Source organism: Lysobacter olei, assembly GCF_054777355.1.
On sequence record NZ_BAAHAT010000001.1, the window covers coordinates 276,440 to 332,128 of the forward strand.

General features: G+C 65.3%; 59 protein-coding genes, 1 tRNA gene and 1 pseudogene (2 of these 61 only partly in view). 7 read left to right on the forward strand and 54 right to left on the reverse strand.

What is annotated here, in order from left to right; genetic code table 11:
- Positions 1-601, forward strand: the 3' portion of a protein-coding gene (gene kbl, locus ACYVBS_RS01390; RefSeq protein ID WP_460821320.1) for a glycine C-acetyltransferase. 608 nt of this gene lie to the left of the window's left edge; 601 of the gene's 1,209 nt are visible here — the last part of the coding sequence; its start codon lies beyond the left edge, outside the window; it ends in the stop codon at positions 599-601.
- 41 nt (positions 602-642) lie between these two features.
- On the opposite strand, the gene ACYVBS_RS01395 is transcribed toward kbl, so the two are convergent.
- The 4 genes from ACYVBS_RS01395 to ACYVBS_RS01410 all read right to left on the reverse strand — a co-directional run bounded on the left by ACYVBS_RS01395 (position 643) and on the right by ACYVBS_RS01410 (position 3,853).
- Positions 643-1,044, reverse strand: a complete 402-nt coding sequence (locus ACYVBS_RS01395; RefSeq protein ID WP_460821322.1) for a hypothetical protein — start codon at positions 1,042-1,044, stop codon at positions 643-645.
- Positions 1,045-1,183: 139 nt separating this feature from the next.
- Entirely contained in the window at positions 1,184-1,933 is a 750-nt protein-coding gene (locus ACYVBS_RS01400; RefSeq protein ID WP_460821324.1) for a pseudouridine synthase, read from the reverse strand.
- A 70-nt stretch (positions 1,934-2,003) separates the two neighbouring features.
- Positions 2,004-2,525: a hypothetical protein gene (locus ACYVBS_RS01405; RefSeq protein WP_460821325.1), complete on the reverse strand. Its 522-nt coding sequence runs from the start codon at positions 2,523-2,525 to the stop codon at positions 2,004-2,006.
- 239 nt (positions 2,526-2,764) lie between these two features.
- Positions 2,765-3,853 carry an OmpA family protein gene (locus ACYVBS_RS01410; protein ID WP_460821326.1) on the reverse strand — a complete coding sequence of 363 codons (1,089 nt, stop codon included), beginning with the start codon at positions 3,851-3,853 and terminating at the stop codon, positions 2,765-2,767.
- Positions 3,854-4,200: 347 nt separating this feature from the next.
- Here ACYVBS_RS01410 and ACYVBS_RS01415 point away from each other — a divergent pair, with 347 nt between their 5' ends.
- From ACYVBS_RS01415 to ACYVBS_RS01425, 3 genes are all read left to right on the forward strand, one after another.
- Positions 4,201-6,231 (forward strand): FAD-dependent oxidoreductase, encoded by a 2,031-nt coding sequence (locus ACYVBS_RS01415; RefSeq protein WP_460821328.1) that lies wholly within the window; start codon positions 4,201-4,203, stop codon positions 6,229-6,231.
- A 335-nt stretch (positions 6,232-6,566) separates the two neighbouring features.
- Positions 6,567-7,025: a cell wall hydrolase gene (locus ACYVBS_RS01420; RefSeq protein ID WP_460821329.1), complete on the forward strand. Its 459-nt coding sequence runs from the start codon at positions 6,567-6,569 to the stop codon at positions 7,023-7,025.
- A gap of 117 nt (positions 7,026-7,142) precedes the next feature.
- The gene (locus ACYVBS_RS01425; RefSeq protein WP_460821330.1) at positions 7,143-7,760 is read left to right on the forward strand and encodes a glutathione S-transferase family protein; all 618 of its coding nucleotides are present in this window, start codon (positions 7,143-7,145) and stop codon (positions 7,758-7,760) included.
- A gap of 231 nt (positions 7,761-7,991) precedes the next feature.
- On the opposite strand, the gene prpC is transcribed toward ACYVBS_RS01425, so the two are convergent.
- From prpC to ACYVBS_RS01460, 7 genes are all read right to left on the reverse strand, one after another.
- Positions 7,992-9,143, reverse strand: coding sequence for a bifunctional 2-methylcitrate synthase/citrate synthase (gene prpC / locus ACYVBS_RS01430; protein WP_460821332.1), 1,152 nt, complete (start codon positions 9,141-9,143; stop codon positions 7,992-7,994).
- Positions 9,144-9,396: 253 nt separating this feature from the next.
- On the reverse strand, positions 9,397-10,281 hold the full coding sequence (prpB, locus tag ACYVBS_RS01435) for a methylisocitrate lyase (RefSeq protein WP_460821333.1): 885 nt from the start codon (positions 10,279-10,281) through the stop codon (positions 9,397-9,399).
- A gap of 69 nt (positions 10,282-10,350) precedes the next feature.
- A complete protein-coding gene (gene prpE, locus ACYVBS_RS01440) occupies positions 10,351-12,249 on the reverse strand; it encodes a propionate--CoA ligase (RefSeq protein WP_460821605.1) in 1,899 nt (632 codons plus the stop codon).
- Between the two features lie 312 nt (positions 12,250-12,561).
- A complete protein-coding gene (locus ACYVBS_RS01445) occupies positions 12,562-13,548 on the reverse strand; it encodes a malate dehydrogenase (protein WP_460821334.1) in 987 nt (328 codons plus the stop codon).
- 45 nt (positions 13,549-13,593) lie between these two features.
- On the reverse strand, positions 13,594-13,950 hold the full coding sequence (locus ACYVBS_RS01450; RefSeq protein WP_460821335.1) for a glutaredoxin family protein: 357 nt from the start codon (positions 13,948-13,950) through the stop codon (positions 13,594-13,596).
- Between the two features lie 15 nt (positions 13,951-13,965).
- Complete coding sequence (locus ACYVBS_RS01455) at positions 13,966-15,171, reverse strand: pyridoxal phosphate-dependent aminotransferase (protein WP_460821336.1); 1,206 nt, start codon at positions 15,169-15,171, stop codon at positions 13,966-13,968.
- Between the two features lie 420 nt (positions 15,172-15,591).
- Complete coding sequence (locus ACYVBS_RS01460; protein ID WP_460821337.1) at positions 15,592-16,098, reverse strand: peptidylprolyl isomerase; 507 nt, start codon at positions 16,096-16,098, stop codon at positions 15,592-15,594.
- A 221-nt stretch (positions 16,099-16,319) separates the two neighbouring features.
- Here ACYVBS_RS01460 and typA point away from each other — a divergent pair, with 221 nt between their 5' ends.
- From typA to ACYVBS_RS01475, 3 genes and pseudogenes are all read left to right on the forward strand, one after another.
- Positions 16,320-18,167: a translational GTPase TypA gene (gene typA / locus ACYVBS_RS01465; RefSeq protein WP_460821338.1), complete on the forward strand. Its 1,848-nt coding sequence runs from the start codon at positions 16,320-16,322 to the stop codon at positions 18,165-18,167.
- Between the two features lie 23 nt (positions 18,168-18,190).
- Positions 18,191-18,661, forward strand: a complete 471-nt coding sequence (locus ACYVBS_RS01470) for a DUF2127 domain-containing protein (RefSeq protein WP_460821339.1) — start codon at positions 18,191-18,193, stop codon at positions 18,659-18,661.
- Positions 18,662-18,935: 274 nt separating this feature from the next.
- Positions 18,936-20,606: pseudogene (locus ACYVBS_RS01475) on the forward strand (amidase); the annotation flags it as partial.
- Between the two features lie 225 nt (positions 20,607-20,831).
- On the opposite strand, the gene ACYVBS_RS01480 reads toward ACYVBS_RS01475, so the two are convergent.
- The 43 genes from ACYVBS_RS01480 to tuf (ACYVBS_RS01690) form a co-directional block, all read right to left on the reverse strand.
- Entirely contained in the window at positions 20,832-22,220 is a 1,389-nt protein-coding gene (locus tag ACYVBS_RS01480) for a class II 3-deoxy-7-phosphoheptulonate synthase (protein WP_460821340.1), read from the reverse strand.
- A 92-nt stretch (positions 22,221-22,312) separates the two neighbouring features.
- Positions 22,313-22,810, reverse strand: a complete 498-nt coding sequence (locus tag ACYVBS_RS01485) for a disulfide bond formation protein B (protein WP_460821341.1) — start codon at positions 22,808-22,810, stop codon at positions 22,313-22,315.
- A gap of 215 nt (positions 22,811-23,025) precedes the next feature.
- Entirely contained in the window at positions 23,026-23,397 is a 372-nt protein-coding gene (gene rplQ, locus ACYVBS_RS01490) for a 50S ribosomal protein L17 (RefSeq protein ID WP_144815896.1), read from the reverse strand.
- Between the two features lie 198 nt (positions 23,398-23,595).
- Complete coding sequence (locus tag ACYVBS_RS01495) at positions 23,596-24,594, reverse strand: DNA-directed RNA polymerase subunit alpha (protein WP_460821342.1); 999 nt, start codon at positions 24,592-24,594, stop codon at positions 23,596-23,598.
- Between the two features lie 52 nt (positions 24,595-24,646).
- Positions 24,647-25,276: a 30S ribosomal protein S4 gene (gene rpsD / locus ACYVBS_RS01500; protein ID WP_036137819.1), complete on the reverse strand. Its 630-nt coding sequence runs from the start codon at positions 25,274-25,276 to the stop codon at positions 24,647-24,649.
- A 14-nt stretch (positions 25,277-25,290) separates the two neighbouring features.
- Positions 25,291-25,683: a 30S ribosomal protein S11 gene (rpsK, locus tag ACYVBS_RS01505; RefSeq protein WP_036137822.1), complete on the reverse strand. Its 393-nt coding sequence runs from the start codon at positions 25,681-25,683 to the stop codon at positions 25,291-25,293.
- 12 nt (positions 25,684-25,695) lie between these two features.
- On the reverse strand, positions 25,696-26,052 hold the full coding sequence (rpsM, locus tag ACYVBS_RS01510) for a 30S ribosomal protein S13 (protein ID WP_036137825.1): 357 nt from the start codon (positions 26,050-26,052) through the stop codon (positions 25,696-25,698).
- 314 nt (positions 26,053-26,366) lie between these two features.
- Entirely contained in the window at positions 26,367-27,725 is a 1,359-nt protein-coding gene (gene secY, locus ACYVBS_RS01515) for a preprotein translocase subunit SecY (RefSeq protein WP_460821344.1), read from the reverse strand.
- Between the two features lie 7 nt (positions 27,726-27,732).
- On the reverse strand, positions 27,733-28,176 hold the full coding sequence (rplO, locus tag ACYVBS_RS01520; protein WP_460821606.1) for a 50S ribosomal protein L15: 444 nt from the start codon (positions 28,174-28,176) through the stop codon (positions 27,733-27,735).
- Positions 28,176-28,373, reverse strand: coding sequence for a 50S ribosomal protein L30 (gene rpmD / locus ACYVBS_RS01525; protein ID WP_460821346.1), 198 nt, complete (start codon positions 28,371-28,373; stop codon positions 28,176-28,178). The genes rplO and rpmD overlap by 1 nt, the downstream gene beginning before the upstream one ends.
- The gene (gene rpsE / locus ACYVBS_RS01530) at positions 28,366-28,905 is read right to left on the reverse strand and encodes a 30S ribosomal protein S5 (protein ID WP_052108139.1); all 540 of its coding nucleotides are present in this window, start codon (positions 28,903-28,905) and stop codon (positions 28,366-28,368) included. Before rpsE ends, rpmD begins: the two co-directional genes overlap by 8 nt.
- Before the next feature lie 172 nt (positions 28,906-29,077).
- Complete coding sequence (rplR, locus tag ACYVBS_RS01535) at positions 29,078-29,431, reverse strand: 50S ribosomal protein L18 (protein WP_460821348.1); 354 nt, start codon at positions 29,429-29,431, stop codon at positions 29,078-29,080.
- A gap of 68 nt (positions 29,432-29,499) precedes the next feature.
- Positions 29,500-30,027, reverse strand: coding sequence for a 50S ribosomal protein L6 (gene rplF, locus ACYVBS_RS01540; RefSeq protein WP_460821349.1), 528 nt, complete (start codon positions 30,025-30,027; stop codon positions 29,500-29,502).
- 14 nt (positions 30,028-30,041) lie between these two features.
- Positions 30,042-30,437 (reverse strand): 30S ribosomal protein S8, encoded by a 396-nt coding sequence (rpsH, locus tag ACYVBS_RS01545; RefSeq protein WP_460821351.1) that lies wholly within the window; start codon positions 30,435-30,437, stop codon positions 30,042-30,044.
- A 111-nt stretch (positions 30,438-30,548) separates the two neighbouring features.
- Positions 30,549-30,854: a 30S ribosomal protein S14 gene (gene rpsN / locus ACYVBS_RS01550; protein WP_460821352.1), complete on the reverse strand. Its 306-nt coding sequence runs from the start codon at positions 30,852-30,854 to the stop codon at positions 30,549-30,551.
- 18 nt (positions 30,855-30,872) lie between these two features.
- A complete protein-coding gene (rplE, locus tag ACYVBS_RS01555; RefSeq protein ID WP_144815870.1) occupies positions 30,873-31,415 on the reverse strand; it encodes a 50S ribosomal protein L5 in 543 nt (180 codons plus the stop codon).
- Between the two features lie 11 nt (positions 31,416-31,426).
- Positions 31,427-31,741, reverse strand: a complete 315-nt coding sequence (rplX, locus tag ACYVBS_RS01560) for a 50S ribosomal protein L24 (RefSeq protein WP_036137850.1) — start codon at positions 31,739-31,741, stop codon at positions 31,427-31,429.
- Between the two features lie 15 nt (positions 31,742-31,756).
- The gene (gene rplN / locus ACYVBS_RS01565) at positions 31,757-32,125 is read right to left on the reverse strand and encodes a 50S ribosomal protein L14 (RefSeq protein WP_036137852.1); all 369 of its coding nucleotides are present in this window, start codon (positions 32,123-32,125) and stop codon (positions 31,757-31,759) included.
- 14 nt (positions 32,126-32,139) lie between these two features.
- Positions 32,140-32,409, reverse strand: a complete 270-nt coding sequence (rpsQ, locus tag ACYVBS_RS01570) for a 30S ribosomal protein S17 (protein ID WP_036137854.1) — start codon at positions 32,407-32,409, stop codon at positions 32,140-32,142.
- 10 nt (positions 32,410-32,419) lie between these two features.
- Entirely contained in the window at positions 32,420-32,605 is a 186-nt protein-coding gene (gene rpmC / locus ACYVBS_RS01575; RefSeq protein WP_036137857.1) for a 50S ribosomal protein L29, read from the reverse strand.
- On the reverse strand, positions 32,605-33,018 hold the full coding sequence (gene rplP / locus ACYVBS_RS01580; RefSeq protein ID WP_460821353.1) for a 50S ribosomal protein L16: 414 nt from the start codon (positions 33,016-33,018) through the stop codon (positions 32,605-32,607). The genes rpmC and rplP overlap by 1 nt, the downstream gene beginning before the upstream one ends.
- A 6-nt stretch (positions 33,019-33,024) precedes the next feature.
- On the reverse strand, positions 33,025-33,771 hold the full coding sequence (rpsC, locus tag ACYVBS_RS01585; protein ID WP_460821354.1) for a 30S ribosomal protein S3: 747 nt from the start codon (positions 33,769-33,771) through the stop codon (positions 33,025-33,027).
- Between the two features lie 14 nt (positions 33,772-33,785).
- Positions 33,786-34,121, reverse strand: coding sequence for a 50S ribosomal protein L22 (gene rplV / locus ACYVBS_RS01590; RefSeq protein WP_036137913.1), 336 nt, complete (start codon positions 34,119-34,121; stop codon positions 33,786-33,788).
- A 10-nt stretch (positions 34,122-34,131) separates the two neighbouring features.
- Complete coding sequence (gene rpsS / locus ACYVBS_RS01595; protein WP_144815861.1) at positions 34,132-34,398, reverse strand: 30S ribosomal protein S19; 267 nt, start codon at positions 34,396-34,398, stop codon at positions 34,132-34,134.
- A 6-nt stretch (positions 34,399-34,404) separates the two neighbouring features.
- Positions 34,405-35,232, reverse strand: coding sequence for a 50S ribosomal protein L2 (gene rplB / locus ACYVBS_RS01600; RefSeq protein ID WP_036137867.1), 828 nt, complete (start codon positions 35,230-35,232; stop codon positions 34,405-34,407).
- Between the two features lie 12 nt (positions 35,233-35,244).
- A complete protein-coding gene (gene rplW / locus ACYVBS_RS01605; RefSeq protein WP_460821355.1) occupies positions 35,245-35,541 on the reverse strand; it encodes a 50S ribosomal protein L23 in 297 nt (98 codons plus the stop codon).
- Positions 35,538-36,143: a 50S ribosomal protein L4 gene (rplD, locus tag ACYVBS_RS01610; RefSeq protein ID WP_460821356.1), complete on the reverse strand. Its 606-nt coding sequence runs from the start codon at positions 36,141-36,143 to the stop codon at positions 35,538-35,540. Before rplD ends, rplW begins: the two co-directional genes overlap by 4 nt.
- 13 nt (positions 36,144-36,156) lie before the next feature.
- Positions 36,157-36,810, reverse strand: coding sequence for a 50S ribosomal protein L3 (rplC, locus tag ACYVBS_RS01615; protein ID WP_460821357.1), 654 nt, complete (start codon positions 36,808-36,810; stop codon positions 36,157-36,159).
- Positions 36,811-36,820: 10 nt separating this feature from the next.
- Positions 36,821-37,132: a 30S ribosomal protein S10 gene (gene rpsJ, locus ACYVBS_RS01620; protein ID WP_036137876.1), complete on the reverse strand. Its 312-nt coding sequence runs from the start codon at positions 37,130-37,132 to the stop codon at positions 36,821-36,823.
- Positions 37,133-37,641: 509 nt separating this feature from the next.
- Positions 37,642-38,832: an elongation factor Tu gene (tuf, locus tag ACYVBS_RS01625; RefSeq protein WP_460821358.1), complete on the reverse strand. Its 1,191-nt coding sequence runs from the start codon at positions 38,830-38,832 to the stop codon at positions 37,642-37,644.
- A 68-nt stretch (positions 38,833-38,900) separates the two neighbouring features.
- Positions 38,901-41,024, reverse strand: a complete 2,124-nt coding sequence (gene fusA, locus ACYVBS_RS01630; RefSeq protein WP_460821359.1) for an elongation factor G — start codon at positions 41,022-41,024, stop codon at positions 38,901-38,903.
- Between the two features lie 147 nt (positions 41,025-41,171).
- A complete protein-coding gene (rpsG, locus tag ACYVBS_RS01635; protein ID WP_460821360.1) occupies positions 41,172-41,639 on the reverse strand; it encodes a 30S ribosomal protein S7 in 468 nt (155 codons plus the stop codon).
- Between the two features lie 69 nt (positions 41,640-41,708).
- Positions 41,709-42,083, reverse strand: coding sequence for a 30S ribosomal protein S12 (gene rpsL / locus ACYVBS_RS01640; RefSeq protein ID WP_036140069.1), 375 nt, complete (start codon positions 42,081-42,083; stop codon positions 41,709-41,711).
- A gap of 290 nt (positions 42,084-42,373) precedes the next feature.
- Complete coding sequence (gene rpoC / locus ACYVBS_RS01645) at positions 42,374-46,612, reverse strand: DNA-directed RNA polymerase subunit beta' (RefSeq protein ID WP_460821361.1); 4,239 nt, start codon at positions 46,610-46,612, stop codon at positions 42,374-42,376.
- A gap of 99 nt (positions 46,613-46,711) precedes the next feature.
- Positions 46,712-50,863 (reverse strand): DNA-directed RNA polymerase subunit beta, encoded by a 4,152-nt coding sequence (gene rpoB / locus ACYVBS_RS01650; RefSeq protein ID WP_460821362.1) that lies wholly within the window; start codon positions 50,861-50,863, stop codon positions 46,712-46,714.
- 284 nt (positions 50,864-51,147) lie between these two features.
- Positions 51,148-51,516, reverse strand: a complete 369-nt coding sequence (gene rplL, locus ACYVBS_RS01655; protein ID WP_460821363.1) for a 50S ribosomal protein L7/L12 — start codon at positions 51,514-51,516, stop codon at positions 51,148-51,150.
- A gap of 58 nt (positions 51,517-51,574) precedes the next feature.
- A complete protein-coding gene (gene rplJ / locus ACYVBS_RS01660) occupies positions 51,575-52,102 on the reverse strand; it encodes a 50S ribosomal protein L10 (RefSeq protein WP_460821365.1) in 528 nt (175 codons plus the stop codon).
- A 356-nt stretch (positions 52,103-52,458) separates the two neighbouring features.
- Complete coding sequence (rplA, locus tag ACYVBS_RS01665) at positions 52,459-53,157, reverse strand: 50S ribosomal protein L1 (protein WP_460821366.1); 699 nt, start codon at positions 53,155-53,157, stop codon at positions 52,459-52,461.
- Positions 53,158-53,160: 3 nt separating this feature from the next.
- Positions 53,161-53,589 carry a 50S ribosomal protein L11 gene (gene rplK / locus ACYVBS_RS01670; RefSeq protein ID WP_036140052.1) on the reverse strand — a complete coding sequence of 143 codons (429 nt, stop codon included), beginning with the start codon at positions 53,587-53,589 and terminating at the stop codon, positions 53,161-53,163.
- Positions 53,590-53,877: 288 nt separating this feature from the next.
- Positions 53,878-54,459, reverse strand: coding sequence for a transcription termination/antitermination protein NusG (nusG, locus tag ACYVBS_RS01675; RefSeq protein WP_144817160.1), 582 nt, complete (start codon positions 54,457-54,459; stop codon positions 53,878-53,880).
- 4 nt (positions 54,460-54,463) lie between these two features.
- On the reverse strand, positions 54,464-54,841 hold the full coding sequence (secE, locus tag ACYVBS_RS01680) for a preprotein translocase subunit SecE (protein WP_460821368.1): 378 nt from the start codon (positions 54,839-54,841) through the stop codon (positions 54,464-54,466).
- Positions 54,842-54,934: 93 nt separating this feature from the next.
- A tRNA-Trp gene (locus tag ACYVBS_RS01685) sits at positions 54,935-55,010 on the reverse strand.
- 137 nt (positions 55,011-55,147) lie between these two features.
- Positions 55,148-55,689: the final stretch of an elongation factor Tu gene (gene tuf, locus ACYVBS_RS01690; protein WP_460821358.1), read on the reverse strand. It continues 649 nt past the right edge of the window; the window shows 542 of its 1,191 coding nt (coding positions 650-1,191); its start codon lies off the right edge, out of view — the gene reads right to left on this strand; the stop codon is at positions 55,148-55,150.

A 55,689-nucleotide genomic window follows, 5' to 3' on the forward strand; every position in this document is an offset into this window, starting at 1 on the left:
GAAGCAGTACGGCGCGCTGGTGCACATCGACGAGTGCCACGCCACCGGCTTCCTCGGTGCCACCGGCCGCGGCTCGGCCGAGGTCAAGGGCGTGATGGACAAGATCGACATCTTCACCGGCACCCTAGGCAAGGCCATGGGCGGCGCACTGGGCGGCTTCACCACCGCCAAGCGCGAGGTTGTGGAAATGCTGCGCCAGCGCTCACGCCCGTACCTGTTTTCCAACTCGCTGCCGCCGCACGTCGTCGCGGCAGGCATCAAGGCCTTCGAGATGCTGTCCGCTGCCGGCGACCTGCGCGAGCGCCTGCAGGAGAACACCCGCTACTTCCGCGAGCGCATGACCGCCGCCGGCTTCGACATCAAGCCCGGCGTGCACCCGATCTGCCCGGTGATGCTGTACGACGCGCCCTTGGCGCAGCGCTTCGCCGAGCGACTGCTCGAGGAAGGCATTTACGCCATCGGCTTCTTCTTCCCGGTGGTGCCGCAGGGCCAGGCGCGCATCCGCACGCAGATGTCGGCCGCGCACACGCGCGAGCACCTGGACCGGGCCATCGATGCGTTCATCCGCATCGGTCGCGAGCTGGGCGTCATCAAGAATTGAGGCACGGGGCGCGCGGTGGCGCGGCCCCTTCCCGCGCTCCCTCAGCCCCCGCCCTTGCGTTTAGGCGCGGGCTTGGGCTTGCCGGTCGCAACGCGAATCCCGCGGGACTTCATCCACGCATCGAAATCGCGCGCCGTCATCTTTTTCCCGTTCTGCTCCATGTAGAAGCGGTTTGCGTCGCGGCCCCGCGTGCGTGGGCGCGACTTGGGCGTGGCTTTCTCCGCCGTGACCTGGCCACACCCTATGACCGGGTTGGTCAACGCTTGGGTTGCGCGGCTGTGCTGCGCGTAGGCCTGGGCCAAAAGGCCCCCGGCCGCACCGCTGCCGTTGCCCGAGGGTTGGCTGGCGGCCGGCGTGACCGCGTGGCCGTTCTCACAAGGTACCGTCTGCGCCCACGCCATCGGGGACGCGACCAGCGTCATCACCAGCATCCACTTTCGCATCCTGCCCCACTCCCCTGCACGGTTTTCCGCAGTCTAGTGAGGCCCGCGGCGCAAACTTTGTCCGCGCGCACAGTCCAGCATTCCGCCTGTGTCAGCGCACAACTCTTAGGCGCACGCAGTGATTGAGCAGACGCCAGGCTCAGCTGGCGCGAAGCGCCGCAACCTCGTCTCCGGTCAACCTGCGCCACCCACCTTTGGAAAGGTCTCCCAGCCCCAACTCCCCAATGCGAACCCGAATCAGGCGGAGAACTCCGACGCCGTGCGCGGCGAGCAGTCGGCGGATCTGACGGTTGCGCCCTTCGTCCAACACGATTTCCAGCCAGGCGTTGCGCGTGCCGCTGCGCAACAGCGCAGCGTGCCGGGCAGACAGCCGTTCGCCTTCGTCTTCCACCCCTGCCTTCAACGCCTGCAGGAGTTCCGGCGTGGGCAAGGTATCCACCTGCACGTGATAAGTCTTGTCCAAACCGTGGGCAGGATCGGTGATGCAGGCGCTCCATTCGGGGTCATTGCTGAAAAGGAGCAAGCCCTCACTGGCCTTGTCCAGGCGCCCCACCGGGGCCAGCCAAGGCAAGCCCGCGCCATCGAGGCATCGATACACCGTGTCCCGGCCGCGTTCGTCCTTTGCGGTCGTCACCAGGCCCCGCGGCTTATTGAGCATCACGTAGATGCGCTCGGCCCCATCCAGCGCGTGGCCGTCCACCTCCACGCGATGCTGCCCTTGAACGATGGGATATTCGGGATTGCGGACGACGGCACCGTTGACCGCGACGCGTCCGTCAAGAATCCATTGGGCCGCCTGTGTGCGCGAGCACACGCCGTGCTTGGAAAGCACGCGCGCCAGTCCATGTCGAGGCAAGAGGGTTTTCGTCACGTAGCGAAACGGCCGCATACGCGGCCGTTGTTCCTGGGTTGTCGCAGTCCTTCACGGCGCCCGGCGCAGTGCCAGGCACCGCCGTTCGTCACTTCGCCTTTTCACCGGTCGACGCAGGGGCCTCTGCGGCCTTCACGGGCGCTGGCGCACCCTTGGCAACGCGAACCCCACGCGCCTTCATCCACGCATCGAACTCCTCGGCGGTCATGCGCTTGCCGTTCTGGCTCATGTCAAAGCGCCAGGGAGTGTTGTCGTCCTTCGTCTTGGGCTTGTACGTGGCCGGATCGATGGGGGCGTCGGCGGCAGGGGCCGAAGCGGCGGCCGGCGTGGCTGCCGGGGTGGCGGCAGGCTTGCTGGAACGCTTCGCAGCCACGCTGCGGCACTCATCCAAGCGCATGCGGTTCAGCACGCTGTCGACCGACTGCGCTTCGTCATAGGCCTGCACCAGCACGCCGGCGGGCGCACCCAGGCGCGTGGTGCGCGCGGTCAACTCAGGCGCGACGGCAACAGCGGACGATTGCGATTGAGCGATCGCACCGCATGCACCGTCCTGCGCAAGCGCAAGCCCGGACAACATCAGCATCGGAAGTGCAAGCATGAAACGACGCATGGTGGGCTCCGCATGTGGTGTCGGCAGACTGTAGCCCTGAACCCGGCGTTTTCCCAGCGGAAAAAAGTGAATCGCGCCACAATCCCGACGCATGGCGCGAACCAGCATCGACAACTGCCTACGGCGTCTCGATTCAACGACGTGAATGTGAGGAACCGGAACGACGAAGCCCGGCACTGGGCCGGGCTTCGAGGCAACACCGTCGGCGTGCGTGGACCGCACGCCGACTTTCATCCAGATCAGTTCTGGACGTTCAGCTCGGTGCGACGGTTCTTCGCACGGCCTTCCGGATTGTCCGAACCATCTTCGTTGGTGTTCGGAGCAATCGGACGGCTCTCGCCGTAACCGTTCGGACCGGCCAGACGCGAAGCATCGATGCCGTTGCTGGTCAGGTAGTCGTACACCGCCTTGGCGCGGCGCTCGGACAGACCCTGGTTGTAGGCGTCGGTGCCCTTCGAGTCGGTGTGACCGGCGACTTCGACCTTCAGCTCCGGATAGCGCTTCAGGATCTCGGTGGCCTCGGCCAGGATGGCCACGGCGTCCGGACGCAGGTTCGACTTGTCATAGTCGAAGTTCACGCCCTTCAGGTCGATCGACACCGGCACCGGGCAGCCGTCCGGACCGATGGTCTGGCCAGCCTGCGAACCCGGGCACTTGTCGTCGCAGTTGTTCACGCCGTCGCCGTCGTCGTCCAGATCGGCGCAGTTCGGAGCAGCCGGGGCCGGAGCCGGAGCCGGGGCAGCGGCAGCGCCCAGCGGGATGACCACGCCGACCGAAGCCAGGATGTCGCCAAAGCTGTCTTCGCCCGGGGCGTTGATGCTGGAATCATCCATGTCCAGGCGGTAGGCCAGCTCGGTGCGAATCTTCACGCGCTCGCCACCGCCCTGCATGCCCAGGCCGAATTTGGCGGCCAGGTTGCCGTCTTCACGCTGACCCGGCGAATCCGGGCTCGGGAAGGCGTCGTATTCTTCTTCCGAGCGCTGGTAGCCCAGGCCCATCAGCACGTACGGGTTCCAGTTGCGGCCTTCCTGCATGAAGTGGCGGCGCAGGTCCAGCGAAATGCCGTACTGGCTCCAGTTCAGGTTCTGGTTGGCGTCCAAATTCGGGTTCTGGTAGTTCAGCTCACCGTCGAGCGACCAGTTCGGGCTGATCATCTTGCCCAGGCCCAGGCCCACGAACGGCGCGTTGCGGGTGCCGCGCGCGTTGTCCTGGATGTTGAAGCCGGTCGAGCCGGTCAGGTACCAGCGGTCATCAAATTCCTGCGCACCAGCCACATGAGCGACCGACAGACCGCCCAGCAGGGCAGCACAGAGAAGCTTCTTGTTCATTCTCATCTCTCCTTGGATCAAAAATGGAAACCGCGTCTACGGTGTTGCAACCGTTCAGGACGGCGACCCGTTCGACGCCATCCCGGGCAGGTTAAGTTTACAGGTGTGAAAGCCGTGTTAACACGTGTCTAACAATCCGCCAAGTTCCCGCAATCTGCAACCGTACCTTAGCGTCGGTTCATATTGAGCCCCACCGCGGATGCAGGCGCGGTGAAGGCCCCCCCTCCCTGGGAAGGAAGCAGCGGTTGGGAACAAAAACGTAACCTCGCCCACCCACCGTCCATGCCTCCTTGCCGGGGCCGCGTTTTCCGGGCATCGTGCGGCAATCCATACGCTTGCGTACGCTGATGACAACCTCGCCGCCTCCCTATCCCCATCTGTTCCGCCCCCTCGATCTGGGGTTCTGCACCCTGTCCAACCGCGTGCTCATGGGCTCGATGCACACGGGGCTGGAAGACCGGGCGCGGGATTTTCCCAAGCTGGCCGCCTATTTCGGCGAGCGGGCCGCAGGCGGCGTCGGGTTGATCGTCACCGGAGGCTTCGCGCCCAACATGGAGGGCTGGCTCAAGCCACTGGGCGGCAAGCTGGGCTGGTCGTGGGAGGTGGGCAAACACCGGCAGGTGACCCGGGCCGTACATGGACACGGCAGTCGCATCTGCCTGCAGATCCTGCATTCGGGGCGCTACGGCTATCACCCACTCCAGGTGGCACCCTCCAGACTGAAAGCACCGATCAATCCCTTCACGCCGCGGGCGCTGTCCGCCCGCGGCATCGTGCGGCAGATCCGCGCCTTCGTCCGCACGGCCCAGCTTGCCCGGGACGCCGGGTACGACGGCGTGGAAGTCATGGGCTCGGAGGGATACCTCCTCAACCAGTTCACCGTGTCGCGCACCAACCGGCGCGAGGATGCCTGGGGCGGCGACACCGCGCGGCGCATGCGATTTGCCGTCGAGATCGTGCGCCGCATCCGCGAGGCCTGCGGTCCGGATTTCATCATCATCTACCGGCTGTCGATGCTGGACCTGGTGGAGGGGGGGAACCGGTGGGACGAGGTCGTGGCGCAGGCCAAGGCGGTGGAGGCCGCCGGTGCGACGATCATCAACACCGGCATCGGGTGGCACGAAGCGCGGGTGCCCACCATTGCGACGTCCGTCCCGCGGGCGGCATTCACCGGCATCACCGCCAGGCTGAAGCCCGAGGTCAGCGTGCCGCTGGTGACGACAAACCGCATCAACATGCCCGACGTGGCCGAGGCCGTCCTTGCCCGGGGCGAGGCGGACATGGTCTCGATGGCGCGCCCGCTGCTGGCCGATCCCGAGTGGGTGGCCAAGGCGCGCTCCGGGCGTGCCGACGACATTAATACGTGTATTGCCTGCAACCAGGCCTGCCTCGACCACGTCTTTGAAAACAAGACCGCCAGTTGCCTGGTCAATCCGCGTGCCTGCGCGGAAACCGAGCTGGTGTACCGCCCCACCCCGCGGCCCCGGCGCGTCGCAGTCGTGGGCGCCGGTCCCGCCGGCCTGGCGTGCGCGACCGTCGCCGCCGAGCGCGGCCACCGGGTGACCTTGTTTGACGCTGCGGACGAGATCGGCGGCCAGTTCAATGTCGCCAAGCGCATTCCGGGGAAGGAAGAGTTCCACGAGACGTTGCGCTACTTCGGCCGGCGTGTGGCGCAGACGGGCGTGGATCTGCGGCTGGGCACCCGGGTGGAGGCCGCCGATCTCGCCGCCTTCGACGACGTGGTGCTCGCCACGGGCATTGCCCCTCGCAAGGTCGACTTCCCGGGTGCGGATCACCCCAAGGTGGTGGGATACCTTCAGGTACTGCGTGGCGAAGTGGTCCCGGGAGCGCGGGTTGCCGTCATCGGGGCGGGTGGAATCGGTTTCGACGTAGCCGAATTCCTCGTCCATGAAGGCCACTCGAGCAGCCTGGACCCCGTCCGATGGCGGGCCGAGTGGGGGGTGGACCTCGGCTACACCACGGCGCAGGGTGGCCTGGCGAGACCGGCGCCGGAGCCCCCGGCGCGCGAGGTGTGGCTGCTGCAACGCAGTGCCGGCAAGCCCGGGGCGCGGCTGGGCAAGACGACGGGCTGGATCCACCGCGCCACGCTCAAGGCCAAGCGGGTCCAGATGCTGGGCGGCGTCGAGTACTTGGGGGTGGACGACGCGGGCCTGCACATTCGCGTGGAGGGGCGGGAACAGCTGCTCCCGGTGGATCACGTCGTGATCTGTGCCGGCCAGGAGCCCTTCAAGCCCCTTCTGGCGGCCCTAGCGGGCGGCCAGGCCACCGTCCACGTCATCGGCGGAGCCGACGTGGCGGCGGAATTGGACGCAAAACGGGCCATCGCGCAAGGCAGCCGGCTGGCCGCAAATCTGTGACGAGGGCCTCGCTCTTGACAACCCCAAAGCCTTGCTCCGCAAGGGCTTGGGCCCCATCCACGCGGTAAAAAACCGAGAATTTTCCGCAAGTTAGTAACACGGCATTCACGCGACGTTTATGTTGGCGCCAGTACCTTGCGCCAACTTTTCCGCCCAGCCTTGGCGGAACCCACACCGGCCGTGCACCCCGCACGGTTTAGGTGAAGGGGCAAAGCGCGCCGAAGAGCCGCCGCCCTCCCCAGTACGCCATGCCGGTCCGAGCAGTGGCTTCCAGCAGATCCCCGAGGGGATGGAAGCCGCGAGACGAACGGGCGCAACGGAGCAAGGAGTCCGAAATGAAGCTGGCCTGGATCCTGTGGTTGGCCTCGGTATTGCCGCCGCAGACTGCAGATTCGCTCTGCCTGAGCACCACCGTCTACCTCGAAGCCCGCGACCAGTCCGTGCGCGGCCAGAAGGCGGTCGCCGAGGTGGCCCTGCGCCGCCGCGACAGCGGCCTGTGGGGCAACACCATCTGTGACGTGGTCACCGCCAAGAAGCAGTTCGCGCCGACGCTGGTGTCGCCGGCGACACGCCTGAGCAACACCGAAGCGTGGGCGGAGTCGGTGACCATCGCGCTGGAAGCCGAACGCAACTGGGCCCTGCCCCCGGGCCGACGCAAGGAAATCGTTCCGGGCGCCAGCCACTTCATGGCCCACGCCATCGCCAACCCGAGCTGGCGCAATGCCTACCAGGTGGCCACCATCGGCGACCACACCTTCCTGAAGGTGCAGTCACTCAAGCCGCGCCGCGGCTGAGTCGCCGCCCCGGCGCACGCAACCCGTGCGCCCGTGACGCAGCGTTGCACCCACGGTGTTGAGCACCTCCGGGCGGGTCGTCCACGATGGACGGCCCGTTTCCGTTACGGAGATTGCATGAAGCTCTACACCAAGCCCGGGGCCTGCTCGACCGCGGTCCACATCGCCCTGCAGTGGAGCGGCGTGCCGTTCGAGTGCGAGATCCTCCCGGACTACGCCGCACTCAAGTCACCGGCTTACCTGGCCATCAACCCCACCGGCGCGGTGCCGACGGTAGTCGATGGCGATTTCGTCCTGACCCAGAACGCCGCCATCCTGGGCTACGTGGCCGACCACAAGCCCGAGGCCGGCCTCGCTGGCGACGGCAGTCCCCGCCAGCGCGCTGAAGCTACCCGCTGGCTCGCCTTCATGAACGCCGACATGCACCCCGCCTACGTACCGCTGTTCGCGCCTGCCGCTTTCCATGCCGATGCCGCCGAGCACGACCGCGTGCGCGAAGCCGCCCGCAAGCGCCTGCGTGGCCTGTACGAGCGTGCCGAGCAGCAGCTGGAAGGCCGCGACTGGCTTGCCGGCTTCCGCAGCTTCGCTGACCCCTACCTCTACATCACCCTGCGCTGGGCCGGCCTCACTGGCGTGGACCTGACTGGCCTGGAGCGCCTGCAGGCCTTCAAGGCGCGCATGGACCAGGACCCCGGCGTGCAGGCGGTGTTCCAGGCCGAGGGCCTGGCGGCCTGAGCGACCCGAAGGCGGCTCTTCACCAAAGCCCCCACTCCCCCAAACAAGAAGAGCCACGCGATTGCGTGGCTCTTCTGCTTCCAACAACCGAGTCAGCGGGCCGGGGCCCAAGGGGCGCCACAACCAAGCGGATAACGGGCCGCGACTTGTGACGCCCCTTGGGCCCCGGCCTGCCCCCCGCACCCCAAAAAGCAGAAGGGCCACGCAACCGCGTGGCCCCTCAAACACAACTCAACGTTTCTCGATCGGCACGTATTCCTGATCCTCCGGCCCCGTGTAGTTCGCACTCGGGCGGATGATCTTGCCGTCCTCGCGCTGCTCGATCACGTGCGCACTCCAGCCGGTGGTGCGCGCGATCACGAACAACGGCGTGAACATCGGCGTCGGGATACCCATCATGTGGTACGCGCTCGCGCTGTACCAATCCAGGTTCGGGAACATCTTCTTGGTGTCCATCATCAGGTTCTCGATGCGCTCGGACACGTCGAACAGCGTCTGGTTGCCGCCGTCGGCGCACAGCTTGCGCGAGAGTTCCTTGATGATCGGGTTGCGCGGATCGCCGATGGTGTACACCGGGTGGCCGAAGCCGATGACGATCTCCTTGCGCTCCATGCGTGCACGGATGTCCGCCTCGGCGGCGTCGGCGGTGCCATAGCGGCTGATGATGTCCATCGCCACTTCATTCGCGCCGCCGTGCTTGGGACCACGCAGCGCGCCGATCGCGCCGGTGATGCACGAATGCAGGTCCGAGCCGGTGCCGGCGATCACGCGCGCGGTGAACGTCGAGGCATTGAACTCGTGCTCCGCATACAGGATCAGCGACTTGTCCAGCGACTCGGCGTGCAGCGCGCTGGGCGTCTCGCCGTGCAGCAGGTGCAGGAAGTGGCCGGCGGTGGTCTCGTCATCGGTTTCCACGTCGATGCGGCGACCGTTGCGGGTGAAGTGCCACCAGTACAGCAGCATCGAACCAAAACTGGCGATCAGCTTGTCGGCAATATCGCGCGCTTCGTTGGCCGGGTGGCCTTCGCGCTCGGGCAGCACGGTGCCCAGCACGGAGCAGCCCGTGCGCAGCACGTCCATCGGGTGCGCGTTGGCCGGGACCAGCTCCAGCGCCTCGGCAACGATGGCCGGCAGGCCGCGCAGGCGCTTGAGCTTGGTGCGGTAGGCCTTGAGCTGCGACGCGGTCGGCAGCTTGCCGTGCACCAGCAGGTGTGCGACTTCCTCGAACGAGGACTTCGTGGCCAGGTCGTGGATGTCGTAGCCACGATAATGCAGGTCGTTGCCGCTGCGACCAACGGTGCACAGCGCGGTGTTGCCAGCGGCCGTGCCGCTCAGTGCAACGGACTTCTTGGCCTTGGGCAGTACCTGGGCTGGTTCAGTCATGGGATTACTCCTGGTGGACGCGGCATGCGGTGGCGCGGATTGTCCGGTCACCGTCGTGCGCGGCGTTATCAAACGCTAGGGAACACAGAGAAAAAAAGCCTGTTTTGCGACTGGCAAGTCGCAGCGACCGTGGCGGGCCAGATCGCGCCCGCTGCGGTCGGGGGCGGACGGACGCGCCGGCGGAGGTGGGACAGGGGAAACCCGGGATCGCGGGGTCCTGTACGCTCCGTCGGCCGACCATGCCGTCACCGCATTACTTGTCGCGGGCAAACAGCGCGTCGAGCTTGTCCTCGTACGCGTGGTAGCCCAGGTAGTCGTAAAGGTCGGCGCGCGACTGCAGCGTGTCGATGATGTTCTTCTGCGTGCCTTCGCGGCGCACGGTCTCGTAGAAGTTCAGCGCCGCCTTGTTCATTGCGCGGTACGCGCCGCAGCAATACAGGGCGATGTCCACGCCCGCGTCGCGCAACTCATCGGTGGTGAAGAACGGCGTGCTGCCGAACTCGGTCAGGTTGGCCAGGATCGGCACCTTCACCGCGGCCTTGAACTTGCGATAGTCGTCCAGCGTCTTCATCGCCTCCGGGAAGATCATGTCGGCGCCGGCCTCGACGTAGGCCACCGCGCGCTCGATGGCGCTGTCGATGCCTTCCACCGCGGCCGCGTCAGTGCGGGCCATGATCACGAAACCGGCGTCGGTGCGAGCATCCACCGCAGCCTTCACGCGGTCGACCATCTCGTCCTTGGTCACCACCTCCTTGCCCGGGCGGTGGCCGCAGCGCTTCTGCCCCACCTGGTCTTCCATGTGCACGGCAGCCACGCCAATGCGCTCGAAGTTGCGGATGGTGCGACCGATATTGAACGCGCCGCCCCAACCGGTGTCGATGTCGACCAGCAGCGGCATGCCGGTGGCGTCGACGATGCGGCGCGCGTCGGTCAGCACATCTTCCATGGTGCTGATGCCGAGGTCCGGCATGCCCAGCGAGTTGGCGGCCACGCCGCCGCCGGACAGGTACAGCGCCTTGTAGCCCACGCGCTTGGCCATCAAGCCGGCATAGGCGGTGATGGCGCCCATCACCTGCAGCGGGGATTCTTCGGAGAGGGCGGCGCGGAAGCGCGCGCCAGCGGACGGTGCGAGGGCCATGGTGTCTCCTGTGTTCAGCCCGTCATTTTAGCTGAGTGGACGAAGCGGCATCGCGTGCGGCGCCGGGCATCAATTGCCCGCGTCCGCCCCCCGCCCCAGCGCCCGCCGCACCTCATCCAGTGCCCCCGGGTCGTCCAACGTCGACAGGTCGCCCGGGTCGCGCGCCTCGGCCAGCGCCTGGATGGACCGCCGCAGGAGCTTGCCCGAACGGGTCTTGGGCAGCGCGTTGACCACGTACACCCGCGACGGGCGCGCCACCGCGCCCAGCTGTTCCACCACCCGCTTCTGCATGGCCGCCGCCACTTCCACCGCACTGATGCCCTCGGCACCCTGCTTGAGTGTGGCGAACACCACGGGCACCTGGCCCTTGAGCTCGTCGTGCACACCCACCACCGCCGCCTCCGCGACCGAGGGATGGGTGGAGACCGACTCCTCGATCTCGCGCGTGCCCAGCCGATGGCCGGCCACATTGATCACGTCGTCGGTGCGGCCCAGGATGAAGGTGTAGCCATCGGCGTCGCGGATCGCCCAATCGAGCGAGCTGTACAGCAGCTCCTTGAAATGGCCGAAGTAACTGGACAAGAAGCGCGCGTCGTCGCGCCAGATCGTGGTCATGAAACCCGGCGGCAGCGGCGGCACCATGACCAGCACGCCCTTCTCGCCTGGCGCCACGTCCTCACCAGTGACGTCGTTGATCACCCGCAGGTTGTAGCCGGGGGTGGGAAGGCCGGGTGAGCCGAACTTCACCGGCTTCATATCCAGCCCCGGCATCAGCGCCAGCACCGGCCAACCGGTCTCGGTCTGCCAGTAGTTGTCGACAATGGTTTTGCCGATGCCCTCGGTGATCCACTTCGCGGTGGGCTCATCCAGCGGTTCACCGGCCAGGAACAGGTATTTCAGCGCAGACAGGTCATGCTGCTTGAGGTAGGCCGCGTCCTGCTTCTTCAGCACGCGGATCGCGGTGGGCGAGGAAAACATCGTGCGCACGCCGTAGCGTTCGCAGATCTGCCACCAGATCGCGGGATCGGGGTTGACCGGCAACCCTTCGTACAGGATCGACGTGGCGCCGGCGATCAGCGGGCCGTACACGTTGTAGCTGTGCCCCACCGCCCAGCCCACGTCGGAGGTGGAGAACATCACCTGCCCCGGCTGGATGTCGTAGATCGCCCACATCGACATCGCCATCGCCACGGCATAGCCGCCCACGTCGCGCTGCACGCCCTTGGGTTTGCCCGTGGTGCCCGAGGTGTAGAGCAGGTAGCTGGGCTCGTTGGACTCCAGCCACGCCACGTCCACCTCGGCGCCCTCGTGCTGCGCGCGCAGCGTGGCGTAGTCGACGTCTCGGCCGTCGATGCGGGTCAGGTCGGGATCCAGCCCGCGATTGACGATGAGCACATGCGCCGGAGGCGACGTGGCCTCGGCGCACGCCGCATCCACCAGCGGCTTGTACGGGATGACCTTGCCACCGCGCATGCCCGCATCGGCGCAGATCAGCAGCTTCGGTTCCGCATCGTCGATGCGCAGCGCCAGGTTATGCGAGGCGAAGCCACCGAACACCACCGAATGCACCGCGCCGATGCGCGCGCAGGCCAGCATCGCGAACACGGCCTCCGCCATGTTGGGCATGTAGATCACCACGCGATCCCCGCGCTCCACACCCAGTGACTGGATCACCGCGGCGAACGCATTCACTTCGCGGTGCAGCTCCCGGTAGGTGATCTCGCGGGTCAGGCCGGTTTCGGTGGAAATGGTGACCAGCGCCAGCTGGTCGGCACGCGCGTCGAGGTGGCGATCCACCGCGTTGTAGCAGAGGTTGGTTTCGCCGCCGACGAACCATTTGCGAAACGGAGGGTTCGCATCATCAAGGATTCTGTCCGGCACGCGACGCCAATGGATGGCCTGTGCCTGCTCGGCCCAGAAGGCTTCCGGCTGCTCGATCGAACGGCGATAGAACTCCTCGTACCGCATGTCCATTCCTCCACGACTATCCGTCGAGGCTATCGCGGCGCAGCAGGTGGTCGCGCTACGACATTGGTCGAAAAGTCAGCGAAGGAACGTCTAACGGAGTTCTCGTCAGGTGCCTGAAGACCTGGTCGCCACCAACAATCTCAAAATGCTGCAACGCGCCATTCGCCGCACAGCAGCAATGAGAACGGGAGTTTCCGTTTCAAAACAAAGCGGGGCGACCCGAAGGCCGCCCCGCTCCTTGATTCACTTACCACGGAGCACCGGAGTGCATCGCGGTCGCCAGCTGCACAGGCCCATCGTTGGGCCGCGCACTCAGCCCAGCAGGTGCGCCACGCCGGCGCGCTCTTCCTCGAGTTCGGCCAGCGTCTTGTCCATCGCCGCGCGGCTGAACTCGTCGACCGGCAGGCCTTCGATGCGGGTGTACTCGCCGTTGGCGCAGGTCACCGGCACGCCGTAGATCACGCCTTCCGGGATGCCGTAGCTGCCGTCGGACGGCACGCCCATGGTGGCCCACTTGCCGTTGGTGCCCAGCACCCAGTCACGGATGTGGTCGATGGCGGCATTGGCAGCCGAGGCGGCCGAGGACAGGCCACGCGCCTCGATGATCGCCGCGCCGCGCTTGCCCACCTGCGGAATGAAGGTGTTGGCGTTCCAGTCGGCGTCGTTGATCTTGTCCTTCAGCGACTCACCGTTGACGGTGGCGAAGCGGTAGTCCGGGTACATGGTCGGGCTGTGGTTGCCCCACACCACCAGCTTCTCGATGTCGGCCACGGCCACGCCGGCCTTGTTGGCCAGCTGCGACAGCGCACGGTTGTGGTCCAGGCGCAGCATCGCGGTGAAATTCTTGGCCGGCAGGTCCGGCGCCGACTTCATGGCGATGTAGGCGTTGGTGTTGGCCGGGTTGCCGACCACCAGCACCTTCACGTTGCGGCTGGCGACCTTGTTCAGCGCGGCGCCCTGCGCGGTGAAGATCTTGGCGTTCTCCAGCAGCAGGTCCTTGCGCTCCATGCCCGGGCCACGCGGACGCGCGCCGACCAGCAGTGCGATGTCGGCGTCCTTGAACGCCACTTCCGCATCATCGGTGCCGACCATGCCGGCCAGCAGCGGGAACGCACAGTCTTCCAGCTCCATCATCACGCCCTTCAGCGCGGCCTGGGCCTTCTCCATCGGCAGCTCGAGCATCTGCAGGATGACGGGCTGGTCCTTGCCCAGCATCTCGCCGGAAGCGATGCGGAACAGCAGCGAGTAGCCGATCTGGCCGGCAGCACCGGTAACGGCAACGCGGACGGGGGTCTTCATGGAAGTTTCCTTGCGTAACAGGTTGGAGTGGGGACGGCCAGCGCGTCAGAACACGCGATAGCCCAAGGGGGCAAGTTTTTCTTTGAGTTCGGCGGTGTTGTAGCCGTACACCACCTGCTGGCCGATGACGGTGGTGGGCACGCCGCGCGCGCCCAGCGCCTGCATGGCGCGGTCGCCTTCCGGCGTATCCACATCCAGAATCCGATAGCGCACGTTGGCCATCTCGAATTCCTTCTGCTGCTTGCGGCAGTAACCGCACCACTCGGCCGCCATCATCACGATGCGGTCATCACCGGTGACCACACGCGGATCGTCCGGGTGCAGGGTGGGCTCGGGATCGCCGCGGAAATGCATCCATCCGCCAATCGCCGCCAACCCCACCAGCACCCAGACCATGCGCATGAGCAACGCTCCTTGTCAGACGAGTTCCGCGAAGAACTCCTGGAACCGCTGCAGGCCGGGGGCGAGCTGCGGCGTCGGGCAGGTGTAGCTGATGCGCAGCGCGCGCGGCTCACCGAACGCCGAACCCGGCACGCAGGCCACGCCCTTGGCTTCCAGCAGAGCGTTGCAAAAGTCGACGTCGTTGCCGATCTTCGTGCCGCTCGGGCCGTGGGTCTTGCCGAATGCGCAGCTGATGTCCGGGAACACGTAGAACGCGCCCTGCGGACGCGGGCACACCAGGCCCGGGATGGCATTCATCACGGCCATGACCTGGTCGCGCTTGCCCTGGAACTCCGCGCACTTCTGCGTCGGCACGTCCTGCGGGCCGGTCAGCGCCGCGATGCCGGCGGCGTTGACCACTTCCGGCACGTTGGTGATGTGGTTGGAGTTGAGCGTGACCAGCGCCTTGGCCACCGACTCCGGGCCCACCATGAAGCCAAGGCGCCAGCCCGGCATGCCGTAGGTCTTGGACAGCGAGTCGAGGAAGATCACGCGGTCGCGCAACTCCGGGCGGGCGAGCACGAAGTTGTAGTACTCCAGCCCGTCGAACAGCATGCGGTTGTAGATGTCGTCGGCGATGATCCAGGTGTCCGGATACTTCACCAGCACGTCGGCCAGCGCAACGATCTCGTCCTTGGTGTACACCATGCCCGTCGGGTTGGACGGGTTGTTGAACAGGAACACCTTCGGCTTCTTCGCCAGCGCCTCGTCGAGCTGCTGCGGGGTCAGCTTGTAGTTCTGGCTGGCCGGACACGGCAGCAGCTGGACCTTCGCGTTGACGATCTCGGCGATGTCCATGTAGCTGGTCCAGTACGGCGCCGGGAAGGCGATCGTGTCGCCCTCGTCCAGCAGCGCCTCGGCCAGGTTGTAGATCACGTGTTTGGCACCGATGCCGGTCGCGCAGTTGGCGCGCGTGTAGCCGGTCAGGCCGATCTGCTCGATGTGCTTGAGGAAGGCGTCCAGCAGCGCGTCGGGGCCGCGGTTGCTACCGTACTGGCCGCTGTCCTTCTCCACCGCCTGGCGCGCGGCTTCGTACACGTGCGGGCCCGGCAGGAAGTTCGGCACGCCGATGGAGAAGCTGATGATGTCGCGGCCTTCGGCCTTCAGGCGCTTGGCCTTTTCGGCAACGGCCATGATGGCGCTGGGCTTGGCACGTCCAATGCGCGCGGCGAGCTGGGGCATCGCGAGAAACCTCGTGGGAAGCGTGTGGGGAGGGCGGAAAGCCCGGTACAGAGCCCTGAAATGGTACCACGGGGCCCCCGCCCGGACCGGGCCGACGATGGTCTCACCCGGCACCGTTTGCCGCTGCAACGGCTGGTCTTATCGGCCACCGCGCCTCGCCCCGGTTTGGTGAGGTGCCGCCGTGGCCGACACTTCCCGGTGACTCTTGAGGGTCTGCCTCCGCATCCACCGTCTGCTGCTGCCCACGCCCCCCGGGTCTCTGCCGTGGATGACACGCGCCCTCCGGCAGCCCGGCGCGACCCGCAACCTCCGCCCTGCCCGTGTGGGCCCGGCGAATTGGCGCCCCCCGCGGCGCCCTCAGCAAAACGCCCACCCGGCAACCCGGGTGGGCGTTCGCGCAGATCAACGCTGTTCTGAAACTCAGGCGCGCGCGTTCGCGTCCAGCGTCTTGTTCCACTCGGCCACGCGATCGGCCTTGGCGGCAATCGCGGCGGCGGCATCGCCTTCGATCTTCACCGAGTTGATCTTGTCGCCCTGCTTCACACTGTCCACCACGTTCTGGCCTTCGATCACCTTGCCGAACACGGTGTGCTTGCCGTCCAGCCACGGGCACGCCACGTGGGTGATGAAGAACTGGCTGCCGTTGGTCGACGGGCCGGCATTGGCCATCGACAACACGCCGCGCTCATGGCTCAGGCCATTGCGGGTCTCGTCCTCAAAACGGTAGCCCGGGCCGCCGGTGCCACGGCCTTCCGGGCAACCGCCCTGGATCATGAAGTCGGCGATGACGCGGTGGAAGTTCAGGCCGTCGTAGAAGCCGCGCTGGGCCAGGTTGACGAAGTTGGCCACGGTCAGCGGCGCCTTGTCGGCCGCCAGTTCAATGCGGATCGGGCCGCGCTCGGTGTCAAAGTGGGCAATCAGGCTCATGGCCGTCTCCTATGGGGAATGGGGTGCATCAGGCCGGGCTCCGTCCGCCCCGGCATTCGGGTCGGGCCGGCGGCCCATCCCGCCGGAGATGGCGACGACCGGGTCGGTACACAAGGGGTAGCGGCCGTTCAGCCAGCGCCCCCCGGCCAAGCCCCCGCTTCCGGTATACTGGCCCGCTTCCTTCCAGAAACTGGCGCCACTGACCGTGGTGCCCTTCGCCGATGTCCATCGAACGCCTGCGCAATATCGCCATCGTCGCCCACGTCGACCATGGCAAGACCACCCTCGTCGACCAGCTGCTGAAGCAGTCCGGCACCTTCGACGAGCGTACCCAGCTCGCCGAGCGCGTGATGGACAGCAACGACATCGAAAAGGAACGTGGCATCACGATCCTGTCGAAGAACACCGCCATCCGCTGGACCAACCCCAAGACGGGCGAGGACTGGCGCATCAACATCGTCGACACCCCGGGCCACGCCGACTTCGGCGGTGAGGTCGAGCGCGTGCTGTCGATGGTCGACTCGGTGCTGATCCTGGTCGACGCGATGGACGGCCCGATGCCGCAGACGCGCTTCGTCACCCAGAAGGCCTTCGCGATGGGCTTCAAGCCGATCGTGGTGGTCAACAAGGTCGACCGCCCGGGCGCACGCGCCAGCTGGGTTCTGGACCAGACTTTCGACCTGTTCGACCGCCTCGGCGCCACCGACGACCAGCTCGACTTCACCACCGTCTACGCCTCGGGCCTGCAGGGCTACGCCGGCATGACCGAAGACGTGCGCGAAGGCGACATGACCCCGCTGTTCGAGGCCATCTGCGAGCACGTGCCCGCGCCGCCGGTCGATCCGGACGGCCCCTTCCAGATGCGCGTGACCTCGCTGGACTACAACAACTACGTCGGCATTATTGGTGTTGGCCGCATCCAGCGCGGCAAGATCAAGCCCAACCAGACCGTCACCGTGATCGACCGTCAGGGCAAGACCCGCAACGGCAAGGTGCTGCAGGTGCTGGGCTTCATGGGCCTGGAGCGCCTTGAAGTGGCCGAGGCCCAGGCCGGCGACATCATTGCGTTCAGCGGCATCGAGGGCATCGGCATCTCCGACACCCTGTGCGACCCGTCGGCGGTGGAGCAACTGCCGGTGCTGGCCGTGGACGAGCCGACCATCTCGATGACCTTCCAGGTCAACGACTCGCCGTTCGCCGGCGTGAAGGACCGCAGCGGCGGCAAGTTCCTGACCTCGCGCCAGCTGCGTGATCGCCTCACCCGCGAAACCGCGCATAACGTGGCGCTGAAGGTCGAAGACACTGCCGACGCCGACAAGTTCAAGGTCTCCGGCCGCGGCGAGCTGCACCTGTCGATCCTGATCGAGAACATGCGCCGCGAAGGCTACGAGCTGGCCGTGTCGCGCCCCGAGGTCATCATCAAGGAAATCGACGGCGTGATGCAGGAGCCGTACGAGTCGCTGGTGGTGGACATGGACGAGCAGTTCCAGGGTGGCGTCATGGGCCGCCTGGGCGAGCGCAAGGCGCTGCTGCAGAACATGGAGCCCGATGGCAAGGGCCGCGTGCGCCTGGACTACATCATCCCGGCGCGTGGCCTGATCGGCTTCCAGACCGAGTTCCGCACCCTGACCGCGGGCACCGGCCTGCTGTTCCACGTGTTCGACCACTACGGCCCGAAGATGGAGGGCACCATCGGCCAGCGCCAGAACGGCGTGCTGATCTCCAACGGCACCGGTCCGTCGCCGGCCTACGCGCAGATCGCCATGCAGGAGCGCGGCCGCCTGTTCATCGAGCCGGGCGAGGAGATCTACGAAGGCCAGATCGTCGGCGTCAACGCCAAGGACAACGACCTGACCGTCAATGCCCTGCGCGGCAAGCAGCTGACCAACTTCCGCGCCTCCGGCACCGACAAGGACGAAGGCCTGATCCCGCCGATCAAGCTGTCGCTGGAGCAGGCGCTGGAGTTCATCGACGACGACGAACTGGTCGAAGTCACGCCCAAGCAGATCCGCCTGCGCAAGAAATTCCGCACCGAGAACGATCGCAAGCGCGCATCGCGCGCCGCCTGAACACGGCGGCACACGGCACGGCGATGGGGGCGCAGCCTCACTACAACCCGGATCCGCATGCGCATCCGGGGCTGCATGCCATCGCCGTGTTCGAGGCGGCCAAGGGGCTCGTTGCCCTTCTGGCCGCCGCCGGCCTCGCGTGGGTCGGCCCTGCCGCCCTGCAGCACGCGCTGGACGGTCTGGCGGCGCAATTGCACCTGAACCCTTCGCACGGTCCGGTCGCCTCGCTGCTACGGGGCATCAACCCTGAATCCATTGTCGTCGCCATCACCATCACCCTCGCCTATGCGCTGATGCGCTTCATCGAGGCGTGGGGCCTGTGGCGCGCCCGGGCCTGGGGGTCCTGGATGGGTTGCATCGGGGCAGCCGTGTACCTGCCCTTCGAGCTCTATGCGCTCATCACGCATCCGGGCTGGCTGGAGGCCTCCGTCCTCGCCATCAACCTGCTTGTGGTCTGGATCCTGGCCCGCGACCTGGTCAAGCGCCGCCAATAGTCGGTCGGGCCACACTACCCGCCCGCTCGCCCGCACGGCCCGTCGGCACTGCCCACATGGCCTCTTCGCCCGGCGCACGGCGATCAGCACTCGGCTCTCGGCTCTTGGGGACCGAACTTAGACCGGCCCCCAGGGTGCACGCCACCCCCAACTGACATTCGGTGTAACCATCCCATCCTGTGGTTGACCGGGGTCCCAGTCTGCGCACGCGCCCCGTCCCCCCGCATTCAGCCGCGCTATGCTCGGCCCGCTCTCTGCGAAAGGGGAAATCGCAATGCGACTGCTTGTCCTGGCTGCACTGGTCGCGGCCACGGCGGGGTGCGACCGCGCGTCCGTGCCACACCTGTCCTCCGAAGCCACGCGCAAGTCCGATGCACCCGCGTCGGCGACCAGCGCTCTCGCGTTTGACGAAGCGGACATCGCCAGCCTCCAAGCGCGCATGGCGCGGGGCGAATTGAACAGCCGCGCCCTCACCCAGGCTTACCTCGAGCGCATCAGCGCGATCGACGACGCCGGCCCCACGCTCAACGCCGTCCTCGAGCTCAATCCACTCGCGCTGCAAGAAGCCGAAGCCCGCGACGCCGAGCGACGCGCCGGCCGTGTCCGTGGCCCCCTGCACGGCATCCCGGTGCTGCTCAAGGACAACATCGACGCCACGCCGATGGCCAACTCGGCGGGCACGTTGGTGCTCGCCAACCACCGGCCCAAGGCGGATGCCTTCCTCGTGCGTCGCCTGCGCGATGCCGGCGCGGTCGTGCTGGGTAAGACCAACCTGAGCGAATGGGCCAACTTCCGCTCCACCCATTCCACATCCGGTTGGAGCAGCCGGGGCGGCCTTACCCGCAATCCCTACGTGCTCGATCGCAATGCATGCGGCTCCAGTTCCGGCACCGGCGCGGCCATTGCCGCCAACCTCGCCGTGGTCGGCGTCGGCACGGAAACGGACGGCAGCATCATCTGCCCGTCCGCCGTGAACGGGCTGGTCGGCATCAAGCCAACCGTGGGACTGGTCAGCCGCAGCGGCATCATCCCCATCTCCCGGACGCAGGACACCGCCGGCCCGATGGCGCGTAGCGTGGCGGATGCGGCCGCGTTGTTGTCGGTGATGGTCGGCCGAGACGAGCGCGACCCCATTACCGCCGACAGCGCCGGCCGTGCCGTGTTCGACTATGAAGCGCGGCTGCGGCCCGATGCCCTGCGCGGGGCCCGCCTGGGCGTGGTCCGCCAGGCGATGGGCTACCACGTCCCCACCGATGCGACGATGGAGCGGGCCATCAGCGCCATGCGCAAAGCCGGTGCGGTCGTCGTTGACGTCACCGTGCCCACCTGGGGCCAATGGCGTGACGCCGAATTCCAGGTCCTGCTGTACGAGTTCAAGGCAGGCGTCGAGTACTACCTCGCCAACAGCGGTGCGCCGGTGGGCGCGCTCGCGCAGATCATTGAATACAACCAGCGCCACCGGCAGGCGACCATGCCCCATTTCGGGCAGGAACTGCTGGAACAGGCCCAGGCGAAGGGCTCGCTCGGTGAGCCCGCCTATCAAACCGCGCGGTCGGACGCGCGGCGTCTGGCGCGCACCGAAGGCCTGGAGGCCACCCTGTCGGCCCATGCCCTGGATGCGCTCATCGCACCCGCCACATCGTCCGCGTGGCGCACCGACCTGGCCCACGGTGACCACTTCCTGGGCGCCGGCTATGGGCTGGCGGCCGTCGCCGGCACTCCCAGCGTCACCGTGCCCATGGGGGAAGTGAAGGGCCTGCCGGTTGGCGTGGTCTTCATGGGACCGGCGTGGAGCGAGCCACGCCTGCTCGGCCTGGCCTACAGCTTTGAACAGGCGACCAAGGCCCGCAAGGCGCCACGCTTCGTAGCGAGCATCGGTGCGGATCCCGCGCCGCCTCCCGCAGCCCCCATTTCGACGGACCCCATCGCGACGGCGGCCGCCTCGCAGGCCGCCAATGTCCCCAGCGATCCGGCCGCCACTTCCGCACCGGCGGGTGCGGCAGCGCCCGCAGCCAGCGCGTCCACGCCCGCTCGCTCGCGCCCTCGCCCCACCACCCTGCCCGGCGGGTCGGTCGACCAGCCGTGACCCTCGAGCGCCATCCCAACAGAAAGGCCGCGGAGTAATCCGCGGCCTTCTTTGTTCCCATCCCGTCCGCGTCGTGCGGAGCGATCACACCGGCGCGGAGATCTGCTCCTGCTTGCGCACGATCAGCATCGCCACTTCCAGGGCCTGCTCGTAGTTCAGGCGCGGGTCGACCGTGGAGTGGTATGCCCGCTCCAGGTCGCTCTCGGTCAATTCACGTGCACCGCCGAGGCATTCCGTCACGTCCTCGCCCGTCAGTTCCAGGTGCACGCCGCCCAGACGCGTGCCCGCCGCCGCGTGCAGGTCCAGGGATTGCTCCAACTCGCTGCGGATATTGCGGAAGCGACGCGTCTTGTAACCGTTGGTGGTGCTCTCCGTGTTGCCATGCATCGGGTCGCACACCCACAGCACCCGCCGGCCATCGCGGCGCATCCCCTCCAGCAGCGGCGGCAACTTCTCCGCGATCTGCGCCGCACCCATGCGGTGAATGAACGTCAGGCGGCCCGGCTCGTCCTCGGGATTCAGCACATCGATCACCCGCAACAACTGGTCCGGCGTCACCGACGGTCCGACCTTGATCGCGATCGGGTTGCGAATACCGCGGAAGTACTCCACGTGCGCGCCATCGACCGCCGCCGTGCGCATTCCAATCCAGGGGAAGTGCGTGCTGAGGTTGAACCAGCCCCAGTGGCGCGGCACCTGCCGCGTCTGCGACTCCTCGTACGGCAGCAGCAACGCCTCGTGCGACGTGTAGAAGTCGACGCGGTTGAGGTTGTGCACCTGCGAACCGGACAGCGTTTCCATGAAGCGGACCGCATCGCCGATGCCGTTCACCATCCGCCGGTACTCGTCGGCCAGCGGCGAGTGCCCCACCCAGCTGAGGTTCCAGTATTCGGGGTGGTGCAGGTCCGCGAAACCGCCATCGATCAGCGAACGCACGAAGTTCATCGTCATCGCCGAGCGCGCATGGCCCTTGATCATCCGGCGCGGATCGGGGATGCGTGCGCCGGCGGTGAACTCCGGCGCGTTGACCAGGTCACCGCGGTAGCTCGGCAGGGTGACCCCGTCCACGGTCTCGGTATCGGACGAACGCGGCTTGGCGTACTGGCCGGCGAAGCGACCCACGCGCACCACCGGCTTGCGCAGCCCGTGCACCAGCACCAGGCTCATCTGCAGCAGCACCTTCAGCCGATTGGAGATGACCTCCGACGAGCACGACGCAAACGTCTCGGCGCAGTCGCCACCCTGCAGCAGGAAGCGCTTGCCTTCCTGCGCGTCGGCGATCTGCTGCTTGAGCGCCAGGATTTCCCAGGACGTCACCAGCGGCGGCAGGGTCCGCAGCTCCACCAGTGCTGCCTCCAGCGCGTCCCCGTCCGGATACTGCGGCAGTTGCAGCGCCGGGTAGGCGCGCCAGGACGACGGCGTCCATTCGCTGGGCAGGTTGACGGGTTGCAGGGGACGACCGGGATTGGACATGGCATTCACGACGGGTTGTTGCGGAGCAGCAACCCATCATCCGCCGCGCCCCAGCGTGCTGCAACCGTTACGTCAGCAACGGGTAACCCGCTTCAGCCGCGACGGAACGCCGCGTACAGCGCCCAAACGCCCAGCAGCACGAACCAGATCAGGCTCCACCACGGCATCGACAGGCCGAGGAACGTCCAGTCGATGTCGCCGCAATTGCCCGTGGCCGTCATTACCTTGCGGATGACGTCCGTCGTCGACATCGTCTCGCGCATGAACGACAGCGGCACGCCACAGCTTGCCGTCGGCGACGGGAACATCTGGATCCAGACGTGACGACCCGCGATCGCGATGCCGGCCAGCGCTGCCAGTCCCGCCAGCGCGCCGTACACGCGCCGGCCCGCGCCACGCGCCCCATGGAGCCCCCCGACGAGGAAGACGATCCCCAGGCCGAAGAAGGCGACGCGCTGGAAAATGCAGAGATTGCAGGGCTCCAGGCCATCGTGGAGCTGCGTGTAGATGGCGTACGCGAGCAAGCCCGCGCAAGCAAGGAACCCGAGCAGGAATTGAGTGCGGAACGAGCCGCGCAACAGGGCATTCATCATGGCTAGAGCTTAATCGCTGGCATGGGGGAAGCGAAGCACTCGCTTCGCCGCGCAACAGTTCCGGTAGGCACCCGTTCGCATGTCTACTCGACCCCGAACGTGCCCAAAAGTTCACACGCGAAGAACCGCCATCAAAAACGCGAAAGCCCCGGCTTGCCGGGGCTTCGCCTGGTCGGAGCGCATGCGCTCCCGACCCGTGTCCAGCGCGGGAATTACTCCGCAGCGGCCGGACGGTCCAGCAGCTCGACGTACGCCATCGGCGCGTTGTCGCCGGCGCGGAAGCCGCACTTCAGGATGCGGGTGTAGCCACCGTTGCGGGCGGCGTAGCGCGGACCCAGCGTGGTGAACAGGGTGCCCACGGCTTCCTTGTCGCGCAGGCGCGAGAAAGCGAGGCGGCGGTTGGCAACGCCATCAACCTTGGCCAGGGTGATCAGCGGCTCGGCAACGCGGCGCAGTTCCTTGGCCTTCGGCAGGGTGGTGCGGATCAGGCCGTGCTTGATCAGCGAGGCGGCCATGTTGGTGAACATCGCATCGCGGTGGGCGCTGGTGCGGTTGAACTTTCGGCCGGACTTCTGGTGGCGCATGGGTAGGTTTCCTTAATGAGAATGTTGAGGCTGTTGAACTTCGCTGTCGCCATCCCGGCGTTGCCACTTGGACTGCGGTTGGTCCGTGCCGGCCCTCCCTGACCGGTCATGCCGCGGGCCTTCAGGCCCGTCGACGGGGTGCTGCGGTACTGCAATGAACCCCCGCCCGATGGGCGGGGGTCCACGTTACTGCCGAACTCAGCCCATCATGCCGTGCGAGGCAATGCCCGCCGGCGGCCAGTTCTCAAGCTTCATGCCGAGCGAAAGACCGCGCTGAGCGAGGACTTCCTTGATCTCGGTGAGCGACTTCTTGCCCAGGTTCGGGGTCTTGAGCAGCTCGACCTCGGTCTTCTGGATCAGATCGCCGACGTAGTAGATGCTCTCGGCCTTCAGGCAGTTGGCCGAACGGACGGTCAACTCGAGGTCATCGATCGGACGCAACAGGATCGGGTCAACGCCGGTCGGCTGCTGCTTCTGGGTGCCCGGACCGCGCTGGGTGAAGTCACCAAAGACCGACAACTGGTCGGTGATGATCTCGGCGGCGGTGCGGATCGCTTCCTCGGCGTCGATCGTGCCGTTGGTCTCGATGTCCAGCACCAGCTTGTCCAGGTCGGTGCGCTGCTCCACGCGGGCCGCTTCCACGGCATACGCGACGCGGCGGACCGGCGAGAAGCTCGCGTCCAGCATCAGACGACCCAGGGCGCGGGTCTCCTCGTCCGGGCGACGACGGGCGGCGGCCGGCTGGTAACCGAAACCGCGCTCGATCTTCAGGCGCATGTTGAGTGCCGTGTCCTTGGTCAGGTGGCAGATCACATGTTCCGGGTTGAGGATCTCGACGTTGTGGTCGGTCTTGATGTCACCGGCGGTGACGACGCCCGGGCCCTGCTTGGACAGGGACAGGGTCGACGAATCGCCCGTGTGCATGCGGATGGCGACGTCCTTGAGGTTCAGCAGAACCTCCAGCACGTCCTCTTCCAGGCCTTCCACGGTGGTGTACTCGTGCAGCACGCCGTCGATCTCGACTTCGGTGATCGCGAAGCCGGGGATGGACGACAGCAGCACGCGACGCAGCGCATTGCCGAGGGTGTGGCCGTAGCCACGCTCCAGCGGTTCGATCACGACCTTCGCACGGTTGCCCGTGAGGCGCTCGATCTGGGGACCGCGGGGGCGAAGTACCTGGTTTGCGGTTACCGTCATAGGGTGGTGTCTCCTGCGTTTCCCCCGGCGGGGGCCGGGGGATTCAAAGTCATTACTTCGAGTACAGCTCGACGATCAGCGCTTCGTTGATGTCGGCCGGCAGGTCAGCACGGTCCGGAACGGCCTTGAAGACGCCCGCGAACTTCTTGCTGTCCACCTCGACCCACGACGGCGACAGGTCCATCTGCTGCGCCACGGACAGGGATTCCTGCACGCGGAGCTGCTTCTGGGCACGCTCGGAGAGCGCGATCGCGTCGCCGGCCTTGACCTGGTACGACGGCAGGTTCACGGACTTGCCGTTGACCGTCACACCACGGTGCGAGACCAGCTGGCGGGCGGCCGGACGGGTCACCGCGAAGCCCATGCGGTAGACGACGTTGTCCAGACGGGTCTCGAGCAGCTGCAACAGGTTTTCACCGGTGTTGCCCTTCTTGTTCGAGGCCTTCTTGTAGTAGTTGCGGAACTGACGCTCCAGCAGACCGTAGATACGCTTGACCTTCTGCTTTTCACGCAGCTGGGTGGCGTAGTCCGACAGCTTGCCCTTGCGGGCGGTCGGACCGTGCTGGCCGGGCTTCTGCTCCAGCTTGCACTTCGAGTCGAGGGCGCGGACGGGCGACTTCAGCGAGAGGTCGGCGCCTTCGCGGCGGGAGAGCTTACACTTGGGACCAATATAACGTGCCATGTCTCTTCAGCTCCTCAGACGCGGCGCTTTTTCGGCGGACGGCAGCCGTTGTGCGGAATCGGCGTGACGTCGATGATGTTGGCGATCTTGTAGCCGACGTTGTTCAGCGAACGAACGGCGGACTCGCGACCCGGACCCGGACCCTTGATACGCACTTCGAGCGTCTTCAGGCCGTAATCGAGGGCAGCACGACCGGCCTTTTCGGCGGCAACCTGGGCCGCGAACGGGGTCGACTTGCGGGAGCCGCGGAAACCGGCGCCGCCCGAGGTCGCCCAGCTCAGTGCATTGCCCTGGCGGTCGGTGATCGTGACGATGGTGTTGTTGAAAGAAGCGTGGACGTGGGCGATGCCGTCGGTGACGACGCGCTTGATCTTCTTCTTGGTCTTGGCTGCAGCAGGCTTGGCCATGATCTATACCCCTTACTTCTTGATGGCCTTGCGCGGACCCTTACGGGTGCGAGCATTGGTCCGGGTACGCTGGCCGCGCAGCGGCAGGCCGCGACGGTGACGCAGGCCGCGGTAGCAGCCCAGGTCCATCAGGCGCTTGATGGCGATACCGACCTCACGGCGCAGGTCGCCTTCCACGACGTACTTGCCGATTTCGGCGCGCAGGCGCTCGACTTCCGGCTCGGACAGGTCACGGATCTTGGTGGTCGAAGTCACGCCTGCGGCATCGCAGACCTGCTTCGAACGGGTACGGCCAATGCCGTAAATACTCTGAAGCCCGACCCAGACATGCTTCTGGGCAGGCAAATTGACGCCAGCAATACGCGCCATAACGCGATCTCCAACTAGTTTGGCGGCCGGATGAGTCCATCCGACGGAGTGAATCGACAAGTTTATCAAGGTCTCGGGTCAATAGGAAGGCCTGCGGGGCCCGAGGGCACCGCAGGATCTCCGGCATGGGGAGTGTGCCCATGCTCCGGCGACGAGAGGGAACTGTCTGGGAGAGGCTGTCTAACCCCTCTCCCGACCCCCCGCGCTACTCTGGCGCGAGGACCGGCTCCAACTCACCCGTGCGCGAGACCGCCGCCCGGGTCGCCCTTCTTGTCGTCAATCCGCCGCTGGTGCGGAGACGCCAAACAACTTTCTCAGCCGCGCGGCAGGCCGCGCGAACCGCCCTTCAGGTTGGCCTTCTTCAGGAGGCTCTCGTACTGGTGCGACATCAGGTGCGCCTGGATCTGCGCAATGAAGTCCATCACCACGACCACTACGATCAGCAGCGACGTACCACCGAAATAGAACGAGGTGCCCATCTGGGTACGCATCACTTCCGGCAACAGGCAGACCACCACCAGGTAGATCGCACCAGCCGCCGTCAGACGGGTCAGCACGCCATCGATGTAGTCCGCCGTGGCCTTGCCCGGACGAATGCCCGGGATCAGCGCGCCCGACTTCTTCAGATTATCCGCGGTTTCCTGGGAGTTGAACACCAGCGCGGTATAGAAGAAAGCAAAGCCGGTGATCAGCGCGGCATACAGCACCATGTGCAGCGGCTCGCCCGGATTCAGCATGTTGCTGAGCTTGAGCAACCAGGCATTGGAGCTGCCCTGGGCAAACCAGGTGGCGGCCGTCGCCGGAAACATCACGATGCTCGAGGCGAAGATCGCCGGGATGACGCCCGACATGTTCAGCTTGAGCGGCAGGAACGACGACTGGTTCATGTACGCGTTGCGACCGCCTTGGCGTCGCGCGTAATTCACCGTGATCCGACGCTGGCCACGCTCGACGAACACCACCAGATAGGTGAAGACGAGGACGATGGCGACCACCAGGATCGCAATGATCGGGCTCATGTCGCCGTTGCGGATCTGCTCGAACATGCCGATCAGCGCAGCCGGCAAGCCCGCGACGATGCCCGCGAAGATGATCAGCGACACACCGTTGCCGATGCCCCGCTCCGTCACCTGCTCGCCCAGCCACATCAGGAACATCGTGCCCGCCGTCAGGGCGATCACAGCCGTGATGACGAAGCCCGGACCGGGGTTATACACCACCGGAATGCCCTGGCTGGCGCCACCGGCCTGCAGCGCCGTCGCGATGCCCCACGCCTGAAAGATGGCGAGCGGAATCGCACCGAGACGCGACCACTGGTTGATGCGCTTACGGCCCGATTCGCCTTCCTTCTGGATGGCCTTCAGGCTCGGCACGATCTGGGTCAGCAACTGGACGATGATCGACGCCGAAATGTACGGCATCACGTTCAAGGCCAGCAGGCTGAACCGCTCCAGCGCACCGCCCGAGAACATGTTGAACATGTCCACGATGGTGCCCTGCTGGGTCTCCATCAGGCGAAGCATCGCCTCCGGATTGACGCCCGGCACCGGAATGTAGCAACCGATGCGGTAGACGATCAGAGCGCCGATTACAAACAACAGACGTTGGCGGAGCTCGGTGAACTTACCGAGCCCGCCACCTACGCCGGCCATCGCGTTGCCGCTCCGCGCCATGCGTCGATTACTCCCCGACCTTGCCGCCAGCCGCTTCAATCGCGGCCTTGGCACCGGCGGTGGCCAGCAGACCCTTCAGCACGAAGGCCTTGCTCAGCTCGCCCTTCTTCACGATCTTGGCCTGCTTGGCGGTGCTCGGCACCAGCTTGGCAGCGCGCAGGGCCGCGAAGTCGATCTCGCCAGCGTCCAGCTTGTCCAGCTGGTACAGCAGCACTTCAGCGGTGTCGTTCTTCAGCTTGGAGCGGAAGCCGACCTTCGGCAGGCGCATGTACATGGGCATCTGACCGCCTTCGAAGCCGGCCTTGATCTTGCCCTTACCGGCGCGCGCGAACGAGCCCTTGTGGCCGCGGCCGGCAGTCTTGCCCAGGCCCGAACCGATACCACGACCGACGCGGGTACGCTCCTGACGGGCGCCCTCGGCGGGTTGCAGAGTGTTGAGACGCATGATGATTACTCCTCCACGCGAACGAGGTAGTGGAGCTGGTTGATCAGACCGCGAACCTGCGGGCTGTCCTTGAGCTCACGGACGCTGTTCAGCTTGCCCAGGCCCAGCGCCTTCACCGACAGACGGTGACGCGACTGGGTACCACGCAGGCCCTTGACCAGGCGCACCTTGATGGTGCCGGCAGCAGCTTCGTTCTTAGCCATTGATCAGATCCTCCACCTTCTTGCCGCGCTTGGCCGCGATCTGCGACGGCGAGTGCATGTCGGTCAGGCCCTTGATGGTGGCGCGGACCAGGTTGATCGGGTTGCGCGAACCAACGGCCTTGGCCAGCACGTTCTTAACGCCGACAGCTTCCAGCACGGCGCGCATCGCGCCACCGGCGATCACGCCGGTACCTTCCGAGGCCGGCTGCATGAACACGCGGGCTGCGCCGTGGCCGGACTTGACCGCGTGCCACAGGGTGCCGTTATTCAGGTCGACGTTGTTCATTGCCTTGCGGGCGTATTCCATCGACTTCTGGATGGCGACCGGCACTTCGCGCGCCTTGCCATAGCCGAAGCCAACCTTGCCGTTGCCATCGCCCACCACCGTCAGCGCGGTGAAGGTGAACTGGCGACCACCCTTGACGGTCTTGCTGACGCGGTTGACCGCAATCAGCTTCTCGATCATGCCGTCGTCGATCTCTTCGCGGTTACGGTCGCGATCACGACCCCGCGGTGCACGTTCTTCTGCCATTTTCGAATTCTCTGTAGTTGAAGGATTTGCGGCTTGGCCGCTTATGGTTGTGGTTACATCGGGCGTTCCGCGCAATCGGCAATCCGGACGACGCGTCCGACGGCAAGCCCCGTCGGCGGCAATACCCTTTGAATACAGGAGGCGTGGGGACGAATCCCCACGCCTTCAAGCATCAGAACTGCAGGCCACCTTCACGGGCGGCGTCAGCCAGCACCTTGATGCGGCCGTGATAGCGGTAGCCCGAGCGGTCAAAGGCGACCTTCTCGATACCAGCCGCCTTGGCGCGCTCGGCGACCAGACGACCGACCTTGGCGGCGGCGTCTGCGTTCTTGCCGTTCTTCAGGCCTTCCTTGACGTCGGCCTGCACGGTCGAGGCCGAAGCCAGGACCTTGGAACCGTCGGCGGTGAAGACCTGGGCGTACAGGTGCTGGCCGGTGCGCAGCACCGACAGGCGCGGCACGCCGAGTTCGCGGATGTGTGCACGGGTCGACTTGGCGCGACGCAGGCGAGCGGTGTTCTTGTTCATGATCTAGTCTCCGAAAGCTGAAAGCTTCGCTGAGCGGGCCGACCGTTACCGGCCGGACCCGGACCGCATTAGGCCTTCTTGGCTTCCTTGCGGATGATGACTTCGCCGGCGTACTTGACGCCCTTGCCCTTGTACGGCTCCGGCGGACGGAATCCGCGGATCTTGGCAGCAACTTCGCCCACGCGCTGCTTGTCAGCGCCCGAGACCACGACTTCGGTCTGGGTCGGGGTGGCGATGGTGATACCTTCCGGCGCCGGGAACAGGATCGGATGCGAGAAACCCAGCGACAGGTTCAGGTCCTTGCCCTGCATGGCGGCACGGTAGCCGACGCCGACCAGCTCGAGCTTGCGCTCGAAGCCTTCGGACACGCCCTTCACCATGTTGGCGAGGATGGCACGCAGGGTGCCGGTCAGCGGGATCAACGCGGCATCTTCGGTCGAGAACACGGCGTGGCCGTCCTCAACCTTCAGCTCGATGGCGGCGGGCTTGGCGATCGCCAGGGTGCCCTTCGGGCCCTTGGCGGTGATCGAGTCGGCCTGGATGTTCAGTTCAACGCCCTTGGCCAGGGCGATCGGCTTCTTGGCAACGCGGGACATGGCTCAGTTCTCCCTTAGGCCACGAAGCACAGGACTTCACCGCCGACGCCCTGCTGGCGCGCCTGCGCATCGGTCATGATGCCCTTGGAGGTGGAAATGATGGCGACGCCCAGGCCACCGAGGACCTTCGGCAGATCGCTCTTCCCGCGGTACTGGCGCAGGCCCGAACGGGAGTAGCGCTGCAGGCGCTCGATCACCGGCTTGCCTTCGAAGTACTTCAGCACGATTTCCAGTTCGGCCTTGGCGCCGTCCTGGGTCACGCGGAAATCAGCGATGTAGCCCTCGTTCTTCAGAACGGTGGCGATCGCGGCCTTGATCTTGGACGACGGCATCTTCACCGTCTGCTTCCGAACAGCGGCCGCATTCTTGATGCGAACCAGCATGTCGGCGATGGGATCAGTCATGCTCATGGATGAGTCCTTATGAGTGCACCGATATCCGCGGTATGCGAATTCAGTTGTAACAACGAGTTCCCCGCCCGGAGGCGGGGAACTCGTAATAGTACAAGAACCGGCTGGGGTTTACCAGCTGGCCTTGCGCAGGCCCGGCACGTCGCCACGCATGGTGGCTTCGCGCAGCTTGTTGCGGCCCAGGCCGAACTTGCTGTAGACCGCACGCGGGCGACCGGTCAGGGCGCAACGGGTGGTCTGGCGGCAGGGCGAGGAGTCGCGCGGCAGCTTCTGCAGCTTGGTCGCGGCGTCCATCTTCTCTTCGTACGAAGCGGTCGGGCTGGCGATGATCTTCTTCAGCGCTTCACGCTTCTCGCCGTGCTGCTTGGCAAGCTTGGCCCGCTTGATCTCGCGGTTGACCATGGAGGTCTTGGCCATTGTGTCAGTCCTCGAGTATCAGTTGCGGAACGGGAAACGGAAGGCTTCGAGCAGCGCCTTGGCCTCGGCATCGGTCTTCGCAGTCGTGGTGATCGCGATGTCCATACCGCGGACCGCGTCGACGGCGTCGAAGTCGATTTCCGGGAAGATGATCTGCTCCTTGACGCCCATGTTGTAGTTGCCACGGCCGTCAAACGCGCGACCCGACACGCCGCGGAAGTCGCGGACGCGCGGCAGCGAGATGTTGATCAGGCGGTCGAGGAACTCGAACATCTTGGCGCGACGCAGGGTCACCTTGCAGCCGATCGGCCAACCGTCACGGATCTTGAACGACGCGACCGAGACGCGGGTCTTGGTCACGATCGGCTTCTGACCCGAGATCTTGGTCATGTCGGCGACGGCGTTTTCAAGCACCTTCTTGTTGGTCGCTGCTTCGCCCACGCCCATGTTCAGCGTGACCTTGACGAGGCGCGGCACTTCCATCGGGTTCTTGTAGCCGAACTTCTTCGTCAGCTGCGGAACCACTTCTTCCTGGTAGAACTTTTCAAGCCGGGTGGTCATTTATGCATTCCTCAGGCGTCAACCGCCTCACCGCTGGAGCGGAACACACGCAGTTTGCGTCCATCCTCCAGCACCTTGAAACCGACGCGCTCACCCTTGCCAGTGGCCGGGTTGAAGAGCATCACGTTGGAAATGTGGATCGGCGCTTCGCGCTCGACCACGCCGCCCGGCTGGCCAGCCTGCGGATTCGGCTTGGTATGGCGCTTGATGATGTTGATGTTGGACACGACGACCTTGTCGCCGGCCACGCGCACCACATCACCCTTCTTGCCCTTGTCCTTGCCGGAGATGACGACGACCTGGTCGCCCTTGCGGATACGGTTCATTTTCTATTCCTCCGCTCAGAGCACTTCAGGCGCCAGCGAGACGATCTTCATGAACTTCTCGGAACGCAGCTCGCGGGTCACAGGCCCGAAGATACGGGTACCGATCGGTTCCTGCTTGTTGTTCAGGAGCACGGCAGCGTTGCCATCGAAGCGGATCAGCGAACCGTCCGGACGGCGCACGCCCTTGCGGGTGCGCACCACGACGGCGTCGTAGACGTCGCCCTTCTTGACCTTGCCGCGCGGGATCGCGTCCTTCACGGTGACCTTGATGATGTCGCCAATCGCGGCGTAACGGCGCTTGGAACCGCCGAGCACCTTGATGCACATCACTTCCTTGGCACCCGAGTTGTCAGCGACATCGAGGTAGCTTTGCATCTGGATCATGGTTAGCTCTCCTCTTACTCGGCGGCGCGGCTGACGATCTCAACCACGCTCCAGTTCTTGGTCTTGGACATCGGCGCAATCTCCTTCACGCGCACGACATCGCCTTCCTTGCAGGCGTTGTCGGCATCATGGGCGTGGAGCTTGGTCGAGCGACGGATGTACTTGCCGTACAGCGCGTGCTTGACCTGGCGCTCCACGAGCACGGTGACGGTCTTGTCCATCTTGTTGCTGACGACCCGGCCTTCAACCGTGCGAATCGCCTTCTCTGTATTGTTGTCGGTCATTGCAAGGTCCTTACTTCTTGTCGCCCAGCAGCATGTTCACGCGAGCGATCTCGCGGCGCACGCGGCGGACGTCGTGGGTCTTGGCGAGCTGGCCGGTCGCCTTCTGCATGCGCAGGGCGAACTGCTCCTTCTGGAGGTCCAGCAGGTGGGACTTCAGCTCGTCAGCCGACTTTTCGCGCAATTGCTTGAGTTCCATTAGCGCACCGTACGGGTAACGAAAGTGGTGGTCACCGACAGCTTGGCAGCGGCCAGGCGGAACGCCTCACGTGCCACTTCCTCGCTGACGCCCTCGATCTCATAGATCATGCGACCGGGCTGGATCTGGGCCACCCAGTACTCGACGCCGCCCTTACCGGAGCCCATTCGGACTTCGATCGGCTTCTTGGTGATCGGCTTGTCGGGGAACACGCGGATCCACATCTTGCCGCCACGCTTGACGTAACGGCTGATGGAACGACGCGCGGCCTCGATCTGGCGCGCGGTCAGCTGACCGTGCGCCGTTGCCTTCAGACCGAACTCGCCGAAGCTGACAGCGTTACCGCTCCAGCTCAGGCCTTCGTTGCGGCCCTTGTGTACCTTGCGGTACTTGGTTCGCTTGGGTTGCAACATGTTGGGTTACCTCGCTTCGCGGGCCGGGCGGGCCGGACGGTCGTTGCGATCACGACGGTCACCGCGTTCGCCACGCTCAGCGCGCGGAGCGGCGTCGTCCTGCTTTTCCTGGCCAACCTGGGAGAAATCAAAGATTTCACCGCGGTAGACCCACGTCTTGATACCGATGATGCCGTAGGTCGTCTTGGCTTCAGCGAAGCCATAGTCGATGTCGGCACGCAGGGTGTGCAGCGGCACGCGGCCTTCGCGGTACCACTCCGAACGGGCGATTTCCGCACCGTTGAGGCGGCCAGCGACGTTGACCTTGATGCCCAGGGCGCCCAGGCGCATCGCGTTGCCGACAGCGCGCTTCATGGCGCGACGGAACATGATGCGGCGCTCCAGCTGCTGCGCGATCGACTCGGCGACCAGCTGCGCGTCGAGCTCCGGCTTGCGGACCTCGGTGACGTTGATGTGCGCCGGAACGCCCATCACGTCAGAGACTTCCTTGCGCAGCTTCTCGATGTCCTCGCCACGCTTGCCGATCACCACGCCCGGGCGGGCGGTGTGGATCGTGACGCGGGCGTTGTTGGCCGGACGCTCGATGAAGATCTTCGAGATGCCAGCCTGCGCCAGCTTCTTGCGCAGCATTTCGCGGACCTTCAGGTCAGCGGCCAGGAACTCGGCGTACTGCTTCTTGTTGGCAAACCACTTGGAATTCCAGTCCTTGGCGATGCCCAGGCGGATGCCAGTCGGATGTACTTTATGACCCATTGTCTGACTCCGCCTTACTTGCCCGCGCCCACGACCACAGTGATGTGGCTGGTGCGCTTGAGGATGCGGGTGCCGCGGCCCTTCGCACGCGCCATGAAGCGCTTCAGCGTCGGACCCTCGTCCACCATGATGGTCTTGACCTTGAGCTCGTCGATGTCGGCGCCCTGGTTGTTCTCGGCGTTCGCGATGGCGGACTCCACGACCTTGCGGATCATGTGGGCAGCCTTCTTGTCCGAGAACTTCAGCAGGTTGACGGCGCGTTCAGCCGACAGGCCACGGACCTGGTCGGCGACCAGGCGGGCCTTCTGCGGGGAGATGCGCGCGGTGCGCAGGATTGCTTTCGCTTCCATGGTCATCTCCTTACTTCGACTTCTTGTCGCCGCCGTGACCCTTGAAGGTACGGGTCAGGGCGAACTCGCCGAGCTTGTGGCCAACCATGTTCTCGTTGACAAGCACGGGGATGTGGTTCTTGCCGTTGTGCACGGCAATCGTGAAACCGATCATCTCGGGGAGGATCGTCGAACGACGCGACCAGGTCTTGATCGGCTTCTTGTTGTTGCCCGCGGTCTCCACCTTCTTGGCGAGGTGGTGATCGATGAACGGGCCCTTCTTGAGTGAACGTGCCATGGCCGATTAGCTCCTACGATCGCGCACGATGAACTGCTGGGTGCGCTTGTTCTTGCGGGTCTTGTAACCCTTGGTCGGCACGCCCCACGGGGTGACCGGATGCGGGTTACCCTGGCCAGCCTTGGCCTCACCACCGCCGTGCGGGTGGTCGACCGGGTTCATGGCCGCACCGCGGACGGTCGGCTTGACGCCGCGCCAGCGCTTGGCACCGGCCTTGCCCAGCTTCTCAAGGCTGTGCTCGTCGTTACCGACTTCGCCGATGGTGGCGCAGCACTCGACCGGCACCTTGCGCATTTCGCCGGAGCGAAGACGCAGGGTGGCGTAACCGTGCTCACGCGCGACCAGGTAGACGCCAGCGCCAGCGGCGCGGGCCAGCTGGGCGCCCTTGCCCGGCTTCATCTCGACGCAATGCACCGTGGTGCCGACCGGGATGTTGCTCAGCGGCAGGGTGTTGCCGGTGCGGATGGGGGCGTCACGGCCCGCGATCACCTGGTCGCCGGCCTTCAGGCCCTTCGGCGAGATGATATAGCGGCGCTCGCCGTCCACGTAGCACAGCAGCGCGATGTGCGCGGTGCGGTTCGGGTCGTACTCGACGCGCTCGACGCGAGCGGGGATACCGACCTTGTCGCGCTTGAAGTCGATGATGCGGTAGTGCTGCTTGCTGCCACCACCGATGTGACGGGTGGTGATGCGGCCGTAGTTGTTGCGGCCACCGGTCTTGTTCTGCTTTTCAAGGAGCGGCGCGTGCGGCGCACCCTTGTGCAGGTCCGGCGTCACGACGCGGACCGCGCTGCGGCGGCCGGGCGAAGTGGGCTTGAAAGTCATCAATGCCATGGGTATCTATCCTCAGGCCTTGGCCATCACGTCGATCGACTGGCCTTCGGCCAGCTTCACGTACGCCTTGCGCCAGTCGTTGCGGCGGCCTTCGCGGAACTTGAAGGACTTGGTCTTGCCCTTCACGTTGACGACGTTCACCGACTCGACCTTGACGTCGAACAGCTTTTCCACGGCGACCTTGATGTCGGCCTTGGTAGCGTCCGTCGCGACTTCGAAGACGTATTGGTTGGAAACTTCCTGAACGCGGGCGGTCTTTTCGGACACGCGCGGCGCACGGATGACGTTATAGAGCTTGGCGTCGTTCATGCCAGCCACTCCTCGATCTTCTTCACCGCGTCGGCGGTGACCACGACCGTATCCGCACCCACGAGGGAGACCGGATCCAGGCCCTGGACGTCACGCACTTGGACGTACGGCAGGTTGCGCGCCGAGAGGTACAGGTTCTCGGTGGCGTCTTCGGTGACGATCAGCGGACGCTGGCCGACTTCCAGACCCTTGAGCTTGGCAACCAGGCCCGAGGTCTTCGGAGCATCAAGCTCGAAGTTCTCGACGACCATGATGCGGCCCTGGCGGTTGAGCTCGGACAGGATCGCGGCGATCGCGGCGCGATACATCTTGCGGTTGACCTTCTGCGCGAAGCTGCGCGGCTTGGCCGCGAAGGTCACGCCGCCGCCGACGAAGATCGGAGCCGTCAGTGCGCCATGACGCGCACCGCCGCCCTTCTGCTTCTTCGACTTCTTGGTCGTGCCGTTGACTTCCGCACGGGTCTTCTGCGCCTTGGTACCGGCGCGACCGGCGTTGCGGTAGGCAACGACCACCTGGTGGACCAGGTCTTCGCTGAATTCGCGACCGAAGATCTCGTCGGAGACCGAGACGGTCTTGCTGCTGTTATTGATGGCGAGTTCCATCGTCATCGTCTCCTTATGCCTTGCTCGTCGGACGGACGATCACGTCGCCACCCGGAGCGCCCGGCACCGCGCCCTTGACGGCGATCAGGCCGCGCTCGGCGTCGACCTTGACCACTTCCAGGCCCTGGGTGCTCTGCTGCACGGCGCCCATGTGACCGGCCATCTTCTTGCCCGGGAACACGCGACCCGGGGTCTGACGCTGACCAATAGAACCCGGCGCGCGATGCGACAGCGAGTTACCGTGGGTGGCGTCGCCCATGGTGAAGTTCCAGCGCTTGATGGTGCCCTGGAAGCCCTTACCCTTGGTCACGCCCTGCACGTCGACGGTCTGGCCAACTTCGAAGATGTCGGCCTTGATCTCGCCGCCGACTTCGAAGCCATCGATCAGGTCGTCGGCAACGCGGAACTCCCACAGGCCACGACCGGCTTCGACCTTCGCCTTGGCGAGGTGACCGGCGGCCGGCTTGTTGACCAGCGCAGCGCGCTTGGCGCCCACGGTGACCTGCACGGCGCTGTAGCCGTCGGTGTCCTGGGTCTTGATCTGGGTGATGCGGTTCGGAGTGGCCTCGATCAGGGTCACGGGAACCGACTTGCCATCCTCGGTGAAGAGGCGGCTCATGCCGGCCTTGCGACCGACGATGCCCAACGAATACTTCTTCGCGGTCATGGTGGTGGCCTCAGGTCAGCTTGATCTGGACGTCAACGCCAGCCGCGAGTTCGAGCTTCATCAGCGCGTCCACGGTCTTGTCGTTGGGGTCGACGATGTCGAGCACGCGCTTGTGCGTGCGGGTCTCGTACTGGTCGCGCGCGTCCTTGTCGGCGTGCGGCGAAACGAGAATGGTGTAACGCTCGATCTTGGTCGGCAGCGGGATCGGGCCCTTGACCTGGGCACCGGTACGCTTGGCCGTCTCAACGATCTCGCTGGCCGAGCGATCGATCAGACGATGATCGTACGCCTTCAGCCGAATTCGGATCTTTTGGTCCGCCATGACGGTATTCCTTCGTTAAAGAGCGACGGGCCGGCCTCCGGGTGTGCCGAACCCCATGAAAACGCAAACACCCCGGGGCTACACCCTCGCCCCGGAGCCTCCTTGCCTGGAAAAACAAAGGCAGATCGGTTTCCCGACCCGCCCAGACTGAGCAGAACGCACGAAAGGCCCCGTTTAGCGTTCCTTGGTTGCCCGAAGGCCCGGAACGTACGGAGCACGCCGTGCGACATATCCCTGTCTGGCGAATACGAGGCGCGTCCTGCTCCTCATTTCGCTGGTTGCGACCCCTCGAATGGACGAGTTGCCGCAGTGGTCGTGCATTCTAACCGGATATCCACAGCCAGTGCAAGCATGGCTGGAATGGACCTACGGAAATGCCCCGACCGGTTCAGCATTGGCGGCTGACACCGCCAATGCCTCCCCACGTCCTCCCCGGCGTTATCCGGCCCGCGAGGGCCGGATCAACGGCGGGAGTTAACTCGACAGCAACGCTGTCGTGTTAACAGGTCTTACTTGAGGATCTTGGCGACGACGCCGGCGCCGACGGTGCGGCCGCCTTCGCGGATCGCGAAGCGCAGGCCTTCGTCCATTGCCACCGGGTTGATCAGGGTGACGACCATCTTGATGTTGTCACCCGGCATCACCATCTCCACGCCTTCCGGCAGCTCGACCGCACCGGTGATGTCGGTGGTGCGGAAGTAGAACTGCGGACGGTAGCCCTTGAAGAACGGGGTGTGACGGCCGCCTTCGTCCTTCGACAGCACGTACACTTCGGCTTCGAAGGTCGTGTGCGGGGTGATCGAACCCGGCTTGGCCAGCACCTGGCCACGCTCCACGTCGTCACGCTTGGTGCCGCGCAGCAGCAGACCGGCGTTGTCGCCTGCCTGGCCCTGGTCCAGCAGCTTGCGGAACATCTCGACGCCGGTGACGGTCGTCTTCTGGGTCGGACGGATACCGACGATTTCGATTTCGTCACCGACCTTGATGATGCCGCGCTCGATACGGCCGGTCACCACGGTGCCGCGGCCCGAGATCGAGAACACGTCTTCCACCGGCATCAGGAACGGCTTGTCGACGTCACGCTGCGGCTCCGGAATGAACGTGTCCAGCGCCTCCACCAGCTTCAGGATCGACGGCACGCCGATCTCCGACTGGTCACCTTCCAGCGCCAGACGGGCCGAACCGTGGATGATCGGGGTGTCGTCGCCCGGGAAGTCGTACTTGCTCAGCAGCTCGCGCACTTCCATCTCGACCAGCTCGAGCAGCTCGGCGTCGTCGACCATGTCGGCCTTGTTCAGGTACACGACGATGTACGGCACGCCGACCTGACGCGACAGCAGGATGTGCTCGCGGGTCTGCGGCATCGGGCCGTCAGCGGCCGAGCACACCAGGATCGCGCCGTCCATCTGGGCGGCACCGGTGATCATGTTCTTCACGTAGTCGGCGTGACCCGGGCAGTCCACGTGCGCGTAGTGACGGGTCGGGCTTTCGTACTCGACGTGCGCCGTCGAGATCGTGATGCCGCGCGCCTTCTCTTCCGGCGCCGCGTCGATCGCGTCGTACGCCTTGAACTCACCGCCGAAACGCTCCGCGCCCACCTTGGTCAGCGCCGCGGTCAGCGTGGTCTTGCCGTGGTCAACGTGACCGATGGTGCCAACGTTCACGTGCGGCTTGGTGCGCTCAAACTTACCCTTTGCCATTGTCCTATACCTCTAAATTGGAAACTGTTGATTCTGGTGAAACCAGGCCGGCATCAGCCGGCCCGGCATCAGCCCTTCTTGATGACCGCTTCGGCGATGTTGGTCGGCGCTTCGGCGTAATGGTCGAATTCCATCGAGAACGTCGCGCGACCCTGCGACATCGAACGCAGCGAGGTCGCGTAGCCGAACATCTCACCCAGCGGGACCATCGCGTTGATGATCTTGCCCGACGGGCTGTCGTCCTGACCCTGGAGCAGGCCGCGACGACGGCTCACGTCGCCCATGACGTCACCGACGTAGTCCTCGGGGGTGACGATCTCGACCTTCATCATCGGCTCGAGCAGCACCGGATCCGCCTTCGCGAAGCCCTGCTTGAACGCCATCGAGGCGGCCAGCTTGAACGCCATTTCCGACGAGTCGACGTCGTGGTACGAACCGAAGGTCAGCTTGCACTTCACGCCCACCACCGGGAAGCCAGCCAGCGGACCGCTGGTGATGGTCTCGCGCAGGCCCTTTTCGATCGCCGGGATGAATTCCTTCGGAATCACACCGCCGGTGATGTCGTTGACGAACAGGAAATCGTTCTCGACATCCGGGTTCGCCTTGTCGGCCTCGGTCATCGGCGAGAGTTCGATCACAACGTGACCGTACTGACCCTTACCACCGGACTGCTTGGAGTGCTTGTAGTCCGACTTGACGTCCGACTTGCGGATCGTCTCGCGGTAGGCCACCTGCGGCTTGCCGACGTTGGCCTCAACGTTGAACTCGCGCTTCATGCGATCAACGATGATGTCCAGGTGCAGCTCGCCCATGCCGGCGATGATGGTCTGACCCGACTCTTCGTCGGTGCGCACGCGGAAGGAAGGATCTTCCTGGGCCAGACGGCCGAGGGCGATACCCATCTTCTCCTGGTCCGACTTGGTCTTCGGCTCGACGGCCATCGAGATCACCGGCTCCGGGAAGCTCATGCGCTCGAGCACGATCGGCGCGTCCTGGGCGCACAGGGTGTCACCGGTGGTGACGTCCTTCAGGCCCACGGCCGCAGCGATGTCGCCGGCCAGCACTTCCTTGATCTCTTCGCGGTTGTTGGAGTGCATCTGCAACAGGCGGCCGATGCGCTCCTTCTTGCCCTTCACCGAGTTCATCACCTGGTCACCGGCGTTCAGCGTGCCGGAGTAGACACGGAAGAAGGTCAGCGAACCCACGAACGGGTCGGTCATGATCTTGAACGCCAGCGCAGAGAACGGAGCCTTGTCGTCCGACTTGCGGGACAGCTCCTTGGTCTCGTCGTCGACGTCGACGCCCTTGACGTCCGGCACGTCCACCGGCGACGGCAGCAGCTGGATGACGCCGTCGAGCATGGCCTGCACGCCCTTGTTCTTGAACGCGGTGCCGCAGAACATCGGCACGATCTCGGTCTTCAGCGTGCGCTCGCGCAGCGCGGACACGATCTCCGCTTCGGTCAGCTCTTCGCCGCCGAGGTACTTGTCCATGAGCTCTTCGTTGGCTTCAGCCGCCGTCTCGACCATGAACGCGCGTGCTTCCTCGGCAGTCGCCTGCAGGTCAGCCGGGATGTCGCGGTACTCGAACTTCATGCCCTGCGAGGCGGTATCCCAATGGATCGCCTTCATCTTCAGCAGGTCGACCACGCCTTCGAAGCCGTCTTCGGCACCGATCGGCACCTGCATCGGCACCGGCACCGCGCCGAGGCGCGACTTCAGCTGGTCACGGACCTTGAAGAAATTGGCACCGGTGCGGTCCATCTTGTTGACGAACGCGATGCGCGGCACGTGGTACTTGTTGGCCTGGCGCCACACGGTCTCCGACTGCGGCTGCACGCCGCCCACGGCACACAGCACGAACACCGCGCCGTCGAGCACGCGAAGCGAACGCTCGACTTCGATGGTGAAGTCGACGTGGCCCGGGGTGTCGATGATGTTGAAGCGGTGTTCCGGGAGGGACTTGTCCATGCCCTTCCAGAACGCGGTGGTGGCAGCGGACTGGATCGTGATGCCACGCTCCTGCTCCTGCTCCATCCAGTCCATGGTGGCGGCGCCATCATGCACTTCACCGATCTTGTGGCTCTTGCCGGTGTAGAACAGGATGCGCTCGGACGTGGTGGTCTTGCCGGCATCGATGTGGGCCATGATGCCGAAGTTGCGGTAACGCTCGATGGGAGTGGTGCGAGCCACGGGACCCTCTCGTAAGTTTTGTGATTTCCAGATGGCCGGACGCCGCCTCGGGGGCGGCCTCCGGTTCGCGTGGCGGCGAAAGCCGCCGCGTCAGCGCTTCTGCGCCGTGGGCGCCCCGCCCGGCTTAGCCGGCGGCGGGGCGGTCCATCACCAGCGGTAGTGCGCGAACGCCTTGTTCGCGTCTGCCATGCGGTGGGTTTCTTCGCGCTTCTTGATCGCGCCGCCACGGTTTTCCGAGGCATCCATCAGTTCAGCAGCCAGCTTGCGCGGCATGCTGTTCTCGCCACGCTTGCGGGCCGACTCGATCAGCCAGCGCATCGCCAGCGCCATGCGGCGCGACGAACGCACTTCGACCGGGACCTGGTAGGTCGCGCCGCCGACGCGGCGGGACTTGACCTCGACGGCCGGGGCGACGTTGCCCAGGGCCTTCTCGACCAGCTCGAGGGCGTTCGGGTTCTTCTCGCCGATCACGTCCATGGCGCCGTAGACGATCTTTTCAGCGATCGACTTCTTGCCGCTCTGCATGACCATGTTGATGAAGCGCGCGATCGTCTCGCTGCCGTGCTTGGGATCGGGCAGGACCGAACGCTGGGGGGTGGAGCCTTTACGCGACATGTTGCGTACCTTTCGTCAAATCTTGATCGGGCAGCCCGCCGAAGCGGACCGCGCTGTGTGAGCGGTCGCTTAGGACTTCGGACGCTTGGCGCCGTACTTGGAGCGACGCTGGCGACGCTTGGCGACACCGGCGGCATCGAGCGAGCCGCGAACGGTGTGGTAGCGCACGCCCGGCAGGTCCTTCACACGACCGCCGCGGATCAGCACCACCGAGTGCTCCTGCAGGTTGTGACCTTCGCCGCCGATGTACGAAATGACTTCGTAACCGTTGGTCAGGCGCACCTTGGCCACCTTGCGCATCGCCGAGTTCGGCTTCTTCGGGGTGGTGGTGTAGACGCGGGTGCAAACGCCACGACGCTGCGGGCAGTTCGCCAGCGCCGGGGAAGCGCTCTTGTAGGTTTCAGGGTTGCGCGGCTTGCGCACCAGCTGATTGATAGTCGCCATCTGGAGCTCTTGTGGTGAGGGGCCGGGACGGCCTCCGCGGGAAAAACGAACGGCCAGCCGGGTACATTCGGCCAACCGAGACGAAAAAGTATAGCCCGCGTCAGACCCTGCGGTCAACGCGGACTAAACCTGTTTCCAGCACCGGGTGCGCGAACGCACCCCGACTGGAGAATCTGCGATCCCGTCCGTCCTGGACCCAACACGAGGCGCTTCCTGCGACCTCTTTTGGTGATCTGGGGCGGTGCGTTTGACCGCACCGCCCGGGTTAACGCCGGGATTGTACCCGGTTTTTACTCTGCCGTGGAGTCCTCGCCCGCCACGTCGGCGGCTTCGGCCACCTCGGTCACGGCCGGACCGGCCAGCACTTCAAGCTCGGAGTCGGTCAGGCCCGAAGCGTTCTTGCGGCGCTGGCTGTGGTACGCCAGGCCGGTACCCGCCGGGATCAGGCGACCCACGATCACGTTTTCCTTGAGGCCACGCAGGTTGTCGCGGGTGCCGCGGACGGCCGCCTCGGTCAACACGCGGGTGGTCTCCTGGAACGAAGCCGCCGAGATGAACGACTCGGTCGCCAGCGAGGCCTTGGTGATACCCAGCAGCACCGGGTCGTACTTGGCCGGCATTTCGTTGCGGCCCAGCACCTTGGCGTTCTCTTCGACCAGACGCTGGCGCTCGACCTGCTCGCCCTGCAGGAACTTGGAGTCACCCGTTTCGGTGATCTCAACCTTGCGCAGCATCTGGCGAACGATCACTTCGATGTGCTTGTCGTTGATCTTCACGCCCTGCAGGCGGTAGACGTCCTGGATTTCCTTGGTCAGGTACACGGCCAGCGGCTCGACACCCAGCAGGCGCAGGATGTCCTGCGGGCTCGGCTCACCGTCCACCACGGTCTCGCCCTTCTCCACGTGCTCGCCTTCGAACACGATGATCTGGCGGTACTTCGGGATCAGCTCTTCGTGCTCGTTGCCGTCCGTGTCGCGGATGATCAGGCGCTGCTTGCCCTTGGTGTCCTTGCCGAAGCTGACGATACCCGAGCGCTCGGCCAGCACCGCCGGATCCTTCGGCTTGCGGGCTTCGAACAGGTCGGCCACGCGCGGCAGACCACCGGTGATGTCGCGGGTCTTGGAGGCTTCCTGCGGGATCTTGGCAACCACGTCACCCACGCCGACCGGCGAGCCGTCCTGCAGGTTGACGACCGAGCGCGGCGGCAGCAGGTACTGCGCCGGCAGGTCGGTACCCGGGATCGACAGGTCCTTGCCGTTCTTGTCGACGATGCGGACCAGCGGACGCAGGTCCTTGCCCTGCGAGCCGCGACGCTTGGGATCGGTGATCTCGCGCGAGGCCAGGCCGGTCAGTTCGTCGGTCTTTTCGATCACGGTCACGCCATCGACGAAGTCGATGAAGCGGACGAAACCGGCGACTTCCGAGACGATCGGGTGGTTGTGCGGATCCCAGTTGGCCACGGTCTGGCCGGCCTTGATCTCGGCACCGTCCTTGACGCTGACGGTGGCACCGTACGGCAGCTTGTAGCGCTCGCGCTCGCGACCGTGTGGATCGAGGACCGACAGTTCACCGGAGCGCGACACGGCCACGCGGTGGCCCTGGTTGTGCTCGACGAACTTCAGGTTGTTGTACTTGATCGAACCGGTGGTCTTGACCGTCACGTTGTCGATGGCGGCCGCACGCGACGCCGCACCACCGATGTGGAACGTACGCATGGTCAGCTGGGTACCCGGCTCACCGATCGACTGCGCGGCGACGACGCCGACCGCTTCGCCGTGGTTGACCAGGTGGCCGCGGCCGAGGTCACGACCGTAGCAGTGCGAACACACGCCGAACGAGCTTTCGCAGGTGATGGTCGAGCGGACCTTGATGGCCTGCACGCTGGCATCTTCCAGCTTCTGCACCCAGGCTTCGTCGAGCAGGGTGTTGCGGGTGACAATCGGATCCTCGTCGTTGCCCGGCAGGAACACGTCCTCGGCCACGACGCGGCCCAGCACGCGGTCGCGCAGCGGTTCGACCACGTCGCCGCCTTCGACGATCGGGGTCATCATCAGGCCTTCGAGCGTGCCGCAGTCGGTCTCGGTGATCACCACGTCCTGCGCCACGTCGACCAGACGACGGGTCAGGTAACCGGAGTTCGCGGTCTTCAGCGCGGTATCCGCCAGGCCCTTACGGGCGCCGTGGGTCGAGATGAAGTATTGCTGGACGTTCAGGCCTTCGCGGAAGTTGGAGGTGATCGGCGTTTCGATGATCGAGCCGTCCGGCTTGGCCATCAGGCCGCGCATACCCGCCAGCTGGCGGATCTGGGCCTGCGAACCACGCGCGCCCGAGTCGGCCATGATGTAGATCGAGTTCATCGACTTCTGGTCGACGATCTCGCCCTTGCCGTTCTCGACCTTTTCCGTACCGATGGTGTCCATCATCGCCTTGGCCACGCGCTCGTTGGTGCGCGACCAGATGTCGACCACCTTGTTGTAGCGCTCGCCGCCGGTGACCAGGCCCGACTGGTACTGCTCCTGGATCTCCAGCACCTCGGCCTCAGCCTCGGCCAGGATGCCCTTCTTCTCGTCCGGAATGATCATGTCGTCGATGCCGATCGACACGCCGGCACGCGTTGCGAACGCGAAGCCGGTGTACATCAGCTTGTCGGCGAACACGACCGTGTCCTTCAGGCCGAGCATGCGGTAGCAGGAGTTGATCAGGCGGCTGATGTTCTTCTTGGTCAGCTCGACGTTGGCCAGCGCGAACGGCAGGCCCTCCGGCAGGATCTCGCGCAGCAGAGCGCGGCCGACGGTGGTGTCGACGATGGAGGTCTTCTGCTCGAAGGTGCCGTCCTCGTTCTTCACCTTCTCGGTGATACGCACCTTGATGGCGGCGTGCAGCTCGACCACGCGCTTGCCGTCATGGTCGTTGGTGTCGTACGCGCGCTTCACTTCGGCGACGTTGGCGAACACCATGCCCTCGCCCTTCTTGCCGACGAGCTGACGGGTCATGTAGTACAGGCCCAACACCACGTCCTGCGACGGCACGATGATCGGCTCGCCGTTGGCCGGCGACAGGATGTTGTTGGAGGCCATCATCAGCGCGCGCGCTTCCAGCTGGGCTTCCAGCGAGAGCGGCACGTGCACGGCCATCTGGTCACCGTCGAAGTCGGCGTTGAACGCCGTACACACGAGCGGGTGCAGCTGGATCGCCTTGCCTTCGATCAGCACCGGCTCGAACGCCTGGATGCCGAGGCGGTGCAGGGTCGGGGCGCGGTTCAGCAGCACCGGGTGCTCGCGGATCACCTCTTCGAGGATGTCCCACACCTCGGCCTCTTCACGCTCGACCAGCTTCTTGGCGGCCTTGATCGTGGTGGCCAGGCCGCGACGCTGCAGCTTGGCGAAGATGAAGGGCTTGAACAGCTCGAGCGCCATCTTCTTCGGCAGGCCGCACTGGTGCAGCTTAAGGTACGGGCCGACCACGATGACCGAACGGCCCGAGTAGTCGACGCGCTTGCCGAGCAGGTTCTGGCGGAAGCGGCCCTGCTTGCCCTTGATCATGTCGGCCAGCGACTTGAGCGGGCGCTTGTTGGTGCCGGTGATGGCGCGGCCGCGGCGGCCGTTGTCCATCAGTGCATCGACCGACTCCTGCAGCATGCGCTTTTCGTTGCGCACGATGATGTCCGGAGCGTTGAGCTCCAGCAGGCGGCGCAGGCGGTTGTTGCGGTTGATAACGCGGCGGTACAGGTCGTTCAGGTCGGAGGTCGCGAAGCGGCCGCCGTCCAGCGGAACCAGCGGACGCAGGTCCGGCGGCAGCACCGGCAGCACGGTCATGACCATCCACTCCGGACGGTTGCCGGACTCGAGGAAGGCTTCGACCAGCTTGATGCGCTTGGTGAGGCGCTTGAGCTTGGTTTCCGAACCGGTGGAGGCGATCTCCTCCTTCAGGGTGACCACTTCGGACTGCAGGTCGATGGTGCGCAGCAGGTCATAGACCGCTTCCGCGCCCATGGCCGCTTCGAAATCGTCGCCATGCTCCTGGCGCGCCTGCATGTACTGCTCTTCGGTCAGCAGGTTGCCGCGCTCCATCGGGGTCAGGCCCGGCTCGGTAACGACGTAGGCTTCGAAGTACAGGATGCGCTCGATGTCGCGCAGGGTCATGTCCAGCATCAGGCCGATGCGCGACGGCAGCGACTTCAGGAACCAGATGTGGGCGACCGGCGAGGCCAGGTCGATGTGGCCCATACGCTCACGGCGCACCTTGGCCAGCGTGACTTCGGTGCCGCACTTCTCGCAGACCACGCCGCGGTGCTTCATGCGCTTGTACTTGCCGCACAGGCACTCGTAGTCCTTGATCGGCCCGAAGATGGCGGCGCAGAACAGGCCGTCGCGCTCCGGCTTGAAGGTGCGGTAATTGATGGTTTCCGGCTTCTTGACTTCACCGAAGGACCACGAGCGGATCAGGTCCGGCGAGGCCAGGGCGATCTTGATGGCGTCGAAGTCGAGCGCCGGTCGCTGCTGGTTGAACAGGTTCAGCAAATCTTTCATTTCTTTTCTCCAGTCCGGAGGAATTCGTCGAGGGGCTGTGGATTACCGACTGCGCGGCGAGGGGAGCGCGCGTGACGCTGCACTCCCCTGCCCTTGGGATCAGTTCTCTTCCAGCTCCATGTTGATCGCGAGCGAGCGGATTTCCTTCACGAGGACGTTGAAGGACTCCGGCATGCCGGCGACCATCTCGTACTCACCGTCGACGATGTTCTTGTACATCTGGTTACGGCCCTGCACGTCGTCGGACTTCACCGTCAGCATTTCCTGCAGGGTGTAGGCCGCGCCGTAGGCTTCCAGCGCCCAGACTTCCATTTCACCGAAGCGCTGGCCACCGAACTGCGCCTTGCCGCCCAGCGGCTGCTGGGTGACGAGCGAGTACGGACCGGTCGAACGCGCGTGCATCTTGTCGTCGACCAGGTGGTTGAGCTTCAGCATGTGCATGTAGCCCACGGTCACCTTGCGGTCGAACGCCTCGCCGGTGCGACCGTCGTACAGCGTGGTCTGGCCACTGGTCGGCAGTTCGGCGAGCTCAAGCATGCGCTTGATCTCGGCTTCGGCGGCACCGTCGAACACCGGGGTCGCCATCGGCACGCCGTCGGTGAGGTTGTTGGCCAGCACCAGCAGCTCCTGGTCGGAGAACTGGGTCAGGTCAACGCGCTCGCCGTGCGCCTTGCGGTCGTGGTTGTAGATGTCGTCGAGGAACTTGCGCAGGTCGTTGATCTTGGCCTGCGCTTCGAGCATGCGCTGGATCTTCTGGCCCAGGCCCTTTGCGGCCCAGCCCAGGTGGACTTCCAGCACCTGGCCGATGTTCATACGCGACGGCACGCCCAGCGGGTTCAGGACGATATCGACCGTCTGGCCGTCGGCCATGTACGGCATGTCCTGCACCGGCACGATCGTCGAGACGACACCCTTGTTACCGTGGCGGCCGGCCATCTTGTCACCCGGCTGGATGCGACGCTTCACGGCCAGGAACACCTTGACCATCTTCAACACGCCCGGTGCCAGGTCGTCGCCCTGCATGATCTTCGCGCGCTTGTCGGCAAAGCGCTTCTCGAACTCGTCCTTGTGGACGTCGATCTGCTTCTGCGCGCGCTCGATCGCCTCGATGGCGTCCTCGTCCTTCATGCGCAGGCTGAACCAGTCCTTCTTGGACAGGCCATCCAGCACCAGCGAGGTGACGGTGTCGCCCTTCTTCAGGCCGGCGCCGCCGTTGGCCACCTTGCCCACCAACTGCGAGCGCAGGCGGTCGTAGATGGCGGCTTCGAGGATGCGGAACTGGTCGTCGAAGTCCTTCTTGACGCTCTTGATCTCGCTCTCTTCGATCTGACGCGCACGCGCGTCCTTCTCGATGCCGTCGCGGGTGAAGACCTGGACGTCGATGACCACGCCGTCCATGCCCGGGGGCACGCGCAGCGAGCTGTCCTTTACGTCGGAGGCCTTCTCACCGAAGATCGCGCGCAGCAGCTTCTCTTCCGGAGTCAGCTGCGACTCGCCCTTCGGCGTGACCTTGCCCACCAGGATGTCGCCGGCGCGGACTTCCGCACCGATGTACACCACGCCGGACTGGTCGAGGCGGTTCAGCGCCTGCTCGGACACGTTGGGGATGTCGGCGGTGATTTCCTCCGGCCCCAGCTTGGTGTCACGCGCCTGGACGGTGAGCTCCTCGATGTGGATCGTGGTGTAGCGGTCTTCCTGGACCACGCGCTCCGACAGCAGGATCGAGTCTTCGAAGTTGTAGCCGTTCCACGGCATAAACGCGATCAGCATGTTCTGGCCAAGGGCCAGCTCGCCGATGTCGGTCGACGGACCGTCGGCCAGCACGTCGCCACGCGCGATCACGTCACCGACCTTCACCAGCGGAGACTGGTTGATGCAGGTGTTCTGGTTGGAACGGGTGTACTTGATCAGGTTGTAGATGTCGACGCCGGCATCGTGCTCGCCCGAGATCTCGGCCTCGTTGACCTTGACCACGATACGGGCCGCATCGATCTGCTCGATCACGCCGCCGCGCAACGCGTTCACGGTCACGCCCGAGTCGCGCGCCACGGCGCGCTCGATGCCGGTACCGACCAGCGGCTTCTGCGCCTTCAGCGTCGGCACGGCCTGGCGCTGCATGTTGGCGCCCATCAGTGCGCGGTTGGCGTCGTCGTGCTCCAGGAACGGCACCAGCGCCGCCGCGACCGACACGGTCTGCATCGGCGAGACGTCCATGAAGTGGATCTCGCTCGGCGGCTTGAGCAGGTTTTCACCCTGGAAGCGGCAGTTCACGAACGGCGAGGTCATCGCGCCGTTCTCGTCCTGCGGCGCGTTGGCCTGGGCGATGACGTACTCGTTCTCTTCGATGGCCGACAGGTACTCGACGTCGTCGGTGACGCGGCCGTCCACGACCTTGCGGTACGGCGTCTCGAGGAAGCCGTAGCGGTTGGTGCGGGCGAACACGGCCAGCGAGTTGATCAGGCCGATGTTCGGGCCTTCCGGCGTCTCGATGGTGCAGACGCGGCCGTAGTGGGTCGGGTGCACGTCGCGCACTTCGAAGCCGGCGCGCTCGCGGGTCAGGCCGCCCGGGCCGAGGGCCGACACGCGACGCTTGTGCGTGACTTCCGACAGCGGGTTGTTCTGGTCCATGAACTGCGACAACTGCGAGGAGCCGAAGAACTCCTTGATGGCGGCCGCGACCGGCTTGGCGTTGATCAGCTCCTGCGGGGTGAGGCCTTCGGACTCGGCCATCGACAGGCGCTCCTTGACCGCACGCTCGACGCGGACCAGGCCCACGCGGAACACGTTCTCGGCCATTTCACCGACCGAGCGCACGCGACGATTGCCGAGGTGGTCGATGTCGTCCACCACGCCACGGCCGTTGCGGATCTCGGTCAGCACCTTGATCACGTCCAGGATGTCCGAACCGGTGCACTGCTCGCGCAGGCGCGCGGATTCTTCGTCCTTGCGGTCGGCGAAGTACTTGGTGTCGTACAGCACCGGTGCGCCCTCGGTGGCCTTGCGGCCCAGGCGGCGGTTGAACTTCATCCGGCCCACGCCCGAGAGGTCGTAGCGCTCGAAGGTGAAGAACAGGTTGTGGAACAGGTTCTGCGCGGCGTCCTTGGTCGGCGGCTCGCCCGGGCGCATCATGCGGTAGATCTCGACCAGCGCGTCGAGCTGGGTCTTGGTCGAGTCGATGCGCAGGGTGTTGGAGATGTACGGACCGCGGTCCAGGTCGTTCACCCACAGGGTGCCGACCGAGGCCACGCCGGCCTTGCGGAACTTGGCCAGCTGGTCTTCGGTGATCTCGTCGTTGGCGTTGGCCAGCAGCTCGCCGGTGTTGGCGTCGATCACGTCATGCGACAGGATGCGACCGACCAGGTAGCTGTCCGGCACGGCCAGCGCGGCGATGCCAGCGGCTTCCAGCTGCTTGGTGTGGCGGGCGGTGATGCGGCGGCCGGCCTCGACAATGACCTTGTCGCCATCGGCCAGATCGAAGTCCAGGGTTTCACCACGCAGGCGCTCCGGCACCAGCTCCAGCTGCACGCCTTCCTTCGGGTCGATGTGGAAGGTGTTGACCTCGAAGAACTCGCGCAGCATTTCCTCGTTGGTGTAGCCGAGGGCGCGCAGGAGCACAGTGACCGGCAGCTTGCGGCGACGGTCGATACGGGTGAACAGGCCATCCTTCGGATCGAACTCGAAGTCGAGCCACGAGCCGCGGTAAGGAATGATGCGGGCGCTGTACAGCAGCTTGCCCGAGCTGTGGGTCTTGCCACGGTCGTGGTCGAAGAAAACGCCCGGCGAGCGGTGCAGCTGCGAAACGATGACGCGCTCGGTGCCGTTGACGATGAAGGTGCCGTTGTCGGTCATGAGCGGAATTTCGCCCATGTAGACTTCCTGCTCCTTCACGTACTTGATGGCCTTGGTGCTCGACTCGCGGTCGTAGATCACCAGGCGCACGGTCACGCGCAGCGGCGCGCCGTACGACAGGCCGCGGTTACGGCACTCGCGCTCGTCGAAGGCAGGCTCGCCCAGCTTGTAGCCGACGTATTCCAGCGCGGCATTGCCGCTGTAGCTGGAGATCGGGAAGACCGATTTCAGGGCAGCGTGAAGGCCCTTGTCGTCGCGCTTGGCCGGATCCTTGTGCTCCTGCAGGAACTCGCGGTACGAGTCGACCTGGATGGCCAGCAGGAAGGGCACTTCAAGGATGGACCGGCGCTTGCCGAAATCCTTGCGGATGCGCTTCTTTTCGGTGAACGAGTACGTCGTCATGGGGAGCTACCGCCTCGGTTTTGTTGTACGAGGGCCGCCGTCGCGGGCCTCGGGCGGGCCGCGCGTCCGCGACCCTGGGGGAACGAAGAACTGTCAGTTGGAAGCCGCGGGTATTGCCGGCACCCGCACGCCTTCTGCTGCTGCTTCCAACTACCAACTCGGTTGGGTTTCCTGCCTGCCGCCGGGCACGCCCGATCGCAGGACTTCAACAACGGCCAAAGGCCGGGGTCTTTCGACCCCAGCCTTGGGTGGTCGCCAGTGGTGGCCGGCGACGCAAGTACCGCTTACTTCAGCTCGACGGTCGCGCCAGCGGCCTCGAGTTCCTTCTTGAACTTGTCGGCGTCTTCCTTCGAAGCGCCTTCCTTCACGACGCCACCGGCCTCGGCCAGGTCCTTGGCTTCCTTCAGGCCCAGGCCCGTGATGGCGCGAACGGCCTTGATGACCTCGACCTTCTTGGCGCCGGCATCCTTCAGGATGACGTTGAACTCGGTCTGCTCTTCGACCACGGCGGCCGGACCGGCAGCGGCGACAGCCATGACCGGGGCAGCGGCGGTGACGCCGAACTTCTCTTCGATGGCCTTCACCAGGTCCATCACTTCCATCAGCGACTTGGCGGCGATGGCGTCGACGATCTGCTCGTTGGACAGGGACATTGTAGTTACCTCTGGAAAATTGATCTTACGAATCGGTTAGTTGAGTCGCGTGGGCGAATCAGGCTTCGGCAGCAGCTTCGGCGGGGGCGGCTTCGCCACCACCCTGCTTGTCGGCCACGGCCTTGACGACGCGGGCGAACATCGAGGCCGGCTCGGCCAGGACGCGGGCCAGCATGGCCAGGGCCTGTTCGCGGGTCGGCAGCGAAGCCAGCACTTCGACGTGCTCGGCGGGCAGCAGCTTGCCTTCCACCGACACGACGCGCGGCTTGAGCTTGTCGTTGCCCTTGGCGGCTTCCTTGATCAGACGACCGGCGGCGCCGGGTTCTTCCAGCGAGAACGCGTACAGCAGCGGACCGGTCAGGGCGTCCTTGACGACCTCGAACTCGGTACCGGCCACGGCGCGCGACGCCAGCGTGTTCTTGACAACCTTCAAGTACACGCCGGTTTCGCGGGCCTTCTTGCGCATCGCGGTCATCTGACTGACCGTGGTGCCCGCGTACTCGGCTGCGACCAAGGAGTGCGCCTTGGCGGCGATTTCAGCCACCTCTGCGACTACATCTTGCTTCTGGGACAGATTGAGAGCCATTGCACTCCTCCAATTGAATTCCGCTTACGGCTCCTGCCGCGTGCGGTCCTGGGCGACACCAGTCCGTGGCATCGGGGACGCCTTGCGGCTTCCCGGTGGTGGCCACTCCAGAAAAATTTTCCAGAAGGCACCATCTACGCAGGTCGACCCGGAGGTCCGGATTAAGCAGCCTCGCTTCCACCGACGGCGATTCCTTGCCATGTCGAGCTTCCGTGCCCGTCGCCGGTAGGCGCTGACCGCACCTGCGGTCTTTGACGGCGGCCGTTCCGACCGAAGCCGGAACGGTGCCCTCAAAAACTTGGACCGGGGTTACCCCCGACCCGAACCGCCCCGCGAACGGAGCGGCATGAAACGCATTACTTCAGGTTCAGCGACGACTGGTCGACGGTGACGCCGGGGCCCATGGTCGAGCTGATCGAGATCTTCTGCAGGTACTGACCCTTCGAGGTCGCCGGCTTGGCCTTGATCAGGTCGGCCAGCAGGGCCTGCAGATTGTCCTTCAGCGAGGCGTCTTCGAACGAGGCCTTGCCGATGGTGCAGTGGATGATGCCGGCCTTGTCGGTGCGGTAACGGACCTGGCCGCCCTTGGCGTTCTTCACCGCTTCACCCGGGTTCGGGGACACGGTGCCGACCTTCGGGTTCGGCATCAGGCCGCGCGGACCGAGGACGGTGCCGAGCTTGCCGACGACGCGCATGGCGTCCGGGGTCGCGATGACCACGTCGTAGTTCAGGTCGCCGGCCTGCATCTTCTCGGCCAGGTCGTCCATGCCGACGGCCTCGGCGCCAGCGGCCAGGGCTTCGTCAGCCTTGGCACCGGCCGGGGCGAACACCGCCACGCGCACCGACTTGCCGGTACCGGCCGGCAGCACGGTCGAACCGCGGACCTGCTGGTCGGACTTCTTGGCGTCCACGCCCAGGCGCACGGCAACGTCGACGGACTCGACGAACTTGGCCTTGGTGGCGGTCTTGATGATCTTGATCGCGTCCTCGAAGGCGTACGACTTGCCCGGGACAACAGCGGCCTTGATGGCCTTTTCGCGCTTGGTCATTGCCATGTCTTAGCCCTCCACCACCAGACCCATGCTGCGGGCCGAACCCGCAATCGTCTTCACCGCCGCTTCCAGGTCAGCCGCCGTCAGGTCGGCTTCCTTCTGCTGGGCGATGGCTTCGAGCTGGGCGCGGGTGACCTTGCCCACCTTCTCGGTGTTCGGGCGCTTGGAGCCGGAGGTGATGCCGGCAGCCTTCTTCAGCAGCACCGTGGCCGGGGTCGACTTGGTGACGAAGGTGAAGGTACGGTCCGAGTAGGCCGTGATGATGACCGGGGTCGGCAGACCCGGCTCGAGCTTGGAGGTCGCAGCGTTGAACGCCTTGCAGAACTCCATGATGTTCAGGCCACGCTGACCCAGGGCCGGACCGACCGGCGGCGACGGGTTGGCCTGACCGGCCTTGACCTGCAACTTGATGTAACCGACTACTTTCTTAGCCATTTTTCTGTCTCCGGGTGCAAACGCCTTGACGTCAGGCTCCCCATCGCGTCGGGAAAATCACGTGTCCCGACATTCACGTTTTGCTCGCGCGAACGGCCGCCTGACGGCGGCCGAAACTTCCGTGGCGGCTTGCCACGGGGAGCGAGCCGCACACTATATCAGGGTTTCACCGCCGCTGCAGGGCACTGCCGGGCAGCGGGATGGCGAGGGAGCGGTCCAGCACCCAACAACGTGCAGCAAGGGGCTGGCCGAAACAATGCCGCCGGCCGGAGCCGGGGCATCTGGAGATCAGGCCTTCTCGACCTGGCCGAACTCCAGCTCGACCGGGGTCGAACGGCCGAAGATCAGCACAGCCACGCGCAGGCGGCTCTTCTCGTAGTTGATCTCTTCGACCACGCCGTTGAAGTCGTTGAACGGACCATCGATGACCCGGACCATCTCGCCTGGCTCGAACAGGACCTTCGGGCGCGGCTTCTCGACGCCTTCCTGAACACGGTTCAGGATGGTCGCGGCCTCGTGGTCGGCGATCGGCAGCGGCTTGTCGGCGGTGCCACCGATGAAGCCCAACACCTTCGGGGTTTCCTTGATCAGGTGCCAGCTTTCGCTGTCCATGCGCGGGATGCCCGCCTCGTCATGGGTAGCGATCTGCACCAACACGTAACCCGGGAAGAACTTGCGCTCGGAACGGCGCTTCTGGCCGGAGCGCATCTCCACCACTTCTTCAGTCGGGACCAATACGTCACCGAACTTGTCCTGCATGTCGGCGCGCACGATACGGTCACGCAGCGCCTGGGCTACCGACTTCTCGAAGCCGGAATAGGCGTGGACCACGTACCAGCGCTTGTTGCCTTCGTTCGTCACGTCGCTCATCTCCTCAGCGCCCCAGCAACCACTTGACCGCCCACTGGATGACCACGTCGAAACCGGCCAGGATCAGGCTCAGCACGGCGACGGCGATCATGACCACCCACGTGGTCTGCAGGGCTTCCTGGCGGGTGGGCCACACGACCTTGCGCAGTTCGAACTTCGATTCCGAAAGGAACTCGCGGGTCTGAATACCCTTGGCGGTCAGCATGAACACGCCGATACCGGCCAGAAGGCCGACCACCACGAGCAGCGCACGGAGGCTGCCCGCCCAGTCGCTGAACCAGCTGTAGCCAAAGAGGCCGCCGGCGGCCAACAGGATCGCGACGACATACTTGACGATGTCGCCGGCATTGGCGGAATTGGGTTGTTGGACGTTGCTGTTCATCCGACTCGTCGCACGCCCGCCTTGGCGGGCGCGTTGTCTTGAGGGAAGTCCAGCCACGGGGGCCGGGCTCTTGCGGACAGGCCCGCTACCAGGTGGCACGCCAGGAGGGACTCGAACCCCCAACCTGCGGTTTTGGAGACCGCTGCTCTGCCAATTGAGCTACTGGCGTATTGACTGGTTCCGAAAACGGCAACGGCGGCTACCGCCGCCATCGCCCTTTCCTGCTTCCCCGGCGATATCCGACCCGACAGGGTCGGATGATCGGCGGGAGTTAACTCGACAGCAACGCTGCCGTGTCAACCGCTCTTACTTGAGGATCTTGGCGACGACGCCGGCGCCGACGGTGCGGCCGCCTTCGCGGATCGCGAAGCGCAGACCTTCGTCCATTGCCACCGGGTTGATCAGGGTGACGACCATCTTGATGTTGTCACCCGGCATCACCATCTCCACGCCTTCCGGCAGCTCGACCGCACCGGTGATGTCGGTGGTGCGGAAGTAGAACTGCGGACGGTAGCCCTTGAAGAACGGGGTGTGACGGCCGCCTTCGTCCTTCGACAGCACGTACACCTCGGCTTCGAAGGTCGTGTGCGGGGTGATCGAACCCGGCTTGGCCAGCACCTGGCCACGCTCCACGTCGTCACGCTTGGTGCCGCGCAGCAGCAGACCGGCGTTGTCGCCTGCCTGGCCCTGGTCCAGCAGCTTGCGGAACATCTCGACGCCGGTGACGGTCGTCTTCTGGGTCGGACGGATACCGACGATTTCGATTTCGTCACCGACCTTGATGATGCCGCGCTCGATACGGCCGGTCACCACGGTGCCGCGGCCCGAGATCGAGAACACGTCTTCCA

Coding starts and splice junctions, on each gene's coding strand:
- rpsJ (WP_036137876.1), bottom strand. CDS start 37,132: ATGGCGGACCAAAAGATCCGAATTCGGCTGAAGGCGTACGATCATCGT.
- rpmD (WP_460821346.1), bottom strand. CDS start 28,373: ATGGCTAAGAACGAAGCTGCTGCCGGCACCATCAAGGTGCGCCTGGTC.
- rplX (WP_036137850.1), bottom strand. CDS start 31,741: ATGAACCGTATCCGCAAGGGCGACCAGGTCGTCGTCATCTCCGGCAAG.
- rplN (WP_036137852.1), bottom strand. CDS start 32,125: ATGATCCAGATGCAAAGCTACCTCGATGTCGCTGACAACTCGGGTGCC.
- rplP (WP_460821353.1), bottom strand. CDS start 33,018: ATGTTGCAACCCAAGCGAACCAAGTACCGCAAGGTACACAAGGGCCGC.
- rplL (WP_460821363.1), bottom strand. CDS start 51,516: ATGTCCCTGTCCAACGAGCAGATCGTCGACGCCATCGCCGCCAAGTCG.
- ACYVBS_RS01400 (WP_460821324.1), bottom strand. CDS start 1,933: ATGCGGCCGTTTCGCTACGTGACGAAAACCCTCTTGCCTCGACATGGA.
- ACYVBS_RS01420 (WP_460821329.1), top strand. CDS start 6,567: ATGAAGCTGGCCTGGATCCTGTGGTTGGCCTCGGTATTGCCGCCGCAG.
- ACYVBS_RS01450 (WP_460821335.1), bottom strand. CDS start 13,950: ATGCGCATGGTCTGGGTGCTGGTGGGGTTGGCGGCGATTGGCGGATGG.
- rplF (WP_460821349.1), bottom strand. CDS start 30,027: ATGTCCCGCGTTGCCAAGAAGCCGATCGCCCTGGCCAAGGGCGTTGAA.
- rpsK (WP_036137822.1), bottom strand. CDS start 25,683: ATGGCCAAGCCTGCTGCAGCCAAGACCAAGAAGAAGATCAAGCGCGTC.
- rpoB (WP_460821362.1), bottom strand. CDS start 50,863: ATGACGACGTACTCGTTCACCGAAAAGAAGCGCATCCGCAAGGATTTC.
- secE (WP_460821368.1), bottom strand. CDS start 54,841: ATGAACAGCAACGTCCAACAACCCAATTCCGCCAATGCCGGCGACATC.
- rplW (WP_460821355.1), bottom strand. CDS start 35,541: ATGAACGACGCCAAGCTCTATAACGTCATCCGTGCGCCGCGCGTGTCC.
- ACYVBS_RS01495 (WP_460821342.1), bottom strand. CDS start 24,594: ATGACGGTAACCGCAAACCAGGTACTTCGCCCCCGCGGTCCCCAGATC.
- ACYVBS_RS01445 (WP_460821334.1), bottom strand. CDS start 13,548: ATGAAGACCCCCGTCCGCGTTGCCGTTACCGGTGCTGCCGGCCAGATC.
- prpE (WP_460821605.1), bottom strand. CDS start 12,249: ATGCGGTACGAGGAGTTCTATCGCCGTTCGATCGAGCAGCCGGAAGCC.
- rplJ (WP_460821365.1), bottom strand. CDS start 52,102: ATGGCTCTCAATCTGTCCCAGAAGCAAGATGTAGTCGCAGAGGTGGCT.
- rpsC (WP_460821354.1), bottom strand. CDS start 33,771: ATGGGTCATAAAGTACATCCGACTGGCATCCGCCTGGGCATCGCCAAG.
- rplK (WP_036140052.1), bottom strand. CDS start 53,589: ATGGCTAAGAAAGTAGTCGGTTACATCAAGTTGCAGGTCAAGGCCGGT.
- ACYVBS_RS01455 (WP_460821336.1), bottom strand. CDS start 15,171: ATGCCCCAGCTCGCCGCGCGCATTGGACGTGCCAAGCCCAGCGCCATC.
- rpsS (WP_144815861.1), bottom strand. CDS start 34,398: ATGGCACGTTCACTCAAGAAGGGCCCGTTCATCGATCACCACCTCGCC.
- rplE (WP_144815870.1), bottom strand. CDS start 31,415: ATGACCACCCGGCTTGAAAAGTTCTACCAGGAAGAAGTGGTTCCGCAG.
- ACYVBS_RS01410 (WP_460821326.1), bottom strand. CDS start 3,853: ATGAACAAGAAGCTTCTCTGTGCTGCCCTGCTGGGCGGTCTGTCGGTC.
- tuf (WP_460821358.1), bottom strand. CDS start 38,832: ATGGCAAAGGGTAAGTTTGAGCGCACCAAGCCGCACGTGAACGTTGGC.
- rpsQ (WP_036137854.1), bottom strand. CDS start 32,409: ATGACCGACAACAATACAGAGAAGGCGATTCGCACGGTTGAAGGCCGG.
- ACYVBS_RS01395 (WP_460821322.1), bottom strand. CDS start 1,044: ATGCGAAAGTGGATGCTGGTGATGACGCTGGTCGCGTCCCCGATGGCG.
- ACYVBS_RS01470 (WP_460821339.1), top strand. CDS start 18,191: ATGGGGGCGCAGCCTCACTACAACCCGGATCCGCATGCGCATCCGGGG.
- secY (WP_460821344.1), bottom strand. CDS start 27,725: ATGGCGCGGAGCGGCAACGCGATGGCCGGCGTAGGTGGCGGGCTCGGT.
- rpmC (WP_036137857.1), bottom strand. CDS start 32,605: ATGGAACTCAAGCAATTGCGCGAAAAGTCGGCTGACGAGCTGAAGTCC.
- ACYVBS_RS01485 (WP_460821341.1), bottom strand. CDS start 22,810: ATGAATGCCCTGTTGCGCGGCTCGTTCCGCACTCAATTCCTGCTCGGG.
- rplQ (WP_144815896.1), bottom strand. CDS start 23,397: ATGCGCCACCAGAAGTCCGGCCGAAAGTTCAACCGCACCAGCGCCCAC.
- ACYVBS_RS01480 (WP_460821340.1), bottom strand. CDS start 22,220: ATGTCCAATCCCGGTCGTCCCCTGCAACCCGTCAACCTGCCCAGCGAA.
- nusG (WP_144817160.1), bottom strand. CDS start 54,459: ATGAGCGACGTGACGAACGAAGGCAACAAGCGCTGGTACGTGGTCCAC.
- prpC (WP_460821332.1), bottom strand. CDS start 9,143: ATGACTGAACCAGCCCAGGTACTGCCCAAGGCCAAGAAGTCCGTTGCA.
- rpsL (WP_036140069.1), bottom strand. CDS start 42,083: ATGGCGACTATCAATCAGCTGGTGCGCAAGCCGCGCAACCCTGAAACC.
- ACYVBS_RS01405 (WP_460821325.1), bottom strand. CDS start 2,525: ATGCGTCGTTTCATGCTTGCACTTCCGATGCTGATGTTGTCCGGGCTT.
- prpB (WP_460821333.1), bottom strand. CDS start 10,281: ATGGCCCTCGCACCGTCCGCTGGCGCGCGCTTCCGCGCCGCCCTCTCC.
- rpsH (WP_460821351.1), bottom strand. CDS start 30,437: ATGAGCATGACTGATCCCATCGCCGACATGCTGGTTCGCATCAAGAAT.
- rplA (WP_460821366.1), bottom strand. CDS start 53,157: ATGGCAATGACCAAGCGCGAAAAGGCCATCAAGGCCGCTGTTGTCCCG.
- ACYVBS_RS01425 (WP_460821330.1), top strand. CDS start 7,143: ATGAAGCTCTACACCAAGCCCGGGGCCTGCTCGACCGCGGTCCACATC.
- rplC (WP_460821357.1), bottom strand. CDS start 36,810: ATGACCGCGAAGAAGTATTCGTTGGGCATCGTCGGTCGCAAGGCCGGC.
- rpsN (WP_460821352.1), bottom strand. CDS start 30,854: ATGGCCAAGACCTCCATGGTCAACCGCGAGATCAAGCGGGCCAAGCTT.
- ACYVBS_RS01415 (WP_460821328.1), top strand. CDS start 4,201: ATGACAACCTCGCCGCCTCCCTATCCCCATCTGTTCCGCCCCCTCGAT.
- typA (WP_460821338.1), top strand. CDS start 16,320: ATGTCCATCGAACGCCTGCGCAATATCGCCATCGTCGCCCACGTCGAC.
- ACYVBS_RS01460 (WP_460821337.1), bottom strand. CDS start 16,098: ATGAGCCTGATTGCCCACTTTGACACCGAGCGCGGCCCGATCCGCATT.
- rplD (WP_460821356.1), bottom strand. CDS start 36,143: ATGGAACTCGCCATCAATAACAGCAGCAAGACCGTCTCGGTCTCCGAC.
- rplR (WP_460821348.1), bottom strand. CDS start 29,431: ATGAACAAGAACACCGCTCGCCTGCGTCGCGCCAAGTCGACCCGTGCA.
- rplB (WP_036137867.1), bottom strand. CDS start 35,232: ATGGCATTGATGACTTTCAAGCCCACTTCGCCCGGCCGCCGCAGCGCG.
- rpsM (WP_036137825.1), bottom strand. CDS start 26,052: ATGGCGCGTATTGCTGGCGTCAATTTGCCTGCCCAGAAGCATGTCTGG.
- rpsE (WP_052108139.1), bottom strand. CDS start 28,905: ATGGCAGAAGAACGTGCACCGCGGGGTCGTGATCGCGACCGTAACCGC.
- rplV (WP_036137913.1), bottom strand. CDS start 34,121: ATGGAAGCGAAAGCAATCCTGCGCACCGCGCGCATCTCCCCGCAGAAG.
- rpoC (WP_460821361.1), bottom strand. CDS start 46,612: ATGAAAGATTTGCTGAACCTGTTCAACCAGCAGCGACCGGCGCTCGAC.
- rpsD (WP_036137819.1), bottom strand. CDS start 25,276: ATGGCACGTTATATTGGTCCCAAGTGTAAGCTCTCCCGCCGCGAAGGC.
- rpsG (WP_460821360.1), bottom strand. CDS start 41,639: ATGTCGCGTAAAGGCTCCACCCCCCAGCGTTCGGTCCTGCCCGATCCC.